General features: G+C 59.4%; 44 protein-coding genes (1 of these 44 cut by a window edge). 16 read left to right on the forward strand and 28 right to left on the reverse strand.

The annotated features are described in order from the left end of the window. Positions 1–73 carry the 5' end (the start) of a GNAT family N-acetyltransferase gene (locus ACP7BO_RS13495; RefSeq protein WP_060691297.1) on the reverse strand. 209 nt of this gene lie to the left of the window's left edge, so the window shows 73 of its 282 coding nt (coding positions 1–73); the start codon lies at positions 71–73; its stop codon lies off the left edge, out of view. A gap of 404 nt (positions 74–477) precedes the next feature. Here ACP7BO_RS13495 and oprI point away from each other — a divergent pair, with 404 nt between their 5' ends. Next, positions 478–729 carry an outer membrane lipoprotei OprI gene (gene oprI, locus ACP7BO_RS13500; RefSeq protein WP_003172710.1) on the forward strand — a complete coding sequence of 84 codons (252 nt, stop codon included), beginning with the start codon at positions 478–480 and terminating at the stop codon, positions 727–729. Positions 730–850: 121 nt separating this feature from the next. On the opposite strand, the gene ACP7BO_RS13505 is transcribed toward oprI, so the two are convergent. From ACP7BO_RS13505 to ACP7BO_RS13515, 3 genes are all read right to left on the reverse strand, one after another. Next, positions 851–1,879 (reverse strand): L,D-transpeptidase family protein, encoded by a 1,029-nt coding sequence (locus tag ACP7BO_RS13505; RefSeq protein WP_426210876.1) that lies wholly within the window; start codon positions 1,877–1,879, stop codon positions 851–853. Positions 1,880–1,975: 96 nt separating this feature from the next. Then, positions 1,976–2,269, reverse strand: a complete 294-nt coding sequence (locus tag ACP7BO_RS13510; protein ID WP_003446817.1) for a hypothetical protein — start codon at positions 2,267–2,269, stop codon at positions 1,976–1,978. Between the two features lie 58 nt (positions 2,270–2,327). After that, positions 2,328–2,933 (reverse strand): arylesterase, encoded by a 606-nt coding sequence (locus ACP7BO_RS13515; protein WP_060691295.1) that lies wholly within the window; start codon positions 2,931–2,933, stop codon positions 2,328–2,330. Between the two features lie 10 nt (positions 2,934–2,943). On the opposite strand from ACP7BO_RS13515, the gene ACP7BO_RS13520 reads away from it, so the two are divergent. From ACP7BO_RS13520 to greB, 3 genes are read left to right on the forward strand one after another with little or no spacing between them, the layout of a single operon-like run. After that, a complete protein-coding gene (locus ACP7BO_RS13520) occupies positions 2,944–3,627 on the forward strand; it encodes an ABC transporter ATP-binding protein (RefSeq protein ID WP_060691294.1) in 684 nt (227 codons plus the stop codon). Beyond that, on the forward strand, positions 3,627–6,131 hold the full coding sequence (locus ACP7BO_RS13525; RefSeq protein WP_426210879.1) for an ABC transporter permease: 2,505 nt from the start codon (positions 3,627–3,629) through the stop codon (positions 6,129–6,131). Before ACP7BO_RS13520 ends, ACP7BO_RS13525 begins: the two co-directional genes overlap by 1 nt. 34 nt (positions 6,132–6,165) lie before the next feature. Continuing rightward, positions 6,166–6,663 (forward strand): transcription elongation factor GreB, encoded by a 498-nt coding sequence (greB, locus tag ACP7BO_RS13530; RefSeq protein ID WP_010656996.1) that lies wholly within the window; start codon positions 6,166–6,168, stop codon positions 6,661–6,663. Between the two features lie 2 nt (positions 6,664–6,665). Here greB and ACP7BO_RS13535 read toward each other — a convergent pair whose 3' ends face one another. The 3 genes from ACP7BO_RS13535 to ACP7BO_RS13545 all read right to left on the reverse strand — a co-directional run bounded on the left by ACP7BO_RS13535 (position 6,666) and on the right by ACP7BO_RS13545 (position 9,174). Next, positions 6,666–6,974: a class I SAM-dependent methyltransferase gene (locus ACP7BO_RS13535; RefSeq protein WP_397456131.1), complete on the reverse strand. Its 309-nt coding sequence runs from the start codon at positions 6,972–6,974 to the stop codon at positions 6,666–6,668. Between the two features lie 243 nt (positions 6,975–7,217). Further along, positions 7,218–7,652 carry a DoxX family protein gene (locus tag ACP7BO_RS13540; RefSeq protein ID WP_426210882.1) on the reverse strand — a complete coding sequence of 145 codons (435 nt, stop codon included), beginning with the start codon at positions 7,650–7,652 and terminating at the stop codon, positions 7,218–7,220. A 103-nt stretch (positions 7,653–7,755) separates the two neighbouring features. After that, complete coding sequence (locus ACP7BO_RS13545; RefSeq protein WP_397456129.1) at positions 7,756–9,174, reverse strand: transglycosylase SLT domain-containing protein; 1,419 nt, start codon at positions 9,172–9,174, stop codon at positions 7,756–7,758. A gap of 237 nt (positions 9,175–9,411) precedes the next feature. Here ACP7BO_RS13545 and ACP7BO_RS13550 point away from each other — a divergent pair, with 237 nt between their 5' ends. The 3 genes from ACP7BO_RS13550 (at position 9,412) to ACP7BO_RS13560 (ending at position 12,310) form a co-directional block, all read left to right on the forward strand. Beyond that, positions 9,412–10,212, forward strand: coding sequence for a TatD family hydrolase (locus tag ACP7BO_RS13550; RefSeq protein ID WP_426210884.1), 801 nt, complete (start codon positions 9,412–9,414; stop codon positions 10,210–10,212). Between the two features lie 261 nt (positions 10,213–10,473). After that, positions 10,474–11,931, forward strand: a complete 1,458-nt coding sequence (locus ACP7BO_RS13555; RefSeq protein ID WP_426210886.1) for a methyl-accepting chemotaxis protein — start codon at positions 10,474–10,476, stop codon at positions 11,929–11,931. A 118-nt stretch (positions 11,932–12,049) separates the two neighbouring features. After that, on the forward strand, positions 12,050–12,310 hold the full coding sequence (locus tag ACP7BO_RS13560; protein ID WP_060691286.1) for a hypothetical protein: 261 nt from the start codon (positions 12,050–12,052) through the stop codon (positions 12,308–12,310). Here the strand turns inward: ACP7BO_RS13560 and ACP7BO_RS13565 are convergent, their stop codons facing one another. The 3 genes from ACP7BO_RS13565 to ACP7BO_RS13575 form a co-directional block, all read right to left on the reverse strand. Further along, a complete protein-coding gene (locus ACP7BO_RS13565; protein ID WP_426210889.1) occupies positions 12,311–13,108 on the reverse strand; it encodes an acyl-CoA thioesterase in 798 nt (265 codons plus the stop codon). 91 nt (positions 13,109–13,199) lie between these two features. Then, positions 13,200–13,964: a CHAD domain-containing protein gene (locus ACP7BO_RS13570; RefSeq protein WP_426210891.1), complete on the reverse strand. Its 765-nt coding sequence runs from the start codon at positions 13,962–13,964 to the stop codon at positions 13,200–13,202. A gap of 28 nt (positions 13,965–13,992) precedes the next feature. After that, the gene (locus tag ACP7BO_RS13575; RefSeq protein ID WP_003446784.1) at positions 13,993–14,274 is read right to left on the reverse strand and encodes a hypothetical protein; all 282 of its coding nucleotides are present in this window, start codon (positions 14,272–14,274) and stop codon (positions 13,993–13,995) included. 251 nt (positions 14,275–14,525) lie between these two features. On the opposite strand from ACP7BO_RS13575, the gene ACP7BO_RS13580 reads away from it, so the two are divergent. After that, entirely contained in the window at positions 14,526–15,563 is a 1,038-nt protein-coding gene (locus ACP7BO_RS13580; RefSeq protein WP_397456123.1) for a patatin-like phospholipase family protein, read from the forward strand. Positions 15,564–15,569: 6 nt separating this feature from the next. Here ACP7BO_RS13580 and ACP7BO_RS13585 read toward each other — a convergent pair whose 3' ends face one another. From ACP7BO_RS13585 to ACP7BO_RS13620, 8 genes are all read right to left on the reverse strand, one after another. Next, a complete protein-coding gene (locus ACP7BO_RS13585) occupies positions 15,570–16,256 on the reverse strand; it encodes a response regulator (protein WP_426210893.1) in 687 nt (228 codons plus the stop codon). Between the two features lie 36 nt (positions 16,257–16,292). Further along, positions 16,293–18,959: a DUF4118 domain-containing protein gene (locus ACP7BO_RS13590; protein ID WP_426210895.1), complete on the reverse strand. Its 2,667-nt coding sequence runs from the start codon at positions 18,957–18,959 to the stop codon at positions 16,293–16,295. A gap of 71 nt (positions 18,960–19,030) precedes the next feature. Further along, positions 19,031–19,582: a potassium-transporting ATPase subunit KdpC gene (gene kdpC, locus ACP7BO_RS13595; protein ID WP_426210897.1), complete on the reverse strand. Its 552-nt coding sequence runs from the start codon at positions 19,580–19,582 to the stop codon at positions 19,031–19,033. A gap of 21 nt (positions 19,583–19,603) precedes the next feature. After that, positions 19,604–21,676: a potassium-transporting ATPase subunit KdpB gene (gene kdpB / locus ACP7BO_RS13600; RefSeq protein ID WP_426210899.1), complete on the reverse strand. Its 2,073-nt coding sequence runs from the start codon at positions 21,674–21,676 to the stop codon at positions 19,604–19,606. A gap of 10 nt (positions 21,677–21,686) precedes the next feature. Continuing rightward, positions 21,687–23,381, reverse strand: a complete 1,695-nt coding sequence (kdpA, locus tag ACP7BO_RS13605; RefSeq protein WP_397456117.1) for a potassium-transporting ATPase subunit KdpA — start codon at positions 23,379–23,381, stop codon at positions 21,687–21,689. An 8-nt stretch (positions 23,382–23,389) separates the two neighbouring features. After that, positions 23,390–23,479, reverse strand: a complete 90-nt coding sequence (kdpF, locus tag ACP7BO_RS13610) for a K(+)-transporting ATPase subunit F (protein ID WP_060691277.1) — start codon at positions 23,477–23,479, stop codon at positions 23,390–23,392. 213 nt (positions 23,480–23,692) lie between these two features. Further along, positions 23,693–24,922 carry a hypothetical protein gene (locus ACP7BO_RS13615; RefSeq protein ID WP_426210902.1) on the reverse strand — a complete coding sequence of 410 codons (1,230 nt, stop codon included), beginning with the start codon at positions 24,920–24,922 and terminating at the stop codon, positions 23,693–23,695. A gap of 28 nt (positions 24,923–24,950) precedes the next feature. Beyond that, positions 24,951–25,400: a YcgN family cysteine cluster protein gene (locus ACP7BO_RS13620; RefSeq protein ID WP_060691275.1), complete on the reverse strand. Its 450-nt coding sequence runs from the start codon at positions 25,398–25,400 to the stop codon at positions 24,951–24,953. 155 nt (positions 25,401–25,555) lie between these two features. On the opposite strand from ACP7BO_RS13620, the gene ACP7BO_RS13625 reads away from it, so the two are divergent. After that, positions 25,556–26,149, forward strand: a complete 594-nt coding sequence (locus tag ACP7BO_RS13625; protein ID WP_060691274.1) for a nitroreductase family protein — start codon at positions 25,556–25,558, stop codon at positions 26,147–26,149. 134 nt (positions 26,150–26,283) lie between these two features. On the opposite strand, the gene ACP7BO_RS13630 is transcribed toward ACP7BO_RS13625, so the two are convergent. The 3 genes from ACP7BO_RS13630 to rnd form a co-directional block, all read right to left on the reverse strand. Further along, a complete protein-coding gene (locus ACP7BO_RS13630) occupies positions 26,284–27,216 on the reverse strand; it encodes a D-2-hydroxyacid dehydrogenase (protein ID WP_397456114.1) in 933 nt (310 codons plus the stop codon). Between the two features lie 118 nt (positions 27,217–27,334). Beyond that, on the reverse strand, positions 27,335–27,628 hold the full coding sequence (locus tag ACP7BO_RS13635) for a YcgL domain-containing protein (RefSeq protein ID WP_060691272.1): 294 nt from the start codon (positions 27,626–27,628) through the stop codon (positions 27,335–27,337). After that, positions 27,625–28,758, reverse strand: coding sequence for a ribonuclease D (gene rnd, locus ACP7BO_RS13640; RefSeq protein ID WP_060691271.1), 1,134 nt, complete (start codon positions 28,756–28,758; stop codon positions 27,625–27,627). The genes ACP7BO_RS13635 and rnd overlap by 4 nt, the downstream gene beginning before the upstream one ends. A gap of 289 nt (positions 28,759–29,047) precedes the next feature. Here rnd and ampC point away from each other — a divergent pair, with 289 nt between their 5' ends. After that, positions 29,048–30,208: a class C beta-lactamase gene (gene ampC / locus ACP7BO_RS13645; RefSeq protein WP_426210905.1), complete on the forward strand. Its 1,161-nt coding sequence runs from the start codon at positions 29,048–29,050 to the stop codon at positions 30,206–30,208. Between the two features lie 12 nt (positions 30,209–30,220). Here ampC and ACP7BO_RS13650 read toward each other — a convergent pair whose 3' ends face one another. From ACP7BO_RS13650 to ACP7BO_RS13660, 3 genes are all read right to left on the reverse strand, one after another. After that, the gene (locus ACP7BO_RS13650; protein ID WP_426210907.1) at positions 30,221–30,868 is read right to left on the reverse strand and encodes a class I SAM-dependent methyltransferase; all 648 of its coding nucleotides are present in this window, start codon (positions 30,866–30,868) and stop codon (positions 30,221–30,223) included. A gap of 213 nt (positions 30,869–31,081) precedes the next feature. After that, positions 31,082–32,461, reverse strand: coding sequence for a glutamine synthetase family protein (locus ACP7BO_RS13655; RefSeq protein WP_426210909.1), 1,380 nt, complete (start codon positions 32,459–32,461; stop codon positions 31,082–31,084). A 363-nt stretch (positions 32,462–32,824) separates the two neighbouring features. Then, a complete protein-coding gene (locus ACP7BO_RS13660) occupies positions 32,825–34,012 on the reverse strand; it encodes a low temperature requirement protein A (protein WP_426210911.1) in 1,188 nt (395 codons plus the stop codon). Between the two features lie 166 nt (positions 34,013–34,178). On the opposite strand from ACP7BO_RS13660, the gene poxB reads away from it, so the two are divergent. Then, positions 34,179–35,900 carry a ubiquinone-dependent pyruvate dehydrogenase gene (poxB, locus tag ACP7BO_RS13665; RefSeq protein ID WP_426210913.1) on the forward strand — a complete coding sequence of 574 codons (1,722 nt, stop codon included), beginning with the start codon at positions 34,179–34,181 and terminating at the stop codon, positions 35,898–35,900. Between the two features lie 98 nt (positions 35,901–35,998). On the opposite strand, the gene ACP7BO_RS13670 is transcribed toward poxB, so the two are convergent. Genes ACP7BO_RS13670 through ACP7BO_RS13680 form a run of 3 tightly spaced genes read right to left on the reverse strand, consistent with a single transcriptional unit; the run spans position 35,999 to position 39,618 of the window. Beyond that, a complete protein-coding gene (locus tag ACP7BO_RS13670; RefSeq protein WP_426210915.1) occupies positions 35,999–37,456 on the reverse strand; it encodes a c-type cytochrome in 1,458 nt (485 codons plus the stop codon). A gap of 3 nt (positions 37,457–37,459) precedes the next feature. Then, positions 37,460–39,049, reverse strand: coding sequence for a GMC family oxidoreductase (locus ACP7BO_RS13675; protein ID WP_397456107.1), 1,590 nt, complete (start codon positions 39,047–39,049; stop codon positions 37,460–37,462). A 14-nt stretch (positions 39,050–39,063) separates the two neighbouring features. After that, positions 39,064–39,618: a sugar dehydrogenase complex small subunit gene (locus tag ACP7BO_RS13680; RefSeq protein ID WP_397456106.1), complete on the reverse strand. Its 555-nt coding sequence runs from the start codon at positions 39,616–39,618 to the stop codon at positions 39,064–39,066. 269 nt (positions 39,619–39,887) lie between these two features. Here ACP7BO_RS13680 and ACP7BO_RS13685 point away from each other — a divergent pair, with 269 nt between their 5' ends. Both ACP7BO_RS13685 and map read left to right on the forward strand, forming a co-directional pair. Further along, entirely contained in the window at positions 39,888–40,130 is a 243-nt protein-coding gene (locus ACP7BO_RS13685; protein WP_073509041.1) for a ParD-like family protein, read from the forward strand. Next, positions 40,127–40,915, forward strand: coding sequence for a type I methionyl aminopeptidase (map, locus tag ACP7BO_RS13690; RefSeq protein WP_426210918.1), 789 nt, complete (start codon positions 40,127–40,129; stop codon positions 40,913–40,915). The genes ACP7BO_RS13685 and map overlap by 4 nt, the downstream gene beginning before the upstream one ends. 70 nt (positions 40,916–40,985) lie before the next feature. On the opposite strand, the gene ACP7BO_RS13695 is transcribed toward map, so the two are convergent. Then, positions 40,986–41,681 carry a response regulator transcription factor gene (locus ACP7BO_RS13695; RefSeq protein WP_397456104.1) on the reverse strand — a complete coding sequence of 232 codons (696 nt, stop codon included), beginning with the start codon at positions 41,679–41,681 and terminating at the stop codon, positions 40,986–40,988. Here ACP7BO_RS13695 and ACP7BO_RS13700 point away from each other — a divergent pair. The 3 genes from ACP7BO_RS13700 to ACP7BO_RS13710 all read left to right on the forward strand — a co-directional run bounded on the left by ACP7BO_RS13700 (position 41,671) and on the right by ACP7BO_RS13710 (position 43,975). Next, entirely contained in the window at positions 41,671–41,934 is a 264-nt protein-coding gene (locus ACP7BO_RS13700; protein WP_125863015.1) for a hypothetical protein, read from the forward strand. The genes ACP7BO_RS13695 and ACP7BO_RS13700 overlap by 11 nt on opposite strands. A gap of 324 nt (positions 41,935–42,258) precedes the next feature. Beyond that, complete coding sequence (locus ACP7BO_RS13705; protein WP_426210921.1) at positions 42,259–42,954, forward strand: response regulator; 696 nt, start codon at positions 42,259–42,261, stop codon at positions 42,952–42,954. A 1-nt stretch (position 42,955) separates the two neighbouring features. Further along, positions 42,956–43,975: a transporter substrate-binding domain-containing protein gene (locus tag ACP7BO_RS13710; RefSeq protein ID WP_426210923.1), complete on the forward strand. Its 1,020-nt coding sequence runs from the start codon at positions 42,956–42,958 to the stop codon at positions 43,973–43,975. Positions 43,976–44,050 lie beyond the last annotated feature (75 nt).

The raw sequence follows: 44,050 nt of genomic DNA on the forward strand, positions 1-44,050 counted from the left end.
CACGATGACCGTCGACAGTGGTCTCAAACTGGTGACCTGCCTGGTCATGGTGGATAGACAGCGCCTCGCTCATCATTGCTCCTTAGCGGGTCTCGAACCGTGACCTCTACATTACTGTTGTTTTTGTGTGGAGGGAACCACTTCGCCATCAGGGACGCGCTATCAACTCCCACGGGGGACAGCGCGATAACTTGCCAGCACCCTTATGATTTTTCTGAAAGTTAAGCCTATGACGTACTACCTAACTTAAAGTCACGCCATTGCGCTTGGAGCTTGCCCTGCCCCAAGTGCTCTAAGCTGGCTGTTTTTTAAGCACAATCAGTTAAAGCTAGTCCATCAGCATTGATTCCCAAATATTTTTTTTGGTTCTTGCGCTAGGTCAGTTTACTTACTACAAGTAATGGGTAGTATGTACGCCGGCTGTTTCCTCACTTTGAAGGAGCAGCTTCAAATAGAAAGTCCTTGAAGGGGAACACGATGAACAACGTTCTGAAATTCTCTGCTCTGGCATTGGCCGCAGTTCTGGCTACCGGTTGCAGCAGCGTATCTAAAGAAACTGAAGCCCGCCTGACTGCAACTGAAGATGCAGCAGCTCGCTCCCAGGCTCGTGCTGACGAAGCATACCGTAAAGCTGACGAAGCTCTGGCTGCTGCTCAAAAAGCACAGCAGACTGCTGATGAAGCTAACGAACGCGCTCTGCGCATGCTTGAAAAAGCAAGCCGCAAGTAATAATCCTTCGGGATTATTATCAAGCCGACCCTTTTTTCGGGTCGGCTTTTTATTGCCTGCAACTTAAGCGGGCAATAAAAAACCGCCACGGCATTAACAGTGGCGGTTTTTTTACGTGGGTTTACTGCACGTAATCGAGCGACTGACCAACAGGCTCAACTGAGTTGGCAACGCCTATTTCTTCCGGGATTCCGGTCTCGGCCCCCACGACAGGAAATGCCTTGTCCTTGTCGATCTGGATGCTGTTCTCCAGATCTTTGTGCTTAAGCAGAAAGTTGATAAACGCAGCGTACTTGTTCTGCAAGTCTTCCGGCGTCAAATGCGACTTGTCACTGACGGCCAACAAAGAACCATCCTTCACATTCAAGGGCTCATGAACCTCAAGGTAGACCTTGCCGTCGCTCAAACCCAGCTTGTAGGGTTCGTTGATGATTCTTACCGGCGTGCCTACCGGCACCATTTGCGCCATTTCCAGCACGTTCTTGTTAAGCATGCGGAAACAGCCATGGCTGGTTCCTGTACCGATGCCAAACTTCGCGTTCGAACCGTGTATCAGGTAACCCGGCATGCCAAGCGTGAACTTGAAGGGGCCCAACGGGTTATCCGGGCCGGCCGGCACCACATTGGGCAGCGGGTCACCATTCTTGGCGTGCTCGGCCTTGATCGAAGCCGGCGGAGTCCAGGTCGGGTTAGGCGTCTTGGCCGTGACCTTGGTGAGCCCCAAAGGTGAGCCCCACCCTTCACGACCAATCCCCAGCGGAAAGGTGAAAACCTTGTTCTGATCCTTGGGGAAGTAGTACAGGCGGTATTCGGCCAGGTTGATCACGATCCCTTCACGTTTGCCCGGCGGCAAGATGAACTGGGTCGGCAATATGATATCGGTGTCGACTACCGTGCCATCGGGATTCTTTTTGACCGGCAACCAGGCGTCCACCCCCGGGTTGGCTGCGATCATTTCCGAGTAGCCCAGTTCGTACTGGTTGCCCAGGTCAGCGAAGGAGTCTTCGTACTTGCCCTTGATCACCTGCACCTGCCCGACTACATCTTCGCCAGGCGGCGGCAGCGGAAATTCGAGCGCAGAAACGGGACCCGCAACACAGAGTGCGGCAACAGACAGGTAGCGGGTGACTGCAGGTAGGCGCGACAACATCCGGAACATCCTTCGCATAAACAACGGGGGATAAAAAAGGGAGTGTACACCGCGCCCACGTTGATCGTGAGCGGGCTGGGCGTAAGACAGGTTACATCATAGTTCAAAGCGTAACTCAGGCCAGATCGGCTCGGTGCCACGGCGTTGCGACTCGATAATTGCCCGACACAAGGGGCACAGTCGATGATCCTGGAAGACCTTGCGCGTGACATCAGACCAGCGCGGCTGCGCAGGCAGCAACGAGCCGCACAGCGTGCGGTCAATGGTGCCTCCCAGCTCGAGTTGGCGCGTCACCAGATGCACCCGTACCTCCTGGCAGGCGAACAAATCGAGCTGCTCATCGGGCTCGATCAGTTGATAGGCATATAAAGACCAGGCAGGACGCGACATCAGGGGCTCCAAATCGGGGGGGCGCCACCTTAGCCGAAACACCGGCACTAGAAAAGCATCAAAGCAGCGGTTTTAGCGCTGGCCACACATTATCCAGCAAACGGCCCTGCGCTCCGACCGCCGGATGTATGCCATCGGCCTGCATCAGCTCAGGATGACCACCAATACCTTCAAGGAAAAAAGGCACCAGACTGACCTTTTTCTCCTGACCCAGTTCGCTGTAAACCGCGGCAAAAGCCGTCGTGTAGCGCGCACCATAATTGGGCGGTATCTGCATGCCTAACAGCAGCACCTTCGCCCCCGCCTCCAGGGACTGATCAATCATGCTGCCAAGATTTTGTTTCAATTGCGCCGGCAACTGACCGCGCAGGCCATCATTACCGCCCAACTCGACAATCACCACATCGGGTTTATGCTCTGCAAGCAGTGCAGGCAGCCGCGCCAGCCCTCCAGCACTGGTGTCACCGCTGACCGAGGCATTGATCACCTGGTCGTCGTAGCCTTGCTGCCGGAGCCGCTGCTCCAGCAACGACACCCACCCTAGACGGGTATCCAGGCCGAAAGCGGCGCTGATACTATCGCCAACAATCAAGATTGTTCCTGCCGCTGCATTCTGCGCCATACACATCAGGGCCAGAGCAGCACTTAAAAACCACACACGCATTGGATTCTCCATGGGCGAAAGTATTCTCACCGCGCAGAACCTTAGCAAAGTGGTTCCTAGCGCGGAAGGCGAGTTGACCATCCTGCACCCTTTGAGCCTTGAGCTGAACAAGGGCGACAGCCTGGCGATTGTTGGTGCATCCGGTTCCGGAAAATCCACTCTGCTGGGTTTGCTGGCCGGCCTCGATTTGCCAAGTCAGGGTGAAGTGATCCTCGCCGGACGTGCTCTGAGCAGTCTGGACGAAGATCAGCGCGCACGTGTCAGAGCTGAACACGTGGGGTTTGTGTTCCAGTCATTCCAGTTGCTCGACAGCCTCAACGCGCTGGAAAACGTCATGTTGCCGCTGGAGCTTGAAGGCCGCAAAGACGCTCGCGAACACGCTCGTCACCTGCTGGAACGGGTCGGCCTGGGGCAACGCCTGAGCCATTCGCCGCGCCAGCTTTCCGGTGGCGAACAACAACGGGTAGCGATTGCCCGGGCGTTTGCGGCCAATCCGGATGTACTGTTTGCCGATGAACCCACCGGCAATCTGGACAGTCACACCGGTGAGCGCATTACCGAATTGCTCTTTGAATTAAACAAGGAACGCGGCACTACGCTGGTGCTGGTGACCCACGACGAACGCCTGGCCCATCGTTGCCGGCGCCTGATCCGTCTTGAAGCCGGCCATTTGGTCGGCCCCCTGGAGCCTTGATGGCACGCTTGCCGCTGTTGCGCCTGTTCAGCCTCGCCGTGCGCCAGCTCCTGCGCGATGCCCGCGCCGGTGAGTTGCGTGTGCTGTTCTTTGCACTGCTGGTCGCCGTCGCGGCCAGTACGGCCATCGGTTACTTCGGTGCCCGCCTGAATGGCGCAATGTTGCTGCGCGCCACCGAATTCCTGGGTGCCGACCTGGTGCTGGATGGCAGCTCACCGGCACGTGAAGAACAAATCAAGGTCGGTAACGAGTTGGGCCTGCAACACGCCCGGGTCGTGGAGTTTTCCAGCGTCATCGCCACCGACAACGGCATTCAGCTGTCCAGTATCAAGGCGGCAGACAGCGCTTACCCCTTGCGTGGCGAGCTAAAAAGCGCAGCGCAACCCTATGCCGAGGAGCAACCCGGTGGTGGCCCCAAGCCAGGCGAGGCCTGGGTCGAAGCCAGACTGCTGACAGCGCTGGACTTGAAAGTCGGTGACGAAATCGATGTCGGCTCCAAAACCGTGCGTATCGCCCGTGTCCTGACCTACGAGCCCGACCGCGCTGGCAACTTCTACAGCCTCACCCCACGCGTACTCATCAACCTGGACGACCTCGCCGCCACCGGTATCGTGCAGCCCGGCAGCCGGGTCAGCTTTCGCGAACTGTGGCGCGGTGACGCACCGGCACTTGAGTCCTATCGCCTGGTGATCAAGCCCGGACTCGATGCCAACCAGCGCCTGCTGGACGGACGTGATGGCAACCAGCAGATTGGCGGCGCGCTTGGCAAGGCCGAACGTTACCTGAATATGGCCAGCCTGGTGGCGGTGCTGCTGTCAGGTGTCGCAGTGGCACTGTCTGCAACCCGCTTCGCCAATCGCCGTTTTGACGCCAGCGCCCTGCTGCGCTGCCTGGGCCTGTCCCGACGTGAAACCCTCTGGCTGTTTACCCTGCAGCTCGCAGTGCTGGGGCTGCTGGCCAGCCTCATGGGAGCCCTGCTCGGCTGGGTGGCCCAGCTGGGGCTGTTTGCGTTGCTGCATGATTTATTGCCCTCGGATGTGCCCGCCGGCGGTCTGATGCCGGCCATTGCCGGGATGGGTACCGGGCTGGTGGCACTGGCCGGCTTCGCCTTGCCGCCATTGGCCGCGCTGGGGCGCGTACCGCCGCTGCGCGTACTGCGCCGTGACATATTGCCGACCCCGGCCAGCACCTGGACAGTTTACGGCGCCGCGTTACTGGCACTGGGACTGATCATGTGGCGCATGAGCCTCGACCTGGTGCTCACTTTCGCCCTGCTTGGCGGCGGTATCATTGCCGCGCTGGTACTCGGCGGTCTTTTACTGCTGGGCCTGCAGAGCCTTCGCCGCCTGTTGGCCCGGGCTTCGCTGCCCTGGCGTCTGGGGCTTGGCCAGTTACTGCGCCATCCGTTGGCGGCGGCTGGCCAGGCACTGGCCTTTGGCCTGATTCTGCTGTCGATGGCCTTGATTGCCCTGCTGCGTGGCGAGCTGCTCGACACCTGGCAAAATCAGTTGCCCAAAGATGCGCCCAACTACTTCGCCCTGAATATCCTGCCGGCCGACAAAGAGGCTTTTGGCGCCCGCCTGCACGAGCTGCAAGCTCAGGCCGCGCCACTGTACCCGGTAGTCCCCGGACGCCTGATCAGTATCAATGGCGAACCTGTACAAGAGATCGTCAGCAAAGACTCGGCAGGCGACAAAGCAGTGCAGCGCGACCTTAGCCTGACCTGGGCCGCCGACCTGCCGGCCGGAAACAAACTGACGGCGGGCACATGGTGGACAGCCCAACCGGGCGACGACATACCCGGTGTGTCGGTTGAAACCAAAGTTGCCGAAAGCCTTAAACTCAAATTGGGCGATCACCTGATCTTCACCGTAGCCGGGGTCAATCGGGAGGCGCAGGTCACCAGTTTACGCAGCATCAACTGGGACAATTTCCAGCCCAACTTCTTCATGATCTTCCAGCCAGGCACCTTGCAGGACCTGCCCGCCACCTACCTCACCAGTTTTTACCTGGCCCCGGGCCATGACCAGCAGATCATCGATCTGTCGCGCAGCTTTCCGGCCGTGACCATTCTGCCTATCGAAGCTCTGCTGGCGCAGCTGCGCAGCATCCTTGCACAAGTCACCATTGCCGTTGAATACGTGCTGCTGTTTGTCCTGGCCGCAGGCATGGCGGTGCTGTTTTCCGGCTTGCAATCGACCCTGGACGAACGCATCCGTCAAGGTGCCTTGCTTCGGGCACTGGGCGCCGAGCGGCGACTGTTGATCAAGACCCGGCGTATAGAGTTCGGCCTGCTGGGAGCTACCAGCGGCTTACTGGCAGCCCTGGGCACCGAACTGGTGAGTCTGGTGCTGTATCGATTTGCCTTCGACTTGCCATGGCACCCGCACCCGTGGTTGCTGGTTCTGCCCGTACTGGGTGCAGTGATGGTCGGCGGTGCAGGTGTGTTTGGCACCCGCAGGGCGCTCAATGCCAGCCCGCTAACCGTGTTGCGCGAGGGCTGATAGACTCGCGCTTTTCATATGCCAATGGATGCCCATGAGCCGCTATCGCCCTCCCCGCCCTGCCGGCACCGCGCTGATCACCCCCGAAGGTGAAGCGCGGATGCGTGCCGAGCTGCACGAGTTGTGGCACGTGCGCAGACCGCAAGTGACACAGTCGGTCAGTGAGGCTGCGGCCCAGGGCGACCGCTCGGAAAATGCCGAATACACCTATGGCAAAAAAATGCTGCGCGAGATCGACAGTCGCGTGCGTTTTCTGACCAAGCGTCTGGAAAGCCTCAAGGTCGTCAGCGAAAAGCCCAGCGACCCGAACAAGGTCTACTTCGGGGCATGGGTCACAATTGAAGATGAAGACGCCAAACAGTCGCGCTACCGCATCGTCGGTCCCGACGAACTGGACCTTAAACAAGGCCTGATCAGCATCGACTCGCCCCTGGCCCGGGCGCTGATTGGAAAATCACTGGATGCCGAAGTACAGGTTCAGACACCCACTGGAGAGCAATGGGTGTACATCGTAGCGATTGAGTATCCCTAGTTTCAGCGCAGGGTGATCAGGCCCTGACGCGAAACACGTGTCAGGTTACGGATCACCACTTCGGCGTTTTCGGCACTGGGGGATTGAATCACCGCCAGATCAAAGCTGTTGCTGGCAAAGCGGGCCAGGTTGTCGCCCTCTTCAACAAACTGAATCAGAAATGCCGAAGCACGACCTTTGCGACGCGGCCAGCCGTCCAGATAACGCAACAGCGTAGGCTGATGTTTACCGCCAAGAAGGATTTTTGGATTGCGCAGGTTCAAGTTGGCCGTGATCGGCTCGAGACGCACAAGGGGACGTGTTTGACTCATGTTTCGGTTCTCCGCCTCAAGGTTCTGCGTGGCAGGTGAGAGGCAACACCGAACCAGCGCTTTAGCGGTATTTCGAGGCCTGCTTCAAGCCTCTTAGAGGGTCTTTGAACCCTCTGGCGCCCCGCAAGTAGCTGTTTAAATCGGCGCAAGAAAACATCCTAGATAAACCTGCTTACAACTGTCAACAATCGCGTACAACGAAAAAGGCCCGCTTCAGGCGGGCCTTTTAGAGAGCGTTGCACTTTATTTGGCGATAGCACCATCGATGGACAACTTGCCTGCGCCTTCAAGCAACACCGCAACCGTACCGCCCAACAGCGCCAGCGCAAACTCATAGCCATTGTTGGCCATAAACAAACCGTTATGGATATGCACCGAGAAAATCGCCACCAACAAGGTGAATGACAGACCCAATGCAGCAGGACGGGCCAGCAAGCCGACAATCAGGGCCAGGCCAGCAAAAAACTCAGTACCGCCAGACAACAGTGCCATCAAGGTGCCCGGCGTCAGACCAATGCTTTCCATCCATTGCGCAGTCCCCGCAAGTCCACCACCACCGAACCAGCCGAAGAGTTTTTGTGAGCCATGAGCAGCAAAAATGATGCCCACGAAAACCCGTAAAACTGTCAGGCCATAGCCTGCACGGGTGCCCAGAACGGTTTGGATCAATTTGCTCATGGTGTAGTCCTTTAGATCATCAGGGGGGGAATGCTCGCCATATTAATCAGTTTTCATCATGTTAAAAGTCGAATAAACCCGACATAACAATCAAATTATTCGATTATTTGCGAGAGACCAGCCTAGGCTTCACTGGCTCCAGCGAGTCACGCTCCCGGTCAAAGGCCAAATAGTATTTATTCACACTATTAACATAGCTGACGGCCCCCATTCCCACCTGCTCCATGGCAATACGCTCCACCTGGAAGAACCATTGATCAGGGTTCAGGCCGCGCCTCCTGGCCTCGGCCCGCATGCCCTGTACCCGTTCCGGCCCCATGTTGTAGGCCGCCAGAACAAAGGCCATGCGTTCACGCTCATTGAGTTTGGGGCTGGAAAAGAACTTGCGACGGATCATCGCCAGATACTTGGCCCCGGCTTGAACATTGTTATCCACGTTCTGAATATTATTGACCCCCACTCTCTGGGCTGCCGACGGGGTAATTTGCAGCAACCCCGTCGCGCCGCCAGTCCCCCGGGCATCAGGGTCAAGGGTTGACTCTTTGAACGCCAAAGCTGCCAGATTCAGCCAGTCCATACCCTGCTGACGCGCATGTTTCTGCAGGATCGGCCGCAGTTTTTCAAGCTTCTGGCGATCGGCCCGGGCCAACGGGTAATGCACGCGGTATAGCCGCCGGTACACCCGCTCAAAAGCGACGTCCTGATCGGAGGGAGCTTTATAGCTGAGCAAAAACCGGTCAATGCTGGCCCGTAGCATTGAGGCATCACGCCGTACATACCAGCGCATGGCAGCAGGCTCGCTGACCAGAACCTTACGGTCAAAACGCAACTTGGGCATCAAGGTTGCCCAACGCTCGGCAATCGGTCGCTCAACAATAGTCAGATGGAAAATACCGGCCTGAACCATCTCCAGCACGTCTTCGACGGCCAGACTGGGGTCCACCCATTCGATTTTTACCGCGGGCAATTTTCGCAGGGCCAGCTTCTGATTGATCATATTGACCGCTGCACCGGCTGCGCTGCCGGTGGTAAGTGCCACGGTACGCCCCGACAACTGCTCAAAACGGCTGAACCTGCGCTCACCTTTAATCCCCACCAGCAACAAAGGCACGTCATCGACGATCGGATCACTGGGGCTGATGGCATGGCTGGGCTTGAAGTCGAGCAACTCCCCAGGGGCCACCAGATCACCTTCACCGCGCGACAAGGCACCCAGCAATTGATCCTTGGATTTGGGAATGATTTTGAGGGTGATTTGCTGGCCATCACGGGCGTGGCCATTGAGGTAATGCTCGAATGCGCGCAAGCGGTGATATTCAACACCAATCGCCTGGCCCTGCACCTCTCCCGAACTATTGCGGCTTTGGTTGACCAGCACCCGCAACACCTGACTGCTGCGGATCTGCGCCAGATCGCGGACCTGACCGGGCTGCCCGACCTGTAACGGTCCGGCCAGGCGTGCCAGTGCCGGCAAGGGCAACAGCAGCAGGCACAGCGCAATCAATAGTGTGGGTCTTGTCATCCGTTCTCCGGAAAGAATACAGCCCGGTGCCGTGTCGGATTAACCGACAACCGGTTGCCCCTTTTGGGGGTTTTAAGCGCCGGGAACAGCGCGCAAAACAGTCAATGGGTCTTGTAGAAGACCGGGCATTGCGTTGTTGCGGCATTCAAAGACAACCATAACGGTCTGTAGTTCTTGGTTTTTCTTATAAATCTACAGCTCTGATATGCTTCTCGGCCTGTGGCCTGAGGTAGCACCATGCAACTCATCGATATCGGCGTCAACCTGACCAACTCCAGCTTCGACGGCAAACACCAGGCGGTTTTAGACCGTGCTTACGCCGCTGGCGTGGCCCAACTGGTCCTCACGGGCACCAGCGTTGAAGGCAGTGAACTGGCCTTGCAACTGTGTCGCGAACTTGACGAAAACGGACAACGGCTGTTTGCCACGGCGGGTATTCATCCGCACTCGGCCAGTGACTGGAACAGCGACAGCGCTCAGCGTTTACTGGCCTTGTTCAAAGAGCCCCAAGTGCGCGCCGTGGGTGAATGCGGGCTGGATTTCAACCGCGATTTCTCTCCGCGCCCGCAACAGGAAAAAGTGCTGGAAGAACATTTGGCATTGGCGGTTGAACTGCAATTACCGGTGTTCCTGCACGAACGTGATGCCAATCAGCGTCTGCTGGAGATCCTGCGCAACTATCGCGACCATTTGCCGGCGGCCGTGGTGCATTGCTTTACCGGCGAAAAGAAAGCGCTGTTCAGCTATCTGGACCTGGACTTGCACATCGGTATCACGGGGTGGATTTGCGACGAGCGGCGCGGGACCCATTTGCATCCGCTGGTACGGGATATTCCCCGGGGTCGCCTGATGCTTGAAAGCGATGCGCCATATTTGCTGCCGAGAACGTTGCGGCCAAAACCGAAAAGTGGCCGTAATGAACCGGCCTATCTGACCGAAGTTTTGCGTGAGGTGGCGGTGCATCGCCAAGAGAGCGAACAGGATCTGGCCGAGCATACGACGGCTTGCGCACGGACGTTTTTTGGACTGCCGGCTTAGCTTTTAGAACCGTCTCCCTGCCGCCACTCAAGGCTCTCGCGAAGGGGCCGGCAGATCAAAAACGCCCCTGTAGCAGCTGACGAGCTTTGCGAGGCTGCGATCGACGGCGCAGCCGTCGCCGAATATCCCCCGGTGTGTCAGATGCATCGAGCCTCGTCAGCAACCTCCACCCTTGACCCATATCAACCGGGCCCTCTTCGAATAGCGGCACAATGATGGCACCTTGCCAATATTGTTCCGCAAAATCAGAGAAGACCTTCCATGGGTACCTGGCTTAGCAACATCTCGCTCAAATACAAATTCTGGGCCGTCAACGCGGTGGCTTTTATCACCACGTTGCTGCTGGTGCTGTACGCGGTGCAGCTTGAACAGCAATCACGCAGTGATGCCGCTCAGGCCAGCGCCCTGGCGCAGGCGCAGCTGCTCGGTGCCTGGCCCGCAGACAAGGCCTGGCCTGAAGCCAGCCATTTGTTGCGCTTACCTGCCCAGTCCCTGCCGCAACTGAGCAATGCCAACGGCTGGGTTTCCATCAACTCCATGCCACTGCTCGGGCAAAACCCGTTGCTCGGTGCCCGGGTACTGACTCGCGGCGACAATCAAAAAATCGCGGTACTGGCTTATGCCCCCAGCCTGGCTCAGGTGTTCATGGAGCGCCTGCCCAACTATGCAGTCGCCGTGCTGGTTCTGATGCTGGCCATGCTCGGAGCCTCGCAACTGTTGATCCGATTTTTGCTCAGCCAACTTAATACCCTCAAGGATGTGATGCTGCATGTCGAGCAAACAGGCGACTTGTCCGCTCGCGTACCACTGGCCTGTACCGATGAGGTAGGACAAATGGCCAGTGCCTTTAATGCCATGCAGGCCGGTTACCAGCGAGTGGTGAATACCGTCGCCGACACTGCCGCGCAGCTTGACGCCGGCGCCGCGCGCCTGGCCAGCAGCATGGACGAAGTACGCCATGGCATGCTCGGCCAGCAGAGCGAAACCGATCAGGCAGCCACTGCGATCAATCAGATGTCAGCCACCGTCCACCACATCGCCCAGCACGCCGGTGCTACCCGCGACCTGTCGCAAACTGCAGATGACCTGGCCGGCAGCGGGCAGCAAGTGGTCAGCCGCGTGCAGCAATCCATCGCCAGCCTGTCCACAGGGGTGCAAACAACCGCCGAGATGATTCAGCAACTCGCCCAGGACAGTCAGAAAATCAATAGCGTGGTCAGCGTGATTCACAGCATTGCCGAACAAACCAACCTGCTGGCGTTAAACGCCGCCATTGAAGCAGCCCGGGCCGGGGAGATGGGCCGGGGCTTTGCGGTTGTGGCCGATGAAGTGCGACATCTGGCCAAGCGCGTACAAACGTCCACAGACGAGATCACTTCGATGGTCTCGGCCTTGCAGGCAGGTACCCGGGACGCCGTGGACTTTATGCAGGAAAGCTCATTCAAGGCCGACGACTGTGTACAGCAGGCCCAGGAAGCCGGGGCCGCCCTGGCCGAGATCACCCGCGCGGTAGCGCAAATGCGCGAAAGCAACACCCAGATCGCTGTGGCCGCCGAGCAGCAAAGCCAGGTCGCAGAAGAAATGAACCGGGCCGTGGTCAGCATCCGTGACGTCACCGAAAACACTGTGCAGCAGACCGTCGACTCCGCCACTACCAGCAACCAGCTGGCGACGCTGGCAGGTGAACTGAATCGGGCTATCGGCCAGTTGAAACTATAGAAAAGACCCTATCGGGCCAATAGCCACAGTTGATTCGCCCAGCCCGCAACCCGGGCATATGCTTTGTCCATACGGTTCAGCCCAGGCTGAACACTTGAACAAAACAAGGAGAGCAATCATGGGCAAACGTCATCCAAACCTGCCAGCCTGGCAATGGCGCTCCAACCCGCAGAGCCATCTGAGCCCTGCGCATCAGGCACTGAACCTGATCGCAATTCCCATGATGGTGCTGGCTTTTCTGCTACTGGCCTGGGGCGTATTCAGTGAGAACGCCGTGACTGCCTGCATCGGTCTGCTGGCCCTGTTCGCAGGCATGGCTTTGCAACACCAGGGCCGCAAGCTCGAAGACAGAACCGCGCAGCGCAGCCAGACATTTTGATTAACCAAAGACCGCTACGGTCTGGCGGCTGATCGCGATCAATTCGCCATTCGGTGCCCACAGATTAGCCGCCACATGACCGTAGCCGTCGCGGGCATGTTCGATCACCGCAAGGTACTGGCACCACTCAAGCGTGCTGGCTTGTGGCAAAGGCTGCACAAACTCGATCGTCCAGGTCAGCGTGCTGCCCGCTGTCGGTTTGTTCAACAGCGGCAACAGCGCAGGTGGCCAGGTATCGACCAGCGCCAGCAAATGGGTTTCAGTCAGCGGCTCGTCTTTGACATCACCGGCAAACCGCACCCAGCCACCGATTTCGCGTGTGCCGCGCCCGGTGAAAGGCAGCGCGCCGACAGCCCAGGCCATGGACATGTGGCGCATGAACTCCGGGGTCACGCCCTTGATGTAGGGCAGTAGCGGGATGTCCTCAGGGGCCTTGACCTGCGGCGCGGTGCACCCTGCCAGGTTGATGACAGACTCCCGTGCACTGCCGAAACTGCCCTGCACCAGGGTCACTACCTGGCCATTCTGGACCGCGCGGCCCAGTACCTGGCTGACGGCCTTGCCTTCACGCAGTACTTCGACTTCAAAACTGATCGACACATCCGGCTCGGCAGGGCCGACAAAGGTCACTGCCAGCGAACGCAAAGCGCGCTCGGCCGGGACCTGAGCGCGCATGGCTTGGTACTGCAAAGCAACCATCAAACCGCCAAAACTGGCACGGCCCTGAGCCCAGGCCGGGGTAATGGTGACATCCAGTGGATTGCGCCGAACCGCTTCGATCAATTCGAAAAACTGCATGAGCACCTCAAGACAGAAAAATATGACGCGATACTACTCACCCACCTGATTCGGCACAGCGCTGTATCCGCCAAAACCCCTGCTGATCCTGCTAATGAAAACAGGCCGCGCTCAATTTGACCAAAGCACGGTCAGCGCGTTTTTCACCGCGCTCCAGCGCTGCCTGCCATTGTTCCACGCAAGGCTGTAAATCAGGCTGATGCTCAGCCTGGAGCAGCCACTGCCAGGCGTCATGCCACTCACCCAAGGCTTTTTGCGCTTCCTTCAAGCGGCCCAGCACCAGCACCGGCAAACGATCCAGCTGCGGATAGGCTTCGGCTGCGTAACGCACACGCTTGATGAGTAGCCGGACACGATGCCGGTCATGCCCCGGATCATTCAGGGCCTTTTCCAGGGTCTGCCACTGTTTGTCCAGAACGCCCTCGATCCGCTGACGCAAACCTCGCAGCATGCCTTCGCGCTGGGCAGCACGGATAAAACGGGGGAAGACATCGAGGATCATCAGCAATTGAGCCAGTTGTGCACTGTCGGCCACCGCCGCGTAACTGCCCGACAACTGCTCAAAACGCCGCGCGGCCTGCACGGGATAGCCTTGCTGCTGCAAGTGCGCGGCCAGTACTTCGAGGTCTCGCAGCGGCGTAGTCAAAATGCCCACCTGGGAGGCGGACATTTCCAGTTGCACCACACCTGGCAAACCCCGCAACGGGCGTAACAGACTGCGCAAGCGCCGCACCGTAGTACGCAAATCATGCAGGGCCTCGGGATCCGTATCAGCCTGCAAACGCGCCTGACAGGCCAGCAACCTGACCTCCAGACGCACAATGTTCGCGATTATCCGGTCAACCAGCTCAGACATCCTCACCCTCCCCCATCACCGCAACGGCTTAACGTCCTGCGCGGGATTCACGAATATAGAAACGCGCTTTCTCGGCCTTAGTGGTGCAACCTTCAAACGCTTCGAATTGCTGCTGGGTTTTGGCCCCGGTCAGCAGCGACAGGGCTTTGGAGTAACTGACAGTCCCTGCAAAACCTTCAGCCTTGGCCAGATCCAGCTCATGCCAGGCAGCATCCAGCTGGGTTGCGCAACTGTCTCGATAAGCCGCTTTATTACCCGCACAACCCGCCAACGCCAGTGCAATCAACGGTACACAAAGCCATGCTTTCATGATGTTTCCCTCAAAAATTTATAGTCAGTGCAAGCTCAGACGGGCAAGCGGCGTAAAAGTGCCTTAACGGTCTCAACTCGTGTCGCAGTGCTGCGCTTTTCAGCCCAGCCACGCTGACGGGTGATGCACGCTGATCGAGCGGCGAGTCAATGCTCTTACATCCTAGCTGGCAGACCCCGATTTATGCCAACCGCTGTCGCTACACTGAACAAAAAGGCATTGTGAACACCTGTCAGACGAAGGTTCGGGTCATGAAAAAACGTATTGCACTGGTATTAGGTTCCGGGGGGGCCCGTGGTTACGCCCATATCGGCGTCATTGAGGAGCTTGAGCGTCGCGGCTACGACATTGCCTGTGTAGCAGGTTGCTCGATGGGCGCGGTGGTAGGCGGCATATATGCCGCCGGCAAACTTGATCAGTACCGTGACTGGATTCAAAGCCTGGATTACCTCGATGTATTGCGCCTGGTAGACGTCAGCTTTCGACTGGGCGCCATCCGCGGCGAAAAAGTCTTCGGCCAGATCCGCAATATCGTCGGCGAAATCAACATTGAAGACTTGCGTATCCCCTACACCGCCGTCGCAACCGACCTGACCCACCAGCAAGAAATCTGGTTTCAGGAAGGCTGCCTGCACCAGGCCATGCGTGCATCGGCGGCAATTCCCAGCCTGTTCACCCCCGTGATGCAGGGCAACCGCATGCTGGTCGACGGAGGCCTGCTCAACCCGCTACCCATCGTGCCGGTCGTCTCCAGCCATTGCGATCTGATCATCGCCGTCAACCTGAACTCCACCCACCACAATAATTATCAATTGCCCGTCATCGAACGCCCCCCGGCGTTTAAAGGCCGCTTTGACAGCTTGATGAGCTCGCTGGGGTCGCACATCCCGTTTCGCACCAAACAGGCCGAACACCTGTTGAACCTGGAGCAGGAAATGCTCAACCCCCTGGTCGAGGAGCAGCCCAACCCCTGGCTGGAATCGGCCTACCCCAAAACCCGGCAACCTGCCAGCGAAGGCACCCCCAAGTCCGCCACCGGCTCTTTTATCATCGACAACGTCGGCCCCGCCTCGCTGCTGGACTTGATCAACCAGAGTTTCGAGGTAATGCAAACCTCCCTGGCGCAATACAAGATTGCCGGTTACCCGCCGGATATCCTGATCAACGTGCCCAAACGGGTGTGCCGTTTCTTTGAGTTTTACAAAGCCCCGGAACTGATCGCCCTCGGCCGGCAAATAGCCAAAGACACGCTGGATCGCTACGAAAGCGAAGATCATCAGGGGCAGTGACGCTTCTCAGGTCAACAACCGATACCCGACGCCCGCTTCAGTGGCAATGAATCGCGGATGCGTCGGATCATCCGCCAGCTTTTGCCGCAGATGACCAATCACGATGCGCAGGTAATGACTGTTTTCAATGTGGGTCGGGCCCCAGATATCCTTGAGCAATTGCTGCTGGGTGATCACCCGGCCCGGGTGGCGTGCCAACTGCGCGAGCACCGCGTATTCCTTGCGGGTCAGTGCCACTTCCACGCCATCCAGCAACACCCGGCGAAATGCCAGATCAACCACCAGAGGGCCAAGCTCAACTGCCGCCGCTTGCGCCTCGCCAGCGGGTGCCTGGCGCAATAAGGCACGCACCCGGGCCAGAAACTCCTGAATCCCGAAGGGCTTGGTCACATAGTCGTTGGCCCCGGCGTCCAGCGCCTGGACCTTTTGCACTTCGCTGGCGCGTACCGAAAGCACCAGTACCGGCACGTTCGACCACTCGCGAAATTCACGCAGCACCTGCTGGCCATCCATGTCGGGCAGGCCCAGGTCGAGCACCAGCATGTCCGGCTGCTTTAACGCAGCCTGGCTCAAGCCGTCAGCCCCCGTGGCAGCTTCCAGCACGTTGTAGCCCTGGGAAACCAGACTGATGCGCAAAAACTTGCGGATCTGCGGCTCGTCGTCGATGACCAAAATAGTTGCGCACTGGCTCATGGCATCTCATCGCAGCAAAAGAATGGCCAAAGAGTATCAGTGTTCATGCTCGGGCTCTTCTTGATCCAGGGGCGGCTGCTCAGGTAACGGCAGATACAAGGTGATGCATGTACCCGTGCCATCCATGCCGTCACCCACGGTAATTCGCCCGCCATGGGCGCCGACCATGCCCTGACAGATCGCCAGGCCCAGCCCGGTGCCCTGCCCGCCGCGATCACCGCGGGCGGCGGTGTAGAACATGTCGAAAATCTTCGCCCGCTCATCTTCCGGAATCCCCGGGCCCTGGTCGCTGACCGCAAACCACAACTCCTGTTCATCGGCACCGGCCTCCAGCACCAGTCGCCCGGCAGGCGGCGAGAAGCGCGCCGCGTTCTCCAGCACATTGATCAGCGCCTGCTCGATCAACGCTGCGTGGATATGCAGCAACGGCAATTGCGCCGGCACATCCACCTGCACCTGCAAAGGTGCCAGCACCGCGTGCAGCCGATTCAGGGCACTGCCCACAATGTCGGCCGGGGACACCCAGTCACGGGCCAGTTTCAGCGCGCCGTGCCCCAGCCGGGTCATGTCCAGCAGGTTCTGAATGTAGCGGTCCAGCCGCTCGGCTTCATCACGGGTGCCCTCCAGCAGTTCGCGACGATCCGCCAGAGGGATCGCCTCGCCCAGTGCCAGCAAGGTGTCGATACTGCCCCGCATCGTGGTCAGGGGCGTGCGCAGGTCATGGGACACGGACGCCAGCAAGGCGCTGCGCAACTGCTCGGTTTCACCATGCAAACGCGCAGCCTCAAGGTCCTGGGCCAAACGGGCCCGCGCCAGCGCCTGGGCCAGAGGCTGACTCAGCGCCATCAGCAACCGGCGCCGCTGGCCGCTGAGCTGCTGGCCTTCTTTGGGGCACACGCCAAGCAAGGCCAGCGGCCCCTCTTCAGCGCTTAACGGCCACCACCACCAGCGCCCCATCGGCAGGGTTCCGGTGCCCTTGCCTGCGGGCTGATCGTGGGCCCAGGCCCAATCTGCCGCAGCGCGTTCGGCCTCACTGAACTGCAACGGGCCACCCGTCTCAACCTTCCAGCCACCGCCGGGTTCACGATTGAGCAAACACACATCGAGTTCCTTCCAGCTGCTCAAGTGCTGGGCCGCGGCATTGATCACGGCCTGGCGATCGGTGGCGGCGGTCAGTTTGCGCGACAGGTCGAGCAATTGCGTGGTTTCCTCCTGAGTGTCGCGCAATGCCTGCAACTGCCGCCGTTGCCGGGCCGCCAGGTTGCCGGTGAGGGCTGCCATGAGCAAAAAGAACAGCAAAGTCAGCACGTCTTCTTCACGCTGGATGCTGAACGAGAAGTTGGGCGGAATGAACAGGAAGTCATAGGCCAGAAACGACAGCGCGGCGCAGGCCAGTGAGGGCCCCAGGCTACTGCGCACGGCGACCAGCAATACGGCCGCCAAAAACACCAGCGAGATATTGGGCAATGCCAGCACACTGGAAACGCCCCAGGCCAGGGCACTGGCCAGAACGGTCGCCACCAGCGCCAGGCCGTAATCAAACCACACCAGCGTGTGTGCTCCACGACTGGACGTGGGGGTGGGCGACTGCTCATTGTCGAGCACGTTGATTTCCAGGCCATGGGCATCACGCAGCAACCGTGAAGCCAGACCGCCACCGAAGACCCGCCGACGCCAGGTCAGGCGCGACTGGCCGACCAGCAACAGGCTGGCACGGCGCTCACTGGCGTGTTGAATCAGGGTCTTCGCCACTTCACCGGCGCGCAGCAACACCACTTCGCCACCCAGGCGCTCAGCCAGTTGCTGAGCGTTTTGCAGACGCAGCCGCGATTGCTCGTCACGCACCGTACCGTTGTCCACATGCACCAGACTCCAGGGCAGATGCCTGCGTTCTGCAACGCGGCTGGCGTGGCGTACCAGGCGCTCGGCATGCACGTCGCCATCAATCCCCACCAGCAACCGGCCACGCAACGCAGGAGCCGATTGCCCCTGCTGGCGATAGCCTTTATCCAGCTCATCGTCGACATACACCGCCGCGGTCTGCATCGCCAGTTCGCGCAGGGCGTTGAGGTTGGTCTGGGAGAAAAAGGCATCGATCGCTGCCCGCGCCTGCTCGGGCACGTACACCTTGCCCTCACGCAGACGCTCCAGCAGTTCACGCGGCGGCAGGTCGATCAACAGCAGTTCGTAGGCTTCCTGAACGATCCAGTCGGGTACGGTTTCGCGCACCTGCACCCCGGTAATGCCACGCACCTGATCGTTGAGGCTTTCAAGATGCTGGACGTTGACCGTGGTGTAGACATCGATGCCCGCTGCCAGCAATTCCTGGACATCCTGCCAGCGCTTGGCATGGCGGCTGCCGGGAGCGTTGCTGTGGGCCAGTTCGTCCACCAGCACCAGCTTGGCTGCGGCCGCCAGCAACCCGTCGAGGTCCATCTCTTCGAGCTGCACGCCGCGATACTCCGAGCGCAGCATGGGTTGCTGAGGCAACCCGTTGAGCAGTGCTTCGGTCTCGGCCCGACCATGGGTCTCGACCACCCCCGCCAACACCGTTACGCCTTGGCGGACCTGGGAATGAGCCGCTTGCAGCATGGCGTAGGTCTTGCCCACGCCGGGCGCTGCGCCAAGAAACACCTTGAGCCGGCCACGGCCTGCGCGAGGTAAATCTGCCAAGAGCGCATCGGCGCGACCGGAATCTGTCATGGAATTACCTATTGAATACATAAACCCCGCAGGAGCGAGCTGTTCAAAGAGCTCGCTCCTGCGGGGTGCTGTCAGTTTTCAAGCTGCGCCAACGCCTGGTTCAGCAGTAATACGTTCACTACCGGCGGCCCCACCAGCGGCTGCTCGGTATGTTTTTCAAGCAATTGCTCGAGCGTCTGCACCGGCAAATTACGCGCGGCGGCTACCCGTGCCAGTTGATAGCGTATTGCCTCAGGAGGCAAGTGCGGGTCCAGGCCACTGCCCGAAGTCGTCAGCAATGCCAGAGGCACCGGGCCCTGATCGGCTACCACCCACTGTGCCGCGCTGTCCTTGACCCGCGTGGCCAGGGCCGGGTTGCTCGGCGCCAGGTTGCTCGCGGCACTGGACACCGTGGCAAAGGCCCCCGCCGACGGCCGCGGGTGGAACCAGCCATCACCCGTGAAAGCCTGTGCGATCAGTGCCGAACCCTGCACCTGGCCTGCACTGTCGCGTATCAGGCTGCCGTTGGCCTGCTGCGGGAACGCCAACTGCGCAATCCCGGTAACGGTCAGCGGGTAGATCACCCCGGTGATCGCCGTCATCAACACCATCAGGCTCAGGGCCGGACGTAAAAGAGTAGCCATGATCGATTCCTCTAAAGGTGGTTAAACCAGGTGCAGGGCGGTGAGCAGCATGTCGATCAGCTTGATGCCTGCAAACGGCACCACCAGCCCGCCCACGCCATAGATCAACAAGTTGCGACGCAACAAATGCGCGGCGCTCGCCGCCTGGACCCGCACGCCACGCAAGGCCAGCGGGATCAGCACCACGATGATCAGTGCGTTAAACACGATGGCCGACAAAATCGCGCTCTGCGGGCTGCTCAGCCCCATGATGTTGAGCACGCCCAACTGCGGGTAGATAGTGGCAAACAGGGCCGGCAGGATCGCGAAGTACTTGGCCACGTCGTTGGCAATCGAGAAGGTGGTCAGGGCGCCACGGGTCACCAGCAGTTCCTTGCCGATTTGCACCACATCCAGCAGCTTGGTCGGGTCGCTGTCCAGATCGACCATGTTGGCCGCTTCCCGCGCTGCCTGAGTGCCGTCGTTCATCGCCATGCCGACGTCAGCCTGGGCCAGTGCCGGTGCGTCGTTGGCACCGTCGCCACACATGGCCACCAGTCGCCCGTCATTTTGCTCATGACGAATGCGCGCCAGTTTTTTCTCGGGCGTGGCCTCGGCCAGCACGTCATCCACACCGGCTTCGGCCGCAATGGCTGCGGCGGTCAGCGGGTTGTCACCGGTGACCATCACGGTGCGTATCCCCAGCTTGCGCAATTGGGCAAAGCGTTCGCGGATACCGGGTTTGACCACGTCCTTGAGGTGGATCGCGCCAAGCAACCGGCCCTGGGCGCAAACCAGTAACGGAGTGCCACCGCTCTGGGCGATCTTGTCGATCTCGCGTGACAACGCCGGCAGTACTTCGCTGCGTTTGAGGCCGACAAACGCCAGTACGGAATCCACTGCACCCTTGCGATAAATCCGCCCGTGACAGTCGATACCCGACAAGCGAGTTTCGGCAGTAAACGGCACCGCGGTGAAATCAGCTGCCGCAGGTTCCGCCAGGGTATGCAGGCCGCGAATGAACTCGACGATGGACTTGCCCTCTGCCGTTTCGTCCGCCAGCGAGGCCAGCAAAGCACCTTCAGCCAGCTCTTTGGCGGTCATGCCGGGGGATGCATAGAGCGCCGTGCAGCGACGGTTACCGAAGGTGATGGTGCCGGTTTTATCCAGCATCAATACATGCACGTCGCCTGCGGCTTCCACCGCACGCCCGGATTTGGCGATCACATTGAGCCGCACCAGGCGATCCATGCCCGCAATCCCGATGGCCGACAGCAAACCGCCAATGGTGGTCGGAATCAGGGTCACCAGCAGCGCCACCAGAAACACCAGCGGCAAGCTGCCACCGGCGTAGTAGGCGAACGGCTGCAAGGTCACCACGACAATCAGGAAGATCAGGGTCAGACCGATCAGCAGGATATCCAGCGCCACTTCGTTAGGGGTTTTCTGGCGTTTGGCACCTTCGACCAGCGCGATCATGCGGTCCAGGGTCGACTCGCCGGGGTTGGCGCTGATTTGCACCAGCAGCCAGTCCGACACCAGCCGGGTGTTGCCGGTCACTGCCGAGCGATCACCGCCGGACTCGCGAATCACCGGTGCCGATTCGCCGGTGATGGCCGCTTCGTTGACCGCGGCAATCCCTTCAATTACCTCGCCATCACCGGGAATCATCTCCCCGGCTTCGACGCGCACCACATCACCCTTGCGCAAGCGGGTCGCGGGCACCACTTCAAAGCCGCCCGTGGCCGTACGCCGCCGCGCACTCAAGCCGACGCTGCCCGCCTTGAGGCTGTCGGCGCGGGCTTTGCCGCGGCCTTCGGCCAAGGCTTCGGCAAAGTTGGCAAACAGCACGGTAAACCACAGCCACAGGGCGATTTGCACCGCCACCCCGGTGGGCACCGCAGGCTCGGGCATAAAGCACAACACGGTGGTGAAAATCGCCGTCAGTTCCACCACCAGCATCACCGGTGAGCGCTTGAGCTGACGCGGGTCGAGCTTGACGAAGGCTTGCAGCAAGGCCGGGCGCCAAATATCGGCAAACGAGGTTTTCGGTGATTCGCTCGCCTTGGCTTCAGGCGTAGGTGTCAACTTGGAAACAGGAGCAGGCATAGTCATCATCGTCTCCTCAGAAGCCCAGAGTCAGTTGTTCAGCGATTGGGCCAAGGGCCAGGGTCGGCAAGAACGTCAGGCCGCCTACCAGCAGGATGGTCACGGTCAACAGCGCCACAAACAGCGGGCCATGGGTCGGAAAACTGTCCTGGCCAATCGGCGCGGTTTTCTTCAGCGCCAGGCTGCCGGCCAGGGCCAGTACCGGGAGGATGTAGCCGAAGCGCCCGAGCAACATGCCCAGCCCCAGCATCAGGTTGTAGAACGGCGTATTGGCGTTGAGCCCGGCAAATGCCGATCCGTTGTTGGCACTGGCCGACGTGAAGGCGTACAGAATCTGGCTGAAGCCATGGGCTCCAGGGTTGCTCACCGACGCCACGGCACTTGGCAGCACGGCTGCGATAGCCCCCAGCACCAGCACCCCCACCGGCATCACCAGCAAGGTCACCACCAATAACTGAACCTCTTTGGCCTGCAGTTTTTTACCGAGGTATTCCGGAGTGCGACCAATCATCAGACCGGCCAGGAACACTGCAATCAACACGTTGAGCAACATGCCGTAGAGCCCGGCACCGACGCCGCCGAAGATCACCTCGCCCACCATCATGTTGACCAGTGCCACCATTCCGCTGATCGGGTTGAGGCTGTCGTGCATGCCGTTCACCGAACCGTTGGAGGCGGCGGTAGTGGTGACGGTCCAGAGCACGGTGCCCGTGGTGCCGAAGCGCACTTCCTTGCCTTCCAGCGGCGCGGCTTGCTCGACCAGCGGGCTGTTGAGGGTCGGGTTGGGCTGATATTCGGCGTACAGCGCCGTGCCGCCGCCGATCAGGAACAAAGCGAACATGCAGGCGATGATGGCCCGGCTCTGACGCAGATCCTTGACGTAATGGCCAAAGGTGAACACCAGCGCGACCGGGATCAGGATGATCGAGGCCATCTCGAACAGGTTGCTCCAGGCGCTCGGGTTCTCGAACGGGTGCGCCGAGTTCACGCCGAAGAAGCCACCGCCGTTGGTGCCCAATTGCTTGATCGCAATCTGGCTGGCCGCCGGCCCCAGCGGAATCACCTGATCCACGCCTTGCAGGGTCACGGCATTCACGTAATGGGCGAAGGTTTGCGGTACGCCCTGCCAGACCAGAAACAACGCCAGCACCAGGCACATCGGCAACAGGCCGTAGAGCGTGGCGCGCGTCATGTCGACCCAGAAGTTGCCCAGGGTTTGCGCAGAGCGGCGGCTGATACCGCGGCACAGCGCTACCAGCACCGCCAGCCCGGTGGCCGCGCTGACGAAGTTCTGCACGGTCAGGCCGGCCATCTGGCTGAAGTAACTGAGGCTCGCCTCACCGCTGTAGCTCTGCCAGTTGGTATTGGTGACAAAACTCACCGCGGTATTGAACGCCTGGGTCCACTCTTGCCCGGGCAGTTGCTGCGGGTTGAGCGGCAAATACTGTTGCAGCAACAAAATGGCGAACAACAGCACAAAGCCCGCCAGGTTGAACGCGAGCAGGGCCAGGGTGTATTTCTGCCAGCTTTGCTCGGTGTCCGGGTCAACCCCGGCGACGCGGTAGCAGACCTTCTCCACCGGCCCGAAGACCGGTGTCAGCCAGGTGCGCTGGCCCTCCATCACCTTGTAGTAAAACCGTCCGAGAAAGGGCGCCGGCACCAGCACCAACGCAAAGAACGCAAGAATCAGCGCATAGTCATAACTGTGCATACCCGCTCCTAGTTCCGATCTGCGCGCAACAGCGCAATCAGCAGATAAACGAACAGCCCCACTGCCAGCAGCAGCGACACTCCATCCAGAACGCCCATGACAAATCTCCCCGAAACGGCCATTGCCGTGTGTGGGAAGAGTGTGTGCAACAAGGGCGTAAAGGATCGAGATCGAAGGGGATGCGGGGGCGTAAAGAAGGCGTAAAGAAGACGGCCTGACCTGTAGGAGCGAGCTTGTTCGCGATCTTTTGATTGTGGCCGCGAAGAGCTCGCGAGCAAGCTCGCTCCTACAGACAGGCACCCGTAAAGGTTTTAGTGCAGCAGCGGTGTGTCCAGGACCTCGGATGGCCCGCCCAGCACGCTTTCGCTGAGCTGGATAAACACTTGGGTGTTGACCTTGTCCAGGCGCATCAGGGCCTGGCTGACGTCATCCAGTGAACGCTTGCTACGGGTTTGCAGACGGATCTCGCGGTCCAGCGCCTGCAGCAGCGTCACAGCCCGTGCAACCATCGCCGGGCTGGCCTGGCCGCGCAGGCGGGTCACGCCTTTGCCGGCAGCATTGAGCCTGTGTTGCAGGGTCTGGTAACGCTCATCACTCATGCCGCCGGCACGGCGCATCAACTCAATGGCGTAATACTCGCTCAACCCTTCGCCAATCCAGTCATGCTCCGGCTCGTCATTGATCCCGCTGAACAACTGCACCAGTTCGCGCAACAACGGGCTGCTACCCGCCTCATTGACCAGAGGCAGGCCGCTGTAGAGGTAGATCGAGTTGCCTGCCGCCGCACTGCCTTTCCACATCGGGCTGCCCGCACCGACAATCAACAGCTTGGGCGGGTTACGCGGGAATACCGTTTGCACCTGGGGCCAGACGAACGTCAGCAGGGTCAGCACATCCATGCGCCGCATGCCCTGCCCTTTAGGCGCGGACACCGTGACTTCGGTTTCGCCCAGGATGGTGCGGCGGCTGCCCAGCGTGCCGGCGAGCATCCAGCCGGTCGGGCGGTCGAACAGACGCGATACATCGTCGATCCGGAAACGGTTTTTGCCGATCCGTGGCCATGGGGTTTCGACACTCTTCCAGCCCGGCGGCAGCTCAAATTCCAGACGCGACACCAGTTCGCTGCCGTCTTGCGCGTCGAGACTGGCCGCCGGGACCAGGTCCTCACCGCGAAACAGCGCCCACTGCGGGGTCATGCGCGTGTCAAAACTGCCGTTCTTGCGCTGATGGTTCAAATGCACGCGGTAGCTCAGGCTGGCCTTGCCCGGTGCCGGGTGCCACAGGCCCCGGCTGTGAAGGGCATCGGGGGTCAACTGCCACTGGCCGTCAGCCTTGAAATCGCTGTAACTGCCCGGCGGCCCGAGATCGAAATCCAGGCTACGCACCGCCGTCCCTTCGGCCAGGGTCAAGCGCACCTGCGCCTGATCGCTTTGCGGCAACAGGCGCACGTGGTAGTCGAAATCAACTTTTTTGGCGGCCCACAGCGGTCCGCAAGCGATCAGTAGCAGCAGCCCCAGAGGCCATTTGTAACGCAGCGGCATACACACTCCATGGCAACCGCTCCGGCACTTAACCGGCGCGAAAAATCAGATGATCTTCCCAGTCGTCTTCCGGCACGCTGCCCTCGGCAAGCATGCGCCCGGATTGCGAAATGCGTTCATGGTGCACCGCGTCCCGGTCGCCACACACAAGGTGGTGCCAGAGCGGCAAGTCTTTGCGCTCACTGACCAGCCGGTAGCCACAGGTCGGCGGCAGCCACTTGAACTCTTCAGCCTTGCCGGGCGACAGCTGAATGCAGTCCGCAACAGTGTCGCGACGCTTGGCGTAGTCGGTGCACTGACAGGTTTTCAGGTCGAGCAATTTGCAGGCAATGCGCGTGTAGTAGACGCTGTTGTCGTCTTCATCCTCGAGCTTCTGCAAGCAGCACAGGCCGCATCCGTCGCACAGCGACTCCCATTCCTCTTGATCAAGTTGATCGAGGGTTTTGCGGATCCAGAACGGTTCAACTATTGCGGCCATGGCTCAAACATCAACATCAGGGAGTGGAAAAGGCCGCCAGTCTAGTGCCCCGCGCTCCCCGGGCCAAGCGCTTGTGACTGACGGTGTAACTGGACTTGTCAGGAGGATGGGGTAAAAGTAGCTTCGTACCCGGTAAATCAACTCAGGAAAATCGAATGCCTGCTTCCAATCGCATTGCCGAACACCAGATCCATGAGCAGTTCACCCAACGCTGGTCGCCCCGTGCCTTCACCGACGAAACCATCGACAAGACCACCCTGCTGAGTTTTTTCGAAGCCGCCCGCTGGGCACCTTCGGCCTACAACTCGCAGCCTTGGCGCTTTCTGTTTGCCTTGCGTGGCACCCCTGATTTCGAGCGTTACCTGAGCCTGCTGGTGGAATTCAACCAGGGTTGGGCCAAGCATGCTGCCGCGCTGGTGGTGATCGTGTCGAAAACCACATTCGCCCCGCCGGGTACTACTGAAGAAAAACCGGCGCCGACCCACGCCTTTGATACCGGTGCCGCCTGGGGCCATCTGGCGCTGCAAGCGCATTTGAGCGGCTGGCACACCCACGGCATGAGCGGTCTGGATTACGAACGCGCGCGCCAGGAACTGAAAATCCCTGAGGGCTATGCCATTCAGGCGATGGTGGCCATCGGCAAACTGGGCGACAAGGCCAGCCTGGTGGATTACCTGCAGGCCAAGGAAGTCCCGAGCCAGCGTGAACCGCTGAGCAAACTGGTAGCCGAAGGCGATTTCAGTCTGTAACGCTTAGGCCCGTGCGCCTTGAACAGGCTCACTGTGGGAGCCAGCTTGCTGGCGATGGTATCGGTGCGGTGTATCAGAAAAACCGCGCCGCCTGCATCGCTGGCAAGCCAGCTCCCACAAGGGTGACTACTTCATCAATACCCGCGTGCGAAATCCACTTCGCCGCGCAGTGCCTCACCCGCCTGGAACGCCCGCAGGTTGTCGACAAACAGTTGCACCATCAACGACGGCGAGGTCGGTGCCGAACTATGACCGGTCAGCAGCAAGCCCCAGGCCGTCCAGAATGGATGCTTGGCCGGTAACGGCTCCTGACGGCACACATCAATGATCGCGCCCGCCAGATGCCCCACACGCAAGGCTTCAACCAGGTCGGCATCCACCACGGCCACACCGCGCCCGGCATTGATGAACACACCCTCGGGATTGAACAGTGCAAACAGTTCAGCGTCGTACAGGTCATGGGTTTGCGGGGTGTTGGGCAACAGGTTGACCACGTAATCCATCTGCCCGACCAGACGCGGCAAGTCGCTCAACGTCGCAACTTCCTTGAACGGCGCCTGTTCCCGGACAGCGCTGGCAATGGCGTACAGCTCAACCCCGAACGGTGCAAGAAACTGCGCCACGGTCTGGCCAATATCCCCTGCCCCGACAATCAACACTTTGCGCCCGACCAGACTCTGGCCGGTGCGGTTGTCCCACTTGCGCTCGACCTGGCTCAGCAGCCGCGCGATGACTTCGCGCTCATGGCCGAGCATATAAGTGAGCACATATTCGGCCATCACCTGACCAAAGATGCCGACTGCCCGGCTTAGCCGGTAATCGCGCTTCAGGCCGTCGGCCAGCAACGGTGTGATTCCGGCCCAGGTTGATTGCAGCCACTGCGGCTTGTGCCCTTGACGCAACAGGGTTGCCATCAAATCCGGCTGCCCCAGCCACACCGGGCAATCTGCAGCCATCTGCGCCAATTGCGCCGAATCGCCACTGGTCTGCACCTCCAGGTCGGGAGCTGCCTGCTGCAAGAGTTGGGCGTAAAGCGGGTAATCGTGCTCGGCAATCAGGACGCGCATGCTTCTAACCTTCCTAAAACACTGCAGCGTCCGCCGCCGGGGTTAACCCCGTAGCGTCCGGCCACCGCCAATCAAATTGAGCCTTTTAGACAGGCGCCCGGAACCGGGCGCCCTGCATTTACATCGGGTCGTTACGACGCAACAGTTCTTCGGGCAAGTGCTCGATATATTCGTCTTCGGCCGGCGGCATTTGCAGGTGGTAGCCCTGGGTGTCCAGGTTTTCCAGCACTTTATGAATGTCTTCGCGCGACAAGGCGCGCTCAGGGCTCAGTACCAGATCAAACGCATGGTGCGGCTTGCCAAAAGCGCTGAGCAAGGATTCCGGCACTCGCTCCAGGGCATCGGCCTTGAGCACGTACAGGTACATTTCGTTGCGTTTGAGGCTGCGGTAGATAGAGCAAATACGTTTCAAGACGGTTCTCCAGCAGTGGCCAGGCAATCGAGCAAAGCCTGGCCCATCAGCTCACGGCGCCATCCGCGCAGTGAGTCCGGCAATTGATAAGGGCCATTGGGAAAGCCACTTTTAAGCAGGGCTTCCAGGGTTTTCTTGCGCAGCATCAGTTCCGGCGCAATGTTCAGGCGTTCGGCTTCAGCCTGACCGATGGCTCGCAGTCGCTTGATCAACGCGGCGGCTTCCACCGGCAACGGCTCAGGCACGGCCGGCGGCCATTGTTCCGGGGGCAGACTGGCAGCGCGCTTGATCAGATCAAGCAAAAACTCGCCATCCTGACGCACGGTACGCGGGTGCATATCTTCAATACGCGCCAGCGCAACCAGATTATCGGGCTGGGTTTTGGCCAAGGGCCACAAGGCATGCTCGCGCACGACACGATTGCGCGGCAGATCACGGGCCCGCGCTTCATGCTCGCGCCAAGCGCAGATTTCACGCAATACAGCCAGCTGCGCGGGTGACAGCTTCCAGGCCAGCTTGGCCTCGCGGTACACCTCGTAAGGGTCCACTTCACGGCGCAGATTGGCCACCAGCTCGGCGCCATCCTCCAGCACCCAGGCGTACTTCTCATCCGACAGGCGCGGACGCAGCAGCACATACACCTCAGCCAGATGCAGGGCATCTTCGGCGGCATAGCTGATCTGGGTTTCCGACAGCGGACGCTGCAACCAGTCAGAACGGGTTTCACCCTTGGGCAGGTCGAGGTCAAGAACCTCCTTGACCAGGCGCGAGTAGCCCATGGAGAAGCCCAGGTTCAGGTAAGCCGCTGCCAGTTGGGTATCGAACAAAGGCGCCGGCAGGCTGCCGGTCAGGCGTAACAGAACTTCGAGGTCTTCGCTGCAGGCGTGCAGCACTTTGACCACTGCAGGGTTTTCCAGCAGGGCGGACAAAGGCTGCCAGTTGTCGATGGTCAGGGGGTCAATCAGGTAAGCCCGCTCGCCGTCGCCAATCTGGATCAGGCCGGCAATCGGGTAAAAGGTGTCGACCCGCATGAATTCGGTGTCGAGGGCTACGAATGGCAGGCTCTGCCATTCGGCGCAATGCTGGCCGAGGCTATCGTTGTCGCGAATCCAGTGAATATCGATGGCCACACGGCTCTCCCTTGAAGAATGGCGCGCAGTATATATCGACGCCAGGGATTTCCGGGCATTGACTGACGCTCTTGGCGACGAAAAACCTACACAATTTTAGGCAATTACCATCACATCTTTGGTTCCTGACCTGCATTGTTTTCCGAAACCTGTAAGGTACGGCGCTCTGGAACCTGCAAAACGCTCATGCCCCTCGCCCCGCTGCGAAACATTCCGTGACACCGCCAGCGTGGGGTCGGGCCAGCACACACGTCAGTGTCCACGCACACAAAAGCCGAGGATTAACCCCATGTCTGTCCCCCGCAAGCTGTCCGGTCTTACTTTAGTGCTGGCAGGCTTTTGCGCCTTTGGCACGCCAGCACTGGCGCAAGACCTTGATCCCCAACTCGATGCCGCCGTAACCGAAGGTGCCAGGCAGGTCATGCAGACCTACGGCGTACCGGGCCTGAGCATTGCCGTCAGCGTCAATGGCAGGCAGCACTTCTACAATTTCGGCGTGGCATCCAGGGCGACTCAGGCGCACATTACCCCTGACACCCTGTTCGAGGTCGGCTCGATCAGTAAAACCCTTACAGCCACCCTGGCCACCTACGCTCAGGTCAATGGCCAGCTATCACTGAGCGACCCGGTCTCCAGGTACGTACCCGAACTTCAAGGCAGCGCTTTTGGCAAAGTGCAACTGAGCCATCTGGCCACTCACACTGCTGGCGGGTTCCCGTTGCAGGTCCCTGATGCCGTGCAGAACGAAAGCCAGCTAATGGACTACTTCAAGGACTGGAAACCGGTTTACCCGACGGGCACCCAGAGAAGCTACGCCAACCCGAGCATCGGCATGCTGGGCCTGATTACGGCCAGAAGCATGAACCTGCCTTTTGTCCAGGCCATGGAAAACACGTTATTCCCCGCACTGGGCCTGCACAGCACTTATATCGAGGTGCCAAAGAGCAAGATGGCCCTGTATGCCCAGGGCTATGACAAGCAGGATCAACCGGTCAGGCTCAACTCCGGCATGCTGGGCAACGAAGCCTACGGAGTTAAAACCAGTAGCCGCGACCTGATTCACTTTGCCGAGTTGAATGCCGGGCTGGGCGAGCCTCCCGCAAAAATCGGGCGGGCCATTCGCGACACTCACACGGGCTATTTCCGGGTCGGGCCTATGACCCAGGATTTGATCTGGGAGCAATACGCCTACCCGGTCACGCTAAAAAATCTGCTGGTCGGCAACTCGGACAAGATGGTCTACAACAACAATGACGTGATTGCCCTGCACCCGCCCCTGGCGCCACAAGAGGCCGTGTGGATCAACAAGACAGGCTCTACCGGTGGCTTTGGCGGCTATATAGCGTTGGTGCCGGCTAAAAAACAGGCCGTGGTCATTCTGGCTAACAAGAATTACCCCAACAGTGCCCGCATCGAGCTGGCGTATAAAATCTTCAACGCTCTGGACTAGGGTCTGTTGGCGCTAGGCCTCTTTACGCACGACATAGATGCTGCCCAGCGCATAGCCGGGCAGCACATCGTAATGCTTGAGGATGCTGAAACCTGCCAGGGCAAACTGGGATTCGATTTCTTCCTTGGACACGACAATCCGTTGCACGTCCTCGCACTGATGCGCCGAGCGCCCCACACATAACGACAGGATCAGGCTGTCACGGCTCACGCGATGCAACTCGCGCAGGATGGCCAAGCGATGCTCGCTGTCTCGTACATGGTGAAACAGCTGCATGCAGAAAATGCTGTCCACCGCGTTTTCAGACATGTCGATGGTAAATACCGAGCTTTTAAACAGCTTGATACGCGCCAGCAAACTGACGGGATGGTGAGTCTGGGCATGATCGAGCATGCCCTGGGACGAATCGGCGGCCAGAATTACCCGATTGCCGTGCTCTGCCAGCAATGGCCAGAAACGCCCGGCCCCGCATGCCAGATCCAGCACCAGCCCCGGCTCGCCCGCGACCTTGAGCGCCCGGCGAACCAGACGCTGTTCACGCCACAATGCCAACCGCCGGACAAAGCCTTTGGGCCGCACTTCGCTGCACACTTGTGCATGCTCGCGGTCATAGCGTTCGGCGAACTCAAGCTCAACGGTGGTAGGTAGCTGCGATGACATGGCCCGCGAACTCTAGTGTTTGGTTATGTTCGACACAGAGACTATCGGGGCACCAGTGAAAAAATTGTCAGAAAACCATAAAAAGTCGCACAAACCTCATCAATTCTGCAGGAGCGGGCTTGCTCGCGATGCAGGCGTCAGGACTGGCCTGATACGGCGTGCTGATGCCATCGCGAGCAAGCTCGACTCCCACACAGAGGGTGTTGCGCCGAATCACGCCTGCTGCAAATACCAGCGCCAGTCCTGCTCGCCGACTTCGCCCATGAACTGACGGTACTCGGCATTTTTGACGGCCAGATAGACCTTCAGAAACTCGGGCCCGAACGCCTCTTTGGCCCACGCCGAGCCTTCCAGCGCACGCAATGTGGTCAGCCAGTCGGTCGGCAGCATCTCAGTCGCCTGGGCATAACCGTTGCCCTCAACCGGAGCCCCCGGATCACGCTGCTCACGAATTCCGCGATGGATCCCGGCCAGAATCGCCGCCGCGGCCAGGTACGGGTTGGCATCAGCGCCACAAATACGGTGCTCGATATGGCGCGAATACGCCGGACCGCCCGGCACACGCAAGCTGACGGTGCGGTTGTCCACTCCCCAGGTCGCGGCCAGCGGTGCGTAGCTGTTGCTCTGAAAGCGGCGGTAGGAGTTGGCATTCGGGCAAAACATCAACAGCGAGTCGAGCAAGGTGTCGAGCATGCCGCCCACCGCCTGCCTGAGCAACGGCGTGCCGTCCGGCGCTTCGCTGGCGAACAGGTTGTTGCCTTCCTTGTCGGCCAGGCTCACATGCATATGCATGCCGGTGCCGGCCAGGTCATCAAACGGCTTGGCCATAAAACAGGCCACCATCCCGTGCTTGTGCGCCACACCTTTGACCAAGCGCTTGTAGCGCACCGCTTCATCCATTGCCTGCAACGCGTCATTGCGGTGTTCGAGGGTGATTTCCACCTGCCCCGGTGCGTATTCGGAAATCGCCGTGCGCGCCGGAATCCCTTGCAGCTTGCAGGCGCTATACAGGTCCGCCAGAAACGGTTCGATCTGCTCCAGCTCCCGCAATCCGTACACCTGAGTGGCGCGCGGACGCTGACCGTCAGCATCGCGTGCCGGTTGCGGGCGACCGTTGCTGTCACGTTGCTGATCGAGCAAATAAAACTCCAGCTCGGCAGCCATCACCGGGTAGTAGCCATCGGCCTTCAAGCCATCGATCACTTTGGACAGCAAGTGCCGGGGATCGGCCACCGTCGCCGGCATCCCCGACTGCGGATGCATGCTGACTTGCACCGCCGCCATTGGAATCAGGCGCCACGGCATGCGCTGCAAGCTCCCACTGATCGGGAAGGCACGGCAGTCGATATCGCCCACGTCCCATACCAGGCCGGTATTTTCAACGTCATCGCCATTGATGCTCAGCCCCAGAATCGTGCTCGGCAGCGGGCGGCCGTTTTTGTAGACCTCCAGCAACTCGTCACGGTGCAACAGCTTGCCCCGGGGCACGCCGTTATTGTCGAGGATGAACAGCTCGAACATCTCGACATCCGGGTTCAGTTCCAGAAAATCCAGGGCTTCTTGCAGCGGGGCAAACGCAGGTGCGGCACTCATGGCAATACTCGTAAGTTCGTATAAGACAGGCGCACAGGCGCGCCAATTCGGCAGCGCCTGCTACAGGGCGCTAACCACAGGCTCAACGGGCAATACGAGCATCCGGCGGGCGGGCATGCCGGCAGTGAAACAAGGCCCAGAAGGCCAGTTTTGAAGGGAGGGAACAGGCAGACACGATTGAACAGGCAAAAAAACCGGAGCAAGGCCCACCGCTTGACGTTAAAACGTGCGACAGCCAGTGGTACCTGATTCTGGTGGGGCCAAGCCTCATAGCTAAAACCATTGCCTGCAAAGAAACGCCAGCCTCACACGCCAGCCCAGGGAGGTCAAATACAGACTTTCATACCTTTGCTTGCAGCGCCGCTAAACATTGGCTATCGGACCGCGACTCAAGGACACCGCCTCCCACCCCGCGACGATGATCAAAATCAGGGTGGTCAGTGCCCCCAGAATCAACGCTGAAAAGACCTGCGCCAATGCCGCCGGCAGCAGCATAAACAACAGCCCCATACCGCCAAGATGGGAAAACGGTGGCAGCGGTCGGTCCGACATCACCCATTTAAACAGCGCACATCCCAGCAAAAACAGGAAAGGCCCGGCCATTATGGTGATCACTGCGGCATTTGTTGCGTGCCCCGGGTGCATCAACACCAACTCGTCGGCCACCGCGCTGACGATCACCCCGGCGATCATCAGCACATGAATGTAGGTGTAGGCCAGACGCGCATGGCGCCCGGGATCACTGGCGTGGGCAATGCGCTCATGGGCCCGCTCGGCGCCGCTGTCGAAGTAGATCCACCACATGGCAATGCTGCCCAGCACCGCCACCACAAAGGCTGCAAGACCTGCAACGCTCCAGCTCAGCTGGGCAAAGGTGGCCCCCGTCACCAGCAAGGACTCGCCGAGGGCGATGATCACAAACAGCCCGCATCGCTCGGCCATGTGATTGCCTTCAACGTTCCAGTCGTCCAGGGTCGAGGCCCCCAGACCCGGCACCCAAAAGAACAATGACGGCGACACCAGTTCGATTGCCAGAGCAAGCGCCCAGCAGGCCAGACGCTGATTGCCTTCGAGCACTCCCCCCGCAATCCAGAACACCCCCGACAACAGCATCCAGATCAAGATGCGCTGAAAGTTTCGCGCCAGGCTGGGCGACTCGGCGCGCACCAGCCACATGGCAAACGCCGAACGCGCGACCTGCATGAACACAAAGGCCCCCGCAAACAGCAGCCCGCGATCCGTGAAGGCATGAGGGATCGACACCGACAGCAGTAACCCGGCCACCATCAGTACAAACAGGCCAATACGAATCGCAATACGCTCCGGGTCGAGCCAGTTGGTCACCCACGAGGTGAAGATCCACACCCACCACACGGCAACCAGCAACAAGCCCACATGCACGGCACCCAACGCCGTCAAATTGGCCAGCAATGAATGGGACAGCTGGGTCACGGCAAACACGAAGACCAGGTCGAAAAACAGCTCGACCATACCGACCTTGCCACTGTCATGACTGCCTCGGCCGCGCAGCAAGGAAAGGGAGCGGGTCATGTCGGATCCTCCGGGAAGCATTGGCTGCAGGAGCCGGCAAGACGGCTTCTGCAAAGACGCGCCTTATGCGCATGAATACTTGTTCATCGAACGTTTTAAAAACCTGCGAGGTCGGATGCTGTGTCTATCCTGCTTTCGTCCGCATTCTTACTTCAAGGAGTCTCTCATGGCCAGAACGGTTGCCGATTTCATCACCGAAGCCCTGCAGCAAGCCGGCGTCAAACGTGTGTTCGGCGTGGTGGGGGATTCCTTGAATGCTTTCACCGACTCGCTGCGGCGCCAGGAACAGATCCAGTGGATTCACATGCGCAACGAAGAGTCCGCAGCCTTTGCCGCCGGTGCCGAAGCGCACTTGACCGGCGAGCTGGCAGTCTGTGCCGGCAGTTGCGGCCCGGGCAATCTGCATTTGATCAATGGCCTGTTCGACGCCCACCGCAGCGGCGTGCCGGTGCTGGCACTGGCCGCGCATATTCCTGGCAGCGAGATCGGCATTGATTACTTTCAGGCCACCCACCCGGAAAGCCTGTTCAAGGAGTGCAGTCATTACGTCGAACTGGTCTCGCGGGCCGAGCAGTTGCCGCAAGTGCTCGAACGCGCCATGCGCATGGCCATCGCCAAACGCGGGGTGGCGGTCGTGGTGATTCCGGGAGACGTGGCGCTGCAAACCACCGAGGCCAAAGTGCCCAACTGGCTCACACCCAGCCTGCCCATGGTTCGTCCGCACGATACCGACATCGAGCGCCTGGCCTCATTTCTCAATGACGGCAAAAAAATCACCTTGCTCTGCGGCGCAGGCTGCGCCGGTGCCCACCCGGAAATCCTGGCCCTGGCCGAGCGCCTGAACGCCCCGATCGTGCACGCACTGCGCGGCAAGGAACATGTCGAATACGACAACCCGTATGACGTCGGCATGACCGGGCTGATCGGTTTTGCATCGGGTTACAAGGCCATGATGAGCTGTGACACCCTGCTGATGCTGGGCACCAATTTCCCGTATCGCCAGTTTTATCCGGAGCACGGCTATATCGCGCAAATCGACCTGCGCTCCGAAGCACTGGGCAATCGCTGCCCGCTGGAGCTGGGGCTGATCGGAGATGTAAAACTGACGTTGCAGGCGGTGCTGCCAAAAGTGCAGCAAAACCCTGACCGCCAGCACCTGGATACCGCACTCAAGGACTACAAAAAAGCCCGCGAAGACCTCGATGCCCTGGCCGAAAGCGGCCCTGACAGCTCAATCATCCACCCGCAGTACCTCAACCGCCTGGTCAACGAACTGGCGGATGAGGACGCGATCTTCACCTGTGATGTGGGTACGCCCACGGCATGGGCTGCGCGGTACCTGAAAATGAACGGCAAGCGCCGGCTGGTGGGCTCGTTTAACCACGGATCAATGGCCAATGCGATGTTGCAGGCCATCGGCGCGCAAGCGGCCTTCCCTGACAGGCAGGTAATTTCCATGTCTGGGGATGGTGGTTTCACCATGATGATGGGCGATTTTCTGACCCTGAATCAGGTCGGTTTACCGATCAAAGTCATAGTGCTGAACAACGGCACCCTGGGCTTTGTAGAAATGGAAATGAAAGCGGCCGGCTTCCCGGATGTGGGCTGCGACCTGAAAAACCCGAACTTTGCCGCCATGGCTGAAGCGATGGGGGTCAAAGGGATCCGTGTCGAACATCCCCACGAGCTGGAAGCGGCCCTGCGTGAAGCGCTGAGCCATGACGGCCCGGTCTTGGTCGACGTGGTCAGCGCCCGCCAGGAACTGGTGATGCCGCCGAGCAAAACCTTCGAACAAGCCAAGGGTTTCAGCTTGTTCATGCTTAAAACCGTGATGGATGGTCGAGCCCGCGAGCTGATTGATCTGGCCAAGGTCAATTTGACGCGCTGAAAACACCCCCCATACCTGTAGGAGCGAGCTTGCTCGCGAGCTGTTCAACCAAACAACTAAATGCTCGCGAGCAAGCTCGCTCCTACAGAATGATGGTGTTACCGCGAATGGAAACGCCGGTTCAGCGCTATCCTTTTGGCCCGGATTTCACGCTCGCGCTTGCGCTTGCGGTGTACCACCAGCCCCCAGACGATCAAGCACAGCAACAACCCGCCCCCACCCCAGATCACATAAGGCATCGCCACCACCAACAACGGCGCATCGCCACCGCGTCGCAGGCTGGCCACGGCCTGCTCGTCAACACTGAGCAACGGGTTGCCGAAGCGTTGCAGGCTGTAATTGGCAATCGCGGCAATCTGCAGATCATTCAGGTCACTCCCCAGGGCCGGCATGCTGACTTGCAAATCGGCGCCTTTGCGCTCTATGCCCTGAATGATTGCCATCACCAGGTTATTCGGATGCAGCCCGGTCAACGCGCTGTTCTGGCTCAAGGAAGGATAAAACGCGTCGCCGGTGCCCTGCCCGTCACGCCCGTGACAACTGGCGCAAGCCGAGTTGTAGAGTCGCGCGCCGTCGGTTTCGTTGGCATCGGCCAGCGTTGCCTGATCGAGCTGGCCGGTTTCCAGGGTGGTCATGTCGATCGGCGTTACGTTGCGCGGGTTGCTGGCGACATGATTACCGGTGGCAATCGCCGGGACGGTTTTCAGGTAGCCGGCCATGGCCTGCAAGTCATCGTCGGTCAAGAACCGCAGGCTGTTCTCCACCGCTTCGGCCATGCCGCCCGCCGCTTGCGCCTTGTTGGTGACGTGACCGTTTTTCAGGAACGCCACCACCTCGTCATTGCTCCAGCCGCCCAGGCCGGTGGCTTTGTCCGGGGTGATGTTAGGCGCGACCCAGCCGCCCAGTGCAGCGCCCGACAAATAGCGCTCGGGGTCTTCAGCCATCAGCGCATTACGCGGGGTATGGCAGGCACCGCAGTGGGCCAGGCTATCGACCAGATATTGCCCGCGAGTCAGCTGTGCATCGTCCGGTTTTTTGGAAACAAAGCCCTGGCCGTCGAGAAACAACAGGTTCCAGCCAAACATCAACGGCCGGATATTGAACGGGAATGCCAGTCGGGTCGGCGCCACGGCGCTGTCTACCGGTTTGACCCCCTGTTGCAGGTACACATACAGCGCATGAATGTCTTCATCGCTCATGCCCTGATACGAGGTATAGGGCATGGCCGGGTACAACCGCTGCCCCTTGGCGTTAACCCCTTTGCGCAAGGAATCGGCCAGCTGCTGCTCGGTGTAATCGCCTATGCCGTGGGTCTTGGACGGGGTGATGTTGCTGGCAATGATCTTGCCCATGGGCGAGTCGATGGCATAACCACCGGCCAGCGCCGGGCCGCCTTTTTCCACTGTACGGTGACAGGCAGCGCAGTCGGCAGCACGGGCCACGTATTCACCCTGGCGCAGCAGCGCTGCATTGTCTTCAGCCGCCCACACGGACAGCGAAGCAAACAGGCTGCACAGGGCAACCAGCGGGCGCAGCCCGCAGAAATATGGATTCATGGCTCAGACCTCCCGCGCAATGATGTCGGCCAGGCGAATGCTCAAGGCCACCCCGGTCAGTGTCGGGTTGATGGTGCCCGACGCCGGAATCACGCCGGTGGTGGCCAGGAACAGGTTTGGATGATCGAACGTACGGCACTCGTGGTTGACCACCGAGTCCTTGGCGTCACTGCCCATGATCACGGTGCCCATCAGGTGATCGCGGTTCTGCCAGCCGGTGTTGTCTTCGACCACGGTACCGCCCATGACTTTCACGAAATCGGCGTAGTCGGCGTCTACGCCGGGCTTGGCGGCTTTGACGTAATCACCCACTTCGTAATTGATCACCATCATCGGAATGCCCAGGGCATCGGTGCGGGTGGTACTCGGCCGGATAGTGTTGCTCGCCAGCGGCAAGGTTTCGTACACCGTCGACACATCCACCCAGCGCGCCGCATCGTGGCGAATCCGCTCGTCCAGCTCCTTGCCGAAAACGCCCTGCTCGATCAGACGATTGGCCACGGCCATGTTCGGCACGTTGTTGGCAAAGGCATGTTTGACCGACGCCCGCTCCTTGCGGAACGCGCCATCGCGACGGTTGAAAATCCCGCCTTGCTGCACCGCACCGCGCCCCGGCCATACCGGCTCATCGGCCAAAAACTGCAGCCCCTGGCCAGTGTGGTCCATGAGGTTGCGCCCCACCTGGTCCGAGGAATTGGCCACGTCGGAAATCAACAACAGCTTGGGGGTTTCCAGACCGTTGGCGGCAACCACAAAGTACTTGGCGGTGAGCCGCACGTTGTCGCCCTTTGAACTGCGGTAATGCACGGCGGTGATCTTGCCGCCCTCACCTTTTTCCAGCTTGTAAGCCGTTGCATCGGTCAGCAGCCTGGCGCCCGCTTGCTGCGCGTGCCGGGCGTGAACATCACCGCTATACATGGCGCCAATCGGGCACACCGGCATGCAGTTGTTGTTGCCGCTGCACGCAGGACGGCCGTCATAAGGCGTGGTGGCGCGACCGTTGGGCTCATGCAGGAACACATAGCCGGCCGGGGCCAGACGCGCGCGAAGACGCTGAAACAGGTAGGTATCGCCTTCTGGCGGCATGGGGTAAGGCGTCGAACGCGGCGGGAATGCTTCACCGTTATGCCCGCTTTGATCCTGGGTATCGCTGCCACATACCCCCAGCGCCACTTCGGCCCGGGCGTAATAGGGTTCCAGCTCGCTGTACTCCATCGGCCAGTCGCGGCCAACCCCGTACAGGGTGTTGAGTTTCATGTCGTTTGGCAGGTAGCGCCAGCAGGCTGCCGCCCAATGCCAGGTGGTGCCGCCGACCAGTTTCAACATGCCCGGACGAAACTCGAACGAGCCGATGTTTTCTATGTATTGCTCGTCGTAGGAATGACGCGCCCAGGGCTCATTCGGGTACGGCGAGTTGTAGTTACTTTTATTCGAAGAGTTGCGGAAATTCTCAACGATTTTCCAGCGGGGAATGGCCTCACCGGCTTCCAGAATAATCACTGACTTGCCATGTTTGGCCAATTCAAAAGCTGCGTTGCTGCCCAAGGCTCCGGACCCAACAACAATGACATCAGCATCAAAGACCTGACTCATGGGTACCCCTTGTTTTAATCGTTAGCGACGGTGGACGGCGGATCAACCCAATAGTTGGTATGCCCCCGCGAATAGGTGGGGATCACGGTTGCATCCAGGGTCGGCGTATACGCCAGCGCGCCGGTGAAAGTCACCAGCCGGGTGTCGTCCACGGCCCGCATGCTGACCGGGGTGCCGGTGTAGCCCAGGTACCAGGCGCGGACGATTTTTTGCACCGTGTCCTTGTACTGCGGGTTCTGATAAACCGGGCTGGTGCTCAACATGGCGACCCGGCCCAAACCTTGCTGGCGGATGCTGCCCCACAGCCCCCTGATTTTTTCCGGGAACAGCGGATCGGCCTCGGTACAGCGTGCCAGCACGCGCAGCGTGAGGCTTGGGTCCAGCGCATCGCGCTCGGTGAGGAACAGGGAAAGTTGGTGCAAAAGTTCGACATCATTAGTGGCGGCATTATTGATGCCTTGTGCCAGAACCGAACCCGCCCAGGATGAAGAAAGAAGCCCGGCACCGGTTAAAGCAGCGCCAGAAGACAGTAACTTTCTGCGGGATATCACATAAATCTCCTTGATCATCAAAAATAAAGGCTGACACCTAGACCTTCGATAAATCAGGTTGTTACAAAGAATGAGTAAACATCCTACAGAGATTGGTTATCGAGCTTCATGAATACCGGCCCCCGCTGTAGGAGCGAGCTCTTCAAGAGCGCGCTGAAAAGCTCGCGAGCAAGCTCGCTCCTACAGGGATGGGGCGCCCTGGAGAACTTGGGCCCGGCTCAAGGTTGCGATTTGGACCCGTCCTCGCCTAATATACGTTTCATATACATTTCATATTGAGCATTTAGATGGGCATTGTAAAAATCTCGGACGCCATGCATGAGAACCTGCGGGTGGCCAGCAACGCACTGAGCCGCTCGATCAACGCGCAAGCAGAGCACTGGATGCGTATCGGCATGTTGACCGAACTGCACCCCGACCTGGATCACAACCAGATCTGCCGCCTGCTGATTGGCGCCGAACTCAATGGAGGGCTTGATTTGAAACAGTTGTGCCTGCGCACTGAAGCCACTGCAGGAGCTGATCAATGAGAGCCAACGTCGTCATCAACAGCCCGCAACAGATCGCCCAGTCAAAAATTGCCGGCAAGCTGGCCGCCGAAGTGCTTGCCATGATCGGCGCGCACGTGAAAGCGGGCGTGACCACCGACCAGCTGGACCAGATCTGCCACGACTACATCGTCAATGTGCAGAAGGCCATCCCCGGCAACGTCGGCTATCACGGCTTTCCGAAAACTGTCTGTACCTCGGTCAATGAAGTTGTCTGCCATGGCATCCCCAATGCCGTGCCACTCAAGGACGGCGATATCGTCAATATCGACATCGCCGTGGTCAAGGATGGCTGGTATGGCGATACCAGCCGCATGTACTTCGTCGGCGAACCCGATCCGCAAGCACGTCACCTGGTGAAAACCACCTACGACGCCATGTGCGCCGGAATTCGTGTGGTGCGCCCGGGCGCGACCCTGGGTGACATTGGCCATGCGATCCAGTCGCTGGCCGAAAAAGAAGGCTTCAGCGTGGTCCGCGAGTACTGCGGCCATGGCATCGGCAAGGTCTACCATGATGAGCCGCAAGTCCTGCACTACGGTTATCCGGGACAGGGCATGAAGCTTAAGACCGGCATGATCTTCACCATTGAGCCCATGCTCAACGCCGGTAAACGCCATGTAAAAACCCTGGCTGACCAATGGACTGTGGTGACCAAGGACCAGTCACTGTCGGCGCAGTGGGAGCATATGGTTGCAGTGACGGATGACGGCTTCGAAGTACTCAGCCCCTGGCCTGACGCCAGCGATGAATACCCCGCCATCTGATGCCTGCCTGAGTGTGCAAGCCAGTGTGGGAGCGGGCTTGTCAGGCTCCCACAAGAATCAGTGACAGGCCTCAGCCGTGCTCGAACTGTGAGCGGATTTTGAACAGTTCGTTGTCGCTGGTGATGCCAAGCTTTTTGTAGGCAGATTGCTTCTGCGTGCTGATGGTTTTGATGCTGCGAGAAAATTTCTCTGCAATTTTGGTCACCGACAAACCCTCCAGACAACAGCGCAGCACTTCTCGCTCGCGTATGGAGAGTGTGCTCAAGCCGGTCAGCTCACCCTGGTCAGACCAGCTGTCGGCCGATATTTCCACGGCGCTGCGGGTCGAAACCTCGTTGTGTTTGAGTTCGATGGCCATCGCAGGGTGCAAATAAACCTGGCCGGCTGCGACTTTTCTGATGGCGACGACAATTTCATCGGTGCTCATATCCTTGCCCAGAAAGCCACTCGCACCACAACGCATCGCCAGGGCCACCGTCGCCGGTGTATGCATGGCCGAAACCACCAGCAGTCGCGTATCGGGATATCTGAGCCGCAGACCCCGAATCAGATTCAGGCCGTCAACTTCGCCGGGGCTCAGGGAGTAGTCCATCACAACCAGGTCCACACTCTTGGCGCGCAAGGCTTCGAGCAACTGACGGCTGCGGGTGAAGCAGCCGACAATCTGCATATCTTTATGAGGGGTGAGTAACAGAGATATGCCTTGCAGGATCAGCGCATGATCATCAAGCAGCATCAAACGAATCGGGTTCAACATGGATGCCATGGCAAGATCCTCTTTACCTCTCAGCGTTGCTGATCCAGGTATTACTCCGTATGACCCTTTATCAGGGACGTTCTATACAAGCACTTTCATCACTATCAATGTACTGAAGGCCAAAGTTCAAAGAGTTCAAACCAGCGCCATCATCATTACCCCAGCTCCCCTCAAGAGTGCGGAACATGATATGTCGGCACCTCACCACAAAAATAAGAATCATCTCAAAAAACAAAAGCTTATAACGCTTATGGCCACCTGATATTACGACCGCCGCTGACTTCGTTTCGCCATGCATTTTGCCAAGTGCAAGACAACTACCGGTGATGGCTACTCACCGCCTGTAAAAGGATGCACTTTTTTACCCTATCGGCAAACCGTACGACACTCGCCAAGTTCAACACCGTTAGCGCTTTCACGATCCGGGCACATATTCCTATCCTTGCACACTCCCCGGGACATAATCTATTACTCTGAAGCCCTGCAGGCGGATGTATAGAGCCATGTTGATCACATCAAACAACGACGCGTCGACACTCGCAACAGCTATGGTGCGCGGTGACGACAAGTCTCTTCGAGGCAGGTCATGTCCACTAATAAAATGATTCGAATCATGCTCCTGGATGATCACCTGCTGATGTTGCACGGTCTGGAGCTGAGCCTGAGGGCACAGCCCGATATTGAGGTTGTAGGCAGTTTCAGCACCAGTCAGTCACTGCTGGCCGCGCTGCAACAAGACAGCGTCGACGTGGTGCTGCTGGACTACTCACTGGGCCCGGATGAAATCGACGGTTTGAGCCTGGCGCGGGGCCTGAAAAAACGCTTCCCCACCATGCGTTTGCTGGTGGTCTCGGCGCTGCATACACCCGCCACCGTGGCCATGGTGATGCGCAGCGGCGCCGACGGCTTTATCGGCAAGGAAGTGGACCCGGCGCAATTACCGATTGCCATTCGCCGCGTGGCATCGGGCAAGACCTACCTGGCCGAAACCATGAGCGAACAGTTTCGTGAACAGGAAATCTCCACCGGTGACCCCTCGACCGCTGCCATGGCAGACGACAACGACAGTTTACGAATGCTTGCCACCAATGCAGCGCTGAGCGTGCGCGAGCACGAAGTGTTGCGCTGCTGCCTGGAAGGCATGTCGGTGACGCAGATCGCCGAGAAGTTTTCGCGCAGCATCAAAACCATCAGCACCCAGAAACAAGCCGCGTACAAAAAACTCGGGCTGAGTAACGACAACGAGCTGTACAAGGTCCGCTACCTGCTGGAAGGCCGTTGATATGCGAAGGCTGATGCTTCTGGGGATGGCACTGTTGATCAGTTGCCGGGCTTACGCTGATTCCCCCTACGCCTTTACCGAGGCAGAGAAGCAATGGATGCATGAGCATCCGGTGGTGCGCTATGCCATCGATTCCTACTGGCCGCTCGAGTACATCGAGAATGGGGAACACAAAGGCCTGACCCGTGACTATCTGCGTGAGATCTCACAAATCAGCGGGCTGCAATTCGAACGGGTCCCGACCCAAAACTGGAAGCAAACCCTCGACCTCATCGCTGAGGGGAAAATCGACCTGACCACCGCTGTGTCCAAAGCCCTGATCGATAAGGATCAAGCCAGAAAACTGCTGCTCTCCGATGTGTTTTTCGTCGGTTCCACCATCGTCGTGACGCGCACAGGTGAACCGGTGCTGTTTTCGCCCCACAAACTCAACGGCAAAGTGGTGGCGGTCAAAGGCGGTGGCGGCTACGAGCACTACCTGCGCAAAGAGTTTCCCGAGGTCAAACTTCTACTGATAAACGACCCGGAAGATGCTTTGCAGGCGTTGGCCGAAGGTGATGCCGATGCGGCGATTGGCATGGACAGCGTTTTGCAGATGATCATCTCGCGCAAGTTTTTCGGCACCCTGCACATGTCCGGGGTGCTGTCCGACATGCCGATTGTCAGCAGCATGGGGGTCAGCCCAAAGTCGCCGGAACTGTTGTCCATCATTAACAAGTCACTGGCCCGGTTACCGCCCTCGACCATCGACGAAATCTTTGACCGCTGGCTGGATCGCACCGACTACGGCGCCCCGTCATGGGGGATGATCTTCCGCTACTACCAGATAGAGCTGATTTGTTTTGCGCTACTGCTTTCGGCGCTGGCCTTCATGACCCGACGCGCAATGCTGGCGCAAAAAGCTGCGCAGAAAAGCGAGGCGGCCAAGTCAAGTTTCCTGGCCATGATGAGCCATGAAATCCGCACCCCGATGAATGTGAACTGGCCTAATGATTTTGGACACTTCAATCGGGCGCTATGATTGCGCCCAAATCTGAGGTGTTTGGATATGCGTAAATCTTATTCGAGTGAGTTCAAGTTCAAGGCCGCCAGCATG

The sequence above is a fragment of the Pseudomonas sp. TWR2-1-1 genome (assembly GCF_049897045.1).
Classification (GTDB): Bacteria; Pseudomonadota; Gammaproteobacteria; order Pseudomonadales; family Pseudomonadaceae; genus Aquipseudomonas; species Aquipseudomonas versuta.

Excerpts from the sequence above, each read along its gene's own strand:
- ACP7BO_RS13675 (WP_397456107.1), bottom strand. The coding sequence starts at position 39,049 with ATGAGTCAGGTCTTTGATGCTGATGTCATTGTTGTTGGGTCCGGAGCC.
- ACP7BO_RS13650 (WP_426210907.1), bottom strand. The coding sequence starts at position 30,868 with ATGTCATCGCAGCTACCTACCACCGTTGAGCTTGAGTTCGCCGAACGC.
- ACP7BO_RS13680 (WP_397456106.1), bottom strand. The coding sequence starts at position 39,618 with ATGATCAAGGAGATTTATGTGATATCCCGCAGAAAGTTACTGTCTTCT.
- ACP7BO_RS13550 (WP_426210884.1), top strand. The coding sequence starts at position 9,412 with ATGCAACTCATCGATATCGGCGTCAACCTGACCAACTCCAGCTTCGAC.
- kdpF (WP_060691277.1), bottom strand. The coding sequence starts at position 23,479 with ATGGGCGTTCTGGATGGAGTGTCGCTGCTGCTGGCAGTGGGGCTGTTC.
- ACP7BO_RS13555 (WP_426210886.1), top strand. The coding sequence starts at position 10,474 with ATGGGTACCTGGCTTAGCAACATCTCGCTCAAATACAAATTCTGGGCC.
- ACP7BO_RS13615 (WP_426210902.1), bottom strand. The coding sequence starts at position 24,922 with ATGCCGCTGCGTTACAAATGGCCTCTGGGGCTGCTGCTACTGATCGCT.
- ACP7BO_RS13685 (WP_073509041.1), top strand. The coding sequence starts at position 39,888 with ATGGGCATTGTAAAAATCTCGGACGCCATGCATGAGAACCTGCGGGTG.
- kdpA (WP_397456117.1), bottom strand. The coding sequence starts at position 23,381 with ATGCACAGTTATGACTATGCGCTGATTCTTGCGTTCTTTGCGTTGGTG.
- ACP7BO_RS13625 (WP_060691274.1), top strand. The coding sequence starts at position 25,556 with ATGCCTGCTTCCAATCGCATTGCCGAACACCAGATCCATGAGCAGTTC.
- ACP7BO_RS13695 (WP_397456104.1), bottom strand. The coding sequence starts at position 41,681 with ATGGCATCCATGTTGAACCCGATTCGTTTGATGCTGCTTGATGATCAT.
- ACP7BO_RS13710 (WP_426210923.1), top strand. The coding sequence starts at position 42,956 with ATGCGAAGGCTGATGCTTCTGGGGATGGCACTGTTGATCAGTTGCCGG.
- ACP7BO_RS13570 (WP_426210891.1), bottom strand. The coding sequence starts at position 13,964 with ATGTCTGAGCTGGTTGACCGGATAATCGCGAACATTGTGCGTCTGGAG.
- ACP7BO_RS13580 (WP_397456123.1), top strand. The coding sequence starts at position 14,526 with ATGAAAAAACGTATTGCACTGGTATTAGGTTCCGGGGGGGCCCGTGGT.
- ACP7BO_RS13535 (WP_397456131.1), bottom strand. The coding sequence starts at position 6,974 with ATGAGTCAAACACGTCCCCTTGTGCGTCTCGAGCCGATCACGGCCAAC.
- ACP7BO_RS13590 (WP_426210895.1), bottom strand. The coding sequence starts at position 18,959 with ATGACAGATTCCGGTCGCGCCGATGCGCTCTTGGCAGATTTACCTCGC.
- ACP7BO_RS13505 (WP_426210876.1), bottom strand. The coding sequence starts at position 1,879 with ATGTTGTCGCGCCTACCTGCAGTCACCCGCTACCTGTCTGTTGCCGCA.
- ACP7BO_RS13565 (WP_426210889.1), bottom strand. The coding sequence starts at position 13,108 with ATGCAGTTTTTCGAATTGATCGAAGCGGTTCGGCGCAATCCACTGGAT.
- ampC (WP_426210905.1), top strand. The coding sequence starts at position 29,048 with ATGTCTGTCCCCCGCAAGCTGTCCGGTCTTACTTTAGTGCTGGCAGGC.
- kdpB (WP_426210899.1), bottom strand. The coding sequence starts at position 21,676 with ATGACTATGCCTGCTCCTGTTTCCAAGTTGACACCTACGCCTGAAGCC.
- poxB (WP_426210913.1), top strand. The coding sequence starts at position 34,179 with ATGGCCAGAACGGTTGCCGATTTCATCACCGAAGCCCTGCAGCAAGCC.
- ACP7BO_RS13515 (WP_060691295.1), bottom strand. The coding sequence starts at position 2,933 with ATGCGTGTGTGGTTTTTAAGTGCTGCTCTGGCCCTGATGTGTATGGCG.
- ACP7BO_RS13525 (WP_426210879.1), top strand. The coding sequence starts at position 3,627 with ATGGCACGCTTGCCGCTGTTGCGCCTGTTCAGCCTCGCCGTGCGCCAG.
- ACP7BO_RS13585 (WP_426210893.1), bottom strand. The coding sequence starts at position 16,256 with ATGAGCCAGTGCGCAACTATTTTGGTCATCGACGACGAGCCGCAGATC.
- ACP7BO_RS13630 (WP_397456114.1), bottom strand. The coding sequence starts at position 27,216 with ATGCGCGTCCTGATTGCCGAGCACGATTACCCGCTTTACGCCCAACTC.
- ACP7BO_RS13575 (WP_003446784.1), bottom strand. The coding sequence starts at position 14,274 with ATGAAAGCATGGCTTTGTGTACCGTTGATTGCACTGGCGTTGGCGGGT.
- ACP7BO_RS13655 (WP_426210909.1), bottom strand. The coding sequence starts at position 32,461 with ATGAGTGCCGCACCTGCGTTTGCCCCGCTGCAAGAAGCCCTGGATTTT.
- ACP7BO_RS13545 (WP_397456129.1), bottom strand. The coding sequence starts at position 9,174 with ATGACAAGACCCACACTATTGATTGCGCTGTGCCTGCTGCTGTTGCCC.
- ACP7BO_RS13520 (WP_060691294.1), top strand. The coding sequence starts at position 2,944 with ATGGGCGAAAGTATTCTCACCGCGCAGAACCTTAGCAAAGTGGTTCCT.
- ACP7BO_RS13660 (WP_426210911.1), bottom strand. The coding sequence starts at position 34,012 with ATGACCCGCTCCCTTTCCTTGCTGCGCGGCCGAGGCAGTCATGACAGT.
- greB (WP_010656996.1), top strand. The coding sequence starts at position 6,166 with ATGAGCCGCTATCGCCCTCCCCGCCCTGCCGGCACCGCGCTGATCACC.
- ACP7BO_RS13560 (WP_060691286.1), top strand. The coding sequence starts at position 12,050 with ATGGGCAAACGTCATCCAAACCTGCCAGCCTGGCAATGGCGCTCCAAC.
- map (WP_426210918.1), top strand. The coding sequence starts at position 40,127 with ATGAGAGCCAACGTCGTCATCAACAGCCCGCAACAGATCGCCCAGTCA.
- ACP7BO_RS13670 (WP_426210915.1), bottom strand. The coding sequence starts at position 37,456 with ATGAATCCATATTTCTGCGGGCTGCGCCCGCTGGTTGCCCTGTGCAGC.
- ACP7BO_RS13620 (WP_060691275.1), bottom strand. The coding sequence starts at position 25,400 with ATGGCCGCAATAGTTGAACCGTTCTGGATCCGCAAAACCCTCGATCAA.
- ACP7BO_RS13700 (WP_125863015.1), top strand. The coding sequence starts at position 41,671 with ATGGATGCCATGGCAAGATCCTCTTTACCTCTCAGCGTTGCTGATCCA.
- kdpC (WP_426210897.1), bottom strand. The coding sequence starts at position 19,582 with ATGGCTACTCTTTTACGTCCGGCCCTGAGCCTGATGGTGTTGATGACG.
- ACP7BO_RS13540 (WP_426210882.1), bottom strand. The coding sequence starts at position 7,652 with ATGAGCAAATTGATCCAAACCGTTCTGGGCACCCGTGCAGGCTATGGC.
- ACP7BO_RS13705 (WP_426210921.1), top strand. The coding sequence starts at position 42,259 with ATGTCCACTAATAAAATGATTCGAATCATGCTCCTGGATGATCACCTG.
- ACP7BO_RS13510 (WP_003446817.1), bottom strand. The coding sequence starts at position 2,269 with ATGTCGCGTCCTGCCTGGTCTTTATATGCCTATCAACTGATCGAGCCC.
- oprI (WP_003172710.1), top strand. The coding sequence starts at position 478 with ATGAACAACGTTCTGAAATTCTCTGCTCTGGCATTGGCCGCAGTTCTG.